The sequence below is a fragment of the Pantoea sp. LMR881 genome (assembly GCF_027157825.1).
Classification (GTDB): Bacteria; Pseudomonadota; Gammaproteobacteria; order Enterobacterales; family Enterobacteriaceae; genus Pantoea; species Pantoea haifensis.
This window is the reverse complement of the sequence record NZ_JAPVOK010000002.1, coordinates 1,556,720-1,614,390: the sequence shown is the minus strand read 5'-3', so window position 1 is coordinate 1,614,390 and position 57,671 is coordinate 1,556,720. Positions and strand designations below refer to the sequence as shown.

Annotated in this window: 38 protein-coding genes and 13 pseudogenes (2 of these 51 running past the window's edge); 32 read left to right on the top strand and 19 right to left on the bottom strand. The window is 52.5% G+C overall.

The features are described 5' to 3' along the window. Positions 1-1,090, bottom strand: partial view of a cystathionine gamma-synthase family protein gene (locus O3W44_RS09510; protein ID WP_269292870.1) — the 5' portion only. It extends 194 nt beyond the left edge of the window; the window shows 1,090 of its 1,284 coding nt (coding positions 1-1,090); it begins with the start codon at positions 1,088-1,090; its stop codon lies beyond the left edge, outside the window. Between the two features lie 381 nt (positions 1,091-1,471). Between O3W44_RS09510 and O3W44_RS09505 the strand changes: the two are divergent. Both O3W44_RS09505 and hpt read left to right on the top strand, forming a co-directional pair. Then, a pseudogene (locus O3W44_RS09505) lies at positions 1,472-1,890 on the top strand (hypothetical protein); the annotation flags it as partial. 161 nt (positions 1,891-2,051) lie between these two features. Beyond that, the gene (gene hpt / locus O3W44_RS09500; RefSeq protein ID WP_269292869.1) at positions 2,052-2,588 is read left to right on the top strand and encodes a hypoxanthine phosphoribosyltransferase; all 537 of its coding nucleotides are present in this window, start codon (positions 2,052-2,054) and stop codon (positions 2,586-2,588) included. A 73-nt stretch (positions 2,589-2,661) separates the two neighbouring features. Here the strand turns inward: hpt and can are convergent, their stop codons facing one another. Then, on the bottom strand, positions 2,662-3,324 hold the full coding sequence (gene can, locus O3W44_RS09495) for a carbonate dehydratase (protein WP_269294409.1): 663 nt from the start codon (positions 3,322-3,324) through the stop codon (positions 2,662-2,664). Between the two features lie 105 nt (positions 3,325-3,429). On the opposite strand from can, the gene O3W44_RS09490 reads away from it, so the two are divergent. From O3W44_RS09490 to O3W44_RS09480, 3 genes and pseudogenes are all read left to right on the top strand, one after another. After that, complete coding sequence (locus tag O3W44_RS09490; RefSeq protein ID WP_269292868.1) at positions 3,430-4,356, top strand: ABC transporter ATP-binding protein; 927 nt, start codon at positions 3,430-3,432, stop codon at positions 4,354-4,356. Next, positions 4,353-5,123: an ABC transporter permease gene (locus O3W44_RS09485; RefSeq protein ID WP_269292867.1), complete on the top strand. Its 771-nt coding sequence runs from the start codon at positions 4,353-4,355 to the stop codon at positions 5,121-5,123. Before O3W44_RS09490 ends, O3W44_RS09485 begins: the two co-directional genes overlap by 4 nt. Before the next feature lie 405 nt (positions 5,124-5,528). Further along, positions 5,529-6,541: pseudogene (locus tag O3W44_RS09480) on the top strand (acyltransferase family protein). 45 nt (positions 6,542-6,586) lie between these two features. On the opposite strand, the gene panD reads toward O3W44_RS09480, so the two are convergent. The 9 genes and pseudogenes from panD to thpR form a co-directional block, all read right to left on the bottom strand. Beyond that, the gene (panD, locus tag O3W44_RS09475) at positions 6,587-6,967 is read right to left on the bottom strand and encodes an aspartate 1-decarboxylase (protein WP_269292866.1); all 381 of its coding nucleotides are present in this window, start codon (positions 6,965-6,967) and stop codon (positions 6,587-6,589) included. Between the two features lie 51 nt (positions 6,968-7,018). Next, a complete protein-coding gene (panC, locus tag O3W44_RS09470; RefSeq protein ID WP_269292865.1) occupies positions 7,019-7,873 on the bottom strand; it encodes a pantoate--beta-alanine ligase in 855 nt (284 codons plus the stop codon). Positions 7,874-7,888: 15 nt separating this feature from the next. Further along, complete coding sequence (gene panB / locus O3W44_RS09465; protein ID WP_269292864.1) at positions 7,889-8,683, bottom strand: 3-methyl-2-oxobutanoate hydroxymethyltransferase; 795 nt, start codon at positions 8,681-8,683, stop codon at positions 7,889-7,891. 76 nt (positions 8,684-8,759) lie between these two features. Next, the gene (gene folK / locus O3W44_RS09460; RefSeq protein ID WP_269292863.1) at positions 8,760-9,254 is read right to left on the bottom strand and encodes a 2-amino-4-hydroxy-6-hydroxymethyldihydropteridine diphosphokinase; all 495 of its coding nucleotides are present in this window, start codon (positions 9,252-9,254) and stop codon (positions 8,760-8,762) included. Beyond that, positions 9,251-10,668 (bottom strand): annotated as a pseudogene (gene pcnB / locus O3W44_RS09455) (polynucleotide adenylyltransferase PcnB). Before pcnB ends, folK begins: the two are co-directional and overlap by 4 nt. Positions 10,669-10,719: 51 nt before the next feature. Continuing rightward, the gene (gluQRS, locus tag O3W44_RS09450) at positions 10,720-11,637 is read right to left on the bottom strand and encodes a tRNA glutamyl-Q(34) synthetase GluQRS (RefSeq protein WP_442954663.1); all 918 of its coding nucleotides are present in this window, start codon (positions 11,635-11,637) and stop codon (positions 10,720-10,722) included. Positions 11,638-11,710: 73 nt separating this feature from the next. Further along, complete coding sequence (gene dksA / locus O3W44_RS09445) at positions 11,711-12,166, bottom strand: RNA polymerase-binding protein DksA (protein WP_269292861.1); 456 nt, start codon at positions 12,164-12,166, stop codon at positions 11,711-11,713. Positions 12,167-12,413: 247 nt separating this feature from the next. Further along, the gene (gene sfsA / locus O3W44_RS09440; protein ID WP_269292860.1) at positions 12,414-13,118 is read right to left on the bottom strand and encodes a DNA/RNA nuclease SfsA; all 705 of its coding nucleotides are present in this window, start codon (positions 13,116-13,118) and stop codon (positions 12,414-12,416) included. Between the two features lie 11 nt (positions 13,119-13,129). Then, complete coding sequence (gene thpR, locus O3W44_RS09435) at positions 13,130-13,657, bottom strand: RNA 2',3'-cyclic phosphodiesterase (RefSeq protein ID WP_269292859.1); 528 nt, start codon at positions 13,655-13,657, stop codon at positions 13,130-13,132. 74 nt (positions 13,658-13,731) lie between these two features. Here thpR and hrpB point away from each other — a divergent pair, with 74 nt between their 5' ends. From hrpB to fhuB, 6 genes and pseudogenes are all read left to right on the top strand, one after another. Next, complete coding sequence (gene hrpB / locus O3W44_RS09430; RefSeq protein WP_269292858.1) at positions 13,732-16,176, top strand: ATP-dependent helicase HrpB; 2,445 nt, start codon at positions 13,732-13,734, stop codon at positions 16,174-16,176. Between the two features lie 98 nt (positions 16,177-16,274). Continuing rightward, positions 16,275-18,796 (top strand): annotated as a pseudogene (mrcB, locus tag O3W44_RS09425) (bifunctional glycosyl transferase/transpeptidase). 196 nt (positions 18,797-18,992) lie between these two features. After that, positions 18,993-21,190, top strand: a pseudogene (gene fhuA, locus O3W44_RS09420) (ferrichrome porin FhuA). 40 nt (positions 21,191-21,230) lie between these two features. Beyond that, positions 21,231-22,025 (top strand): Fe3+-hydroxamate ABC transporter ATP-binding protein FhuC, encoded by a 795-nt coding sequence (fhuC, locus tag O3W44_RS09415; RefSeq protein WP_269292857.1) that lies wholly within the window; start codon positions 21,231-21,233, stop codon positions 22,023-22,025. A gap of 10 nt (positions 22,026-22,035) precedes the next feature. Further along, positions 22,036-22,914 (top strand): Fe(3+)-hydroxamate ABC transporter substrate-binding protein FhuD, encoded by an 879-nt coding sequence (fhuD, locus tag O3W44_RS09410; RefSeq protein WP_269292856.1) that lies wholly within the window; start codon positions 22,036-22,038, stop codon positions 22,912-22,914. Next, positions 22,914-24,892: pseudogene (gene fhuB / locus O3W44_RS09405) on the top strand (Fe(3+)-hydroxamate ABC transporter permease FhuB). Before fhuD ends, fhuB begins: the two are co-directional and overlap by 1 nt. A 33-nt stretch (positions 24,893-24,925) precedes the next feature. Here the strand turns inward: fhuB and hemL are convergent. Further along, complete coding sequence (gene hemL, locus O3W44_RS09400; RefSeq protein WP_269292855.1) at positions 24,926-26,206, bottom strand: glutamate-1-semialdehyde 2,1-aminomutase; 1,281 nt, start codon at positions 26,204-26,206, stop codon at positions 24,926-24,928. 204 nt (positions 26,207-26,410) lie between these two features. On the opposite strand from hemL, the gene erpA reads away from it, so the two are divergent. Then, positions 26,411-26,758: an iron-sulfur cluster insertion protein ErpA gene (gene erpA / locus O3W44_RS09395; RefSeq protein ID WP_269292854.1), complete on the top strand. Its 348-nt coding sequence runs from the start codon at positions 26,411-26,413 to the stop codon at positions 26,756-26,758. 30 nt (positions 26,759-26,788) lie between these two features. Here the strand turns inward: erpA and O3W44_RS09390 are convergent, their stop codons facing one another. From O3W44_RS09390 to mtnN, 3 genes are all read right to left on the bottom strand, one after another. After that, positions 26,789-27,040: a hypothetical protein gene (locus O3W44_RS09390; RefSeq protein WP_269292853.1), complete on the bottom strand. Its 252-nt coding sequence runs from the start codon at positions 27,038-27,040 to the stop codon at positions 26,789-26,791. Between the two features lie 124 nt (positions 27,041-27,164). After that, positions 27,165-27,959, bottom strand: a complete 795-nt coding sequence (gene btuF, locus O3W44_RS09385; RefSeq protein WP_269292852.1) for a vitamin B12 ABC transporter substrate-binding protein BtuF — start codon at positions 27,957-27,959, stop codon at positions 27,165-27,167. After that, positions 27,952-28,650, bottom strand: coding sequence for a 5'-methylthioadenosine/S-adenosylhomocysteine nucleosidase (gene mtnN / locus O3W44_RS09380; protein ID WP_269292851.1), 699 nt, complete (start codon positions 28,648-28,650; stop codon positions 27,952-27,954). Before mtnN ends, btuF begins: the two co-directional genes overlap by 8 nt. Positions 28,651-28,751: 101 nt before the next feature. Between mtnN and dgt the strand changes: the two are divergent. From dgt to O3W44_RS09365, 3 genes and pseudogenes are all read left to right on the top strand, one after another. After that, positions 28,752-30,241 (top strand): annotated as a pseudogene (gene dgt, locus O3W44_RS09375) (dGTPase). 152 nt (positions 30,242-30,393) lie between these two features. Then, the gene (degP, locus tag O3W44_RS09370; RefSeq protein ID WP_269292850.1) at positions 30,394-31,803 is read left to right on the top strand and encodes a serine endoprotease DegP; all 1,410 of its coding nucleotides are present in this window, start codon (positions 30,394-30,396) and stop codon (positions 31,801-31,803) included. Positions 31,804-31,986: 183 nt separating this feature from the next. Beyond that, the gene (locus O3W44_RS09365) at positions 31,987-33,144 is read left to right on the top strand and encodes a CdaR family transcriptional regulator (protein WP_269292849.1); all 1,158 of its coding nucleotides are present in this window, start codon (positions 31,987-31,989) and stop codon (positions 33,142-33,144) included. Positions 33,145-33,205: 61 nt separating this feature from the next. Here O3W44_RS09365 and O3W44_RS09360 read toward each other — a convergent pair whose 3' ends face one another. The 4 genes and pseudogenes from O3W44_RS09360 to map form a co-directional block, all read right to left on the bottom strand. Then, positions 33,206-33,598, bottom strand: a complete 393-nt coding sequence (locus O3W44_RS09360) for a DUF3461 family protein (RefSeq protein WP_269292848.1) — start codon at positions 33,596-33,598, stop codon at positions 33,206-33,208. A 221-nt stretch (positions 33,599-33,819) separates the two neighbouring features. Beyond that, a pseudogene (dapD, locus tag O3W44_RS09355) lies at positions 33,820-34,643 on the bottom strand (2,3,4,5-tetrahydropyridine-2,6-dicarboxylate N-succinyltransferase). Positions 34,644-34,724: 81 nt separating this feature from the next. Next, positions 34,725-37,379, bottom strand: coding sequence for a bifunctional uridylyltransferase/uridylyl-removing protein GlnD (glnD, locus tag O3W44_RS09350; RefSeq protein WP_269294408.1), 2,655 nt, complete (start codon positions 37,377-37,379; stop codon positions 34,725-34,727). 65 nt (positions 37,380-37,444) lie between these two features. After that, complete coding sequence (gene map, locus O3W44_RS09345) at positions 37,445-38,239, bottom strand: type I methionyl aminopeptidase (RefSeq protein ID WP_269292847.1); 795 nt, start codon at positions 38,237-38,239, stop codon at positions 37,445-37,447. Between the two features lie 315 nt (positions 38,240-38,554). On the opposite strand from map, the pseudogene rpsB reads away from it, so the two are divergent. From rpsB to accA, 17 genes and pseudogenes are all read left to right on the top strand, one after another. Further along, positions 38,555-39,279 (top strand): annotated as a pseudogene (gene rpsB / locus O3W44_RS09340) (30S ribosomal protein S2). Positions 39,280-39,460: 181 nt separating this feature from the next. Further along, positions 39,461-40,311, top strand: a pseudogene (gene tsf, locus O3W44_RS09335) (translation elongation factor Ts). Between the two features lie 154 nt (positions 40,312-40,465). Further along, a complete protein-coding gene (pyrH, locus tag O3W44_RS09330) occupies positions 40,466-41,191 on the top strand; it encodes a UMP kinase (protein ID WP_269292846.1) in 726 nt (241 codons plus the stop codon). Positions 41,192-41,334: 143 nt separating this feature from the next. Continuing rightward, a pseudogene (frr, locus tag O3W44_RS09325) lies at positions 41,335-41,891 on the top strand (ribosome recycling factor). 118 nt (positions 41,892-42,009) lie between these two features. Next, positions 42,010-43,212, top strand: coding sequence for a 1-deoxy-D-xylulose-5-phosphate reductoisomerase (ispC, locus tag O3W44_RS09320; protein WP_269292845.1), 1,203 nt, complete (start codon positions 42,010-42,012; stop codon positions 43,210-43,212). 171 nt (positions 43,213-43,383) lie between these two features. Beyond that, positions 43,384-44,135, top strand: a pseudogene (gene ispU / locus O3W44_RS09315) ((2E,6E)-farnesyl-diphosphate-specific ditrans,polycis-undecaprenyl-diphosphate synthase). Positions 44,136-44,153: 18 nt separating this feature from the next. Continuing rightward, positions 44,154-45,011 carry a phosphatidate cytidylyltransferase gene (gene cdsA, locus O3W44_RS09310; RefSeq protein ID WP_269292844.1) on the top strand — a complete coding sequence of 286 codons (858 nt, stop codon included), beginning with the start codon at positions 44,154-44,156 and terminating at the stop codon, positions 45,009-45,011. Between the two features lie 12 nt (positions 45,012-45,023). Then, complete coding sequence (rseP, locus tag O3W44_RS09305; protein WP_269292843.1) at positions 45,024-46,373, top strand: sigma E protease regulator RseP; 1,350 nt, start codon at positions 45,024-45,026, stop codon at positions 46,371-46,373. Positions 46,374-46,424: 51 nt separating this feature from the next. Beyond that, positions 46,425-48,830, top strand: a complete 2,406-nt coding sequence (gene bamA, locus O3W44_RS09300; RefSeq protein ID WP_269292842.1) for an outer membrane protein assembly factor BamA — start codon at positions 46,425-46,427, stop codon at positions 48,828-48,830. A 112-nt stretch (positions 48,831-48,942) separates the two neighbouring features. Then, positions 48,943-49,440: a molecular chaperone Skp gene (skp, locus tag O3W44_RS09295; protein ID WP_269292841.1), complete on the top strand. Its 498-nt coding sequence runs from the start codon at positions 48,943-48,945 to the stop codon at positions 49,438-49,440. Between the two features lie 3 nt (positions 49,441-49,443). After that, entirely contained in the window at positions 49,444-50,469 is a 1,026-nt protein-coding gene (gene lpxD, locus O3W44_RS09290; protein ID WP_269292840.1) for a UDP-3-O-(3-hydroxymyristoyl)glucosamine N-acyltransferase, read from the top strand. 152 nt (positions 50,470-50,621) lie between these two features. Beyond that, a complete protein-coding gene (gene fabZ / locus O3W44_RS09285; RefSeq protein WP_031375286.1) occupies positions 50,622-51,077 on the top strand; it encodes a 3-hydroxyacyl-ACP dehydratase FabZ in 456 nt (151 codons plus the stop codon). 3 nt (positions 51,078-51,080) lie between these two features. Continuing rightward, a pseudogene (lpxA, locus tag O3W44_RS09280) lies at positions 51,081-51,868 on the top strand (acyl-ACP--UDP-N-acetylglucosamine O-acyltransferase). Positions 51,869-51,871: 3 nt separating this feature from the next. After that, the gene (gene lpxB, locus O3W44_RS09275; protein WP_269292838.1) at positions 51,872-53,020 is read left to right on the top strand and encodes a lipid-A-disaccharide synthase; all 1,149 of its coding nucleotides are present in this window, start codon (positions 51,872-51,874) and stop codon (positions 53,018-53,020) included. Beyond that, the gene (rnhB, locus tag O3W44_RS09270; RefSeq protein WP_269292837.1) at positions 53,013-53,639 is read left to right on the top strand and encodes a ribonuclease HII; all 627 of its coding nucleotides are present in this window, start codon (positions 53,013-53,015) and stop codon (positions 53,637-53,639) included. The genes lpxB and rnhB overlap by 8 nt, the downstream gene beginning before the upstream one ends. Before the next feature lie 31 nt (positions 53,640-53,670). Next, positions 53,671-57,153, top strand: a complete 3,483-nt coding sequence (gene dnaE / locus O3W44_RS09265; protein WP_269292836.1) for a DNA polymerase III subunit alpha — start codon at positions 53,671-53,673, stop codon at positions 57,151-57,153. A gap of 12 nt (positions 57,154-57,165) precedes the next feature. Beyond that, positions 57,166-57,671 carry the 5' portion of an acetyl-CoA carboxylase carboxyl transferase subunit alpha gene (gene accA / locus O3W44_RS09260; protein WP_269292835.1) on the top strand. Its footprint extends 451 nt past the window's final position, so the window shows 506 of its 957 coding nt (coding positions 1-506); the start codon lies at positions 57,166-57,168; its stop codon lies off the right edge, out of view.

Sequence of the window (57,671 nt, the reverse complement as noted above, 5' to 3'; positions counted from 1 at the left end):
ACGCCAGCCCGTTAAGAAAGCGGAAGGCAGCAGGCTGACCGCCAGCGATATCAAAAGAGAAGGTCGAACCTGCGCCAAGGCACTGCTGGTGATAGGTCTTACCTTCCGGGCTGGTTTCGTCCAGAAACGGCAGCCACTGTAGTTTCGCCACTTTAGGATGCCCGTGTAAAAAACCGGCCACGGCTTCGGCGTTATGCCCGGCCTTTTCCATGCGCAGCGATAGCGTTTCCAGCGAACGGCCAATCATCCAGCTGGAATGCGGATCTAACTGAGTACCGATAGCACTGCGTAACGCACGGATCGGCATCATCAACTTTTTACTGCCCATTGCCGCCCCGGCAATCAAATCAGAATGACCGCCAACATATTTGGTGAGTGAATAAAGCGATAAATCAGCGCCAAGCGCCAGCGGTCGTTGAAACAGCGGACCAAGCAAAGTGTTGTCACAAGCCACAATGGGACGTGAACCTTGCTGCTGGTCGATCTCATCGGCAATGCGGGCCATAAGCGCAATATTGACCAGGCTATTCGTAGGATTGGCCGGCGTTTCGATCAAAATCATCGCCACGCGGCCTTGTGCCATTGCCTGCTGTGCGGCATCACGCACTTTGGCTTCATCGTTGCCATCGCTAAAGCCCACCGCTTTAATATCCAGATTGTGAAAGGTTTTACTCAGCAGGGTTTCAGTGCCGCCGTACAGCGGTTGTGAATGTAAGATGAGTTCACCAGGGCGGGTAAATGTCAGTAGTGTGGTTGAAATTGCCGCCATGCCTGAGGCAAACAGCGCACAGCTTTCTGCCTGCTCATAAATTGCGAGTCGATCCTCAACAATTTCGCTGTTGGGATGATTAAAGCGTGAATAGACCAGCCCGCCCGTTTTACCTTCAGGCGGCTCACGACGGCCAGAGACATAATCGAAAAAATCCCGTCCCTCTTCAGCACTGTTAAACACAAAGGTTGAAGTCAGAAACACCGGCGGCTTGACGGCACCTTCTGACAGTCGCGGATCGAAGCCGTAATTAAGCATCTGCGTTTCAGGGTGTAACGGGCGATCACCAATGTGGGTTTTTTTACTGGATGAATCAGACATGAACTCTCCTCCTTAATGAAGAAGCAAGACAATGTTGTGTTGATCATAGGCTATGATTTGAAAAATCGTGTTAATAAATAAGAAAGTTAATAAGTTTTTTAAACCTGGCTAACGCTTATTGATTTATTTACCAATAAAAAATATTTTTTACGTGCCGGATATGAAATGCTTAAAGGAGCTTTTTCTTTTTGAATAAATAAGGATGTGAAAATTATTTTTTATGAGTTTTGCTGATATGAAATTGCTCGGTTTTCTATTCGGTGAAAGAGTGTTGTGTTGACGTTTCAATGTTGCATTTTCAACAGGCATGTAAGAACAAGGATGTTAATGTGGATGAATTTGAAGTGTCAATAATCGGCCTGGGTCCTGCTGGTTCTATGCTGGGGTGGGGCATTTCCGCAACGAGGCGCCACGCAATCTTTTAAAAGTTAAAAGATAAAATGACCGCGCACGGTTTTATTTTCGGCAAGGTGATTAAAGTTGAAAAATGTAATGTCTTATATCCTTCTCGTTGGAAAGATTTCGTGTGTGGTGAAAAACAGGCCTTTCTGCCCGGCGAGGCTGCGGGCTTTATTAGCGCAAGCTCACTTGAAGGAATAAGCTACGCCCTGGATAGTGCTGAAATATTAAGCCGCATATTAAATCTTAATGCAAAAGAACCCGAAAAAATGTATTGGCGACGAACATTCAAGTTAAGATTGAAACGCTATAAAAGAATTGGCAAATCCAGAGTGCTCAATACACCGCTACTGCGCAAGATCGCGCTTAAAAGCTGTTTCTCAGCCTTAAAGGTTTCTTAAGCCCAGGCGATGTCTGGCGCGGATCAGCTGCAATCTCTGACACTAAGCAAGTCGTCAGGATAAATCTCGGCACGGTAACGTTTGCGTCGCCTGCGCGGCGTTAGCGCCCGTTTCGACTATGATAGACTGCGTGGCTTTCTGACGTAACCGGGTTGAACGCAATGAAACACACCGTTGAAGTGATGATCCCAGCAGAGGCAATCGCCGCACGCATCGCCGAACTGGGCAAAGAAATTACCGACCATTACCGCGACAGCGGCAGCGACATGGTGCTGGTGGGGCTGCTGCGCGGCTCTTTTATGTTTATGGCCGACCTGTGCCGCGCGATTGAAGTCTCGCATGAAGTCGACTTTATGACCGCCTCAAGCTACGGCAGCGGCATGTCCAGCTCGCGTGATGTGAAAATCCTGAAAGATTTGGATGAAGATATTCGCGGTAAGGATGTGTTAATTGTTGAAGATATTATCGATTCTGGCAATACGCTAAGCAAAGTGCGAGAAATTCTGCAACTGCGCCAACCCAAGTCACTGGCGATCTGTACGCTGCTGGATAAGCCAGAACGCCGCGAAGTAGACGTCAATGTGGAATATGTGGGCTTTGCCATCCCGGACGAATTCGTGGTCGGCTTCGGCATTGACTATGCGCAACGCTATCGTCATCTGCCGTACATCGGCAAAGTGGTGTCGCTGGAATCATAAGTTCCGCGAACCGCACATTCTTCCAAGGCCAGCGCAGTCTGCGTAGTGTAGGCTGTGTCGCGCTTTACCGCTCTTAACGTAAAGTGCCGGCATTGACCAGTAAATTGGCAATGCCGTGGCGATAGCGTTGCTCCAGGCTTTCACGGCTGTTTGCGGTGACATCAAGGTTACGCAGGCAACCATCCTGAATGCCGTAAACCCAGCCGTGCAGTGAGACTTTGCATCCACGTTTCCACGCGGATTGCAAAATGGTAGAGTGCCCGAGGTTATAAACTTGCTCGACTACATTGATTTCGCAGAGTTTATCGAGGCGCTTCTCGGGCGGGAGTTCTCCCAACAACACGCTATGCTTGTACCAGAGATCGCGAATGTGCAGCAGCCAGTTGTTGATCAAACCTAATTCCGGGTTATCCATCGCCGCTTGTACACCGCCGCAGCCGTAATGGCCGCAAACAATAACGTGTTCAACTTCTAATACTTCAACGGCGTACTGCACCACAGAGAGGCAGTTGAGGTCGGTATGAACCACCAGATTTGCCACGTTGCGGTGAACAAACAGTTCGCCGGGTTCAAGGCCGGTCAGGCGTTCGGCGGGAACGCGGCTGTCGGAACAGCCAATCCACAGGAAACGGGGTTTTTGTGCCTGGGCGAGCCGCTCAAAAAAGCCGGGATCTTCTTCAATCAGTAATCTGGACCATTCGCGGTTGTTACTGATCAGGGTGTCGATATCTGTCATGGCGTTGAGCGACCTGCTGGCGATTGTGCGTGGGCGTACTATAGGTGAAGGCTTAGCAATTTCATACGGCATTAATCTGCCATCAAAACAGGGTATGGATTCTTAATGACTTATGCACTGGAACTTACCCGGCTGACCAAGACTTATCCCGGCGGCGTGCAGGCGCTTAAAGGGATCGATCTTAACGTTGAAGCCGGTGATTTTTATGCGCTGCTGGGACCAAATGGTGCCGGTAAATCAACCACCATCGGTATTATCAGCTCGCTGGTCAATAAATCAGAAGGCAGTGTGCGGGTGTTTGGTTACGACCTTGAAAAAGATGTCGTCAATGCTAAACGCCAGCTTGGTCTGGTGCCGCAGGAATTTAACTTTAACCCGTTTGAAACCGTTATGCAGATAGTGGTGAATCAGGCGGGCTACTACGGCGTGGAGCGGCGTGAAGCTAACATTCGGGCCGAAAAGTACCTTAAACAGCTCGATTTGTGGGAAAAGCGCAACGAGCGTGCGCGTATGCTATCGGGCGGCATGAAGCGTCGCCTGATGATTGCGCGTGCGCTGATGCATCAGCCGAAACTGCTTATTCTGGATGAGCCGACCGCAGGGGTTGATATCGAACTGCGCCGCTCAATGTGGGTGTTTTTGAAAGATCTGAATGCGAAAGGCACCACCATTATTCTTACCACGCACTATCTGGAAGAAGCTGAAATGTTATGCCGCAATATTGGCATCATTCAGAGCGGCGAGCTGGTGGAAAATACCTCAATGAAAGGGCTGCTGGCCAAACTGAAGTCTGAAACTTTTATTCTGGACCTGGCGCCCCGCAGTCCGTTACCGGCACTGGAAGGTTTCCAGTATCGCCTGGTGGATACCTCAACCCTGGAAGTGGAAGTGATGCGAGAGCAGGGGCTTAACAGCGTATTTAGCCAGTTGAGCGCACAAGGCGTACAGGTGCTGAGTATGCGTAATAAGGCCAACCGTCTGGAAGAGTTATTTGTTGACCTGGTGCAGGGAAAAACAGGAGCAAAAGCATGACACATTTGTACTGGGTGGCGTTGAAAAGTATCTGGAGCAAGGAGATAAACCGGTTCGCCCGCATCTGGATCCAGACGCTGGTCCCGCCAGTAATCACCATGACGCTCTATTTCATTATCTTCGGCAACCTGATCGGCTCGCGTATTGGGGATATGCATGGCTTCAGTTATATGCAGTTTATCGTGCCGGGTTTGATCATGATGTCAGTGATTACCAACGCTTACGCCAACGTGGCATCCTCTTTCTTCAGCGCCAAGTTTCAGCGCAATATTGAAGAGTTGCTGGTTGCACCTGTGCCAACCCACATCATCATTGCCGGGTATGTCGGCGGCGGTGTAGCGCGTGCCATCTGCGTAGGCGTTTTAGTTACGGCTGTTTCGCTGTTTTTCGTTCCCTTCCATGTTCACTCATGGACCATGGTGGCGATAACGCTGCTGCTAACCGCGATCCTGTTTTCGCTGGCAGGTTTGCTGAACGCCGTGTTTGCCCGTACCTTTGATGACATCAGTCTGATCCCGACGTTTGTGCTGACGCCGCTAACCTATCTGGGCGGGGTATTTTATTCGCTGACCCTGCTGCCTCCTTTCTGGCAGATGGTATCGAAACTCAATCCGGTGGTGTACATGATCAGCGGTTTCCGCTTTGGTTTTTTGGGTATCAGCGATGTTCCGCTTGTCTTTACCCTGTCGGTGCTGGTGGCGTTTATCGTGGTATTTTATGTTCTGGTCTATATCCTGATACAACGCGGCCGTGGATTACGCACTTAACTGAATCGATATATAAAAAAGCGCAGCTCAGGCTGCGCTTTTTTTTATATGAATCTCTTATAATTCAATGTGGTGTTTTACTAAGAATAAACAGATTTGATGTTGTTTTTGTTTATGATTTTTCAGGTTGATTTAATAGTGGTTTTTTATATCAGTATTTATAATGTATTGGGTATTATTCTGATATTCTCTGCTCTCCTTTATTTTATCCTGCTGTTTTTATTGGTGTTAAATTTCTCATAAAATTAACGATCCAATATCTTATTGTTTAAATTAAATGTTGTTACCAAAATAACCAGGTGTTTATTTTTCATTGCTCTTACGGATAAGTCTGAGTGTCTGTTAACTAATCAAAAGTAATGGCGCAATTAATAGTGCCAAAGATAAATAAAGGCAGAGGAAAGAATGAATCGTATTACGTGGGTCGATAATCTGCGGGGATTAAGCATTCTTGCAATCATTTTCTTACATAGCACCATAGCCGTACATAATAATGCGGGTCACTTTACGTTATTAAGTAACACAATGAACGAAATGCTCGCACCCGTGCGCCTGGGACTCATGTTTTTTGTCTCTGGATTGTTTGTGGATGCCGGGCTGAAAAAAGGGTTAGGCTTCTTCTTTACGAATAAAGTAAAAAGCATTCTGTATCCGTTTGTGGTCTGGGTTGCTATTTATGGCGGGCTAAAGATTATTTTCAGCTCCATGGCCAATTCACCGCAGTCACCGCTCAATATCATTGTTTCGCATCTCACCGGTGGCGGCGATATGACCTGGTTTTTGCACTCCCTTTTTATCTTTTTTATTTTGGTGGTAGTGGCGCGCAGGCTACCCTTTTATGTTGTCTTTTTTATCTGTATGTTAGCGAGCTGGGCGCTGCCAGCGATTCATCCAGACAGCCTCTTTTCCAGCTTTGATAATTCGCATATTAATAAATCCTTCTACCTGTTTGTCTTCTTTTATCTGGGCGACTATGTGGTAAGAAAGCAGATTGATTTAACGGAATATGTCAAAAAGGATCGGTGCTTGGTTTTTCTCTTGCGAGTTTTATTTTGCTTTCGTGCCTTAATCTCTTTGTCTTGCACGCCACGCCAGAGGCATTACTTTCACCGTTAGCATTATTATCGGTTCCTCTGTTTGTCTGGATTGCCCTTCATTTGAATTCCAGGGTGGTCTATTACATTGGGACACATTCAATCGTATTTTATTTGTCCCACTATCTGGCGATTCAGTTTTTCAGCAAACTGGTGAAGTTTGAAAGTCATTTATTGTGGGTAAACGATATAAAATTTATTCTGGCTTTTCTTGCCGCTCTGGCGCTGCCATGGACCCTTTGTCTGTTGCGTAAACGAGGCTGGCTGAATTTCTTATTCACGTTGAAAAAGCCATCAACGTCACTGCAAACCAAGCCAGTGTAAAGGAAAGTGCATCCTGGAAACAGGATGCACGTTAACGGCAAGGGATTATGCCATCTGCACCGGCAGGGCTTTCGCCAGGCGCTTCATCTGATTATCACCCTCAAAATAGGCGACTTTAGGCTGCCACTGTCGTGCCTCGGCATCCTCTACCTGTACGTAAGAGCAGATGATCAAAATATCACCCTCACAGGCACAACGCGCTGCCGCGCCATTAACTGAAATAATTTTCGAGCCGCGTTCTGCCGCAATGGCATAGGTCGAAAAACGCTGTCCGTTAGTGACGTTGTAAATATCAATGGCTTCATATTGCAGAATGCCAGACGCATCGAGAAAGTCCTGATCAATCGCGCAGGAACCTTCATAATTCAGATCTGCCTGTGTCACTTTGACGCGATGCAACTTACCTTGTAAAACGGTACGAATCATAGCCAAAAAACCTTCTTATGCAGCGAAAACATGATCTCAGCCAGGGCAGGATTACTGGGTGAGATCGACCTGTTGATTATCAATTAAACGAGCATTACCCAGCCAGGCCGCCATTAATATCACGGCGCGCTGGCTATCGACCGTCAAAGGTTGCAGCGTATCAGCATCACAAATGGCCAGACCATCCGGACGTAACCCCTGCTCCAGCAGCGATTGATTAGCATCTTCGATAATGTCATCAATGTGACGTTCACCGTATGCCAGGCGGGTTGCCATCTCATTCATCACCTGGCTTAACGCCGGTGCCAGTTTGCGCTCATCAGCCGTCAGATAGCCGTTGCGCGAGCTAAGTGCCAGACCATCTTTGGCGCGCACGGTGGGCACGCCGATAATCTCAATATCAAAGCCCATGTCCGCGACCATCTTGCGAATGATCGCCAACTGCTGAAAATCTTTTTCGCCAAAGCAGGCGATATCTGGCTGCACCAGATTAAACAGTTTGCTGACGATGGTGGCAACACCCCGAAAATGGCCAGGGCGGCTGGCACCTTCCAGCAGGGATGACAGCACCGGCACCTCAACGAAAGTCTGGTTTTTCAACCCGTGCGGGTAAACTTCCGCCGGAGAGGGGGCGAAAACCACATCGACACGGTGACGATTTAGCTTTTCGCAATCTTCCTGCAGCGTGCGTGGATAGCGTGCCAGATCGTCGGCACGATCAAACTGCATTGGATTAACAAAAATCGTCACGATAACAATGTCACCGCGTTCACGCGCTTCATCAACCAGAGTCAAATGCCCTTCGTGTAGATTGCCCATCGTCGGGACCAGCGCAATACGTTTACCTTCCTGACGCCAGCGTCGAACTTCACGGCGCAGCATGGGCAGTGTTTCAATGATCAGCACGGTCATTCTCCTGAATTACTGGAAACTGTGTTCGGCAGCCGGATAGTGACCGGCTTCCACTTCGGCGATATAGTGGCGAATCGCCGCGCGAATATCACCCGTTTCAGCAAGGAAGTTTTTAGCAAATTTAGGGATGTGACCGCCGGTAATGCCGAATGCGTCATGCATGACTAAAATCTGACCATCCGTTACGTTGCCCGCGCCAATACCAATGACAGGAATGGTTAACGCTTCAGTAATACGCTGTGCCAGCGACACGGGAACGCACTCCAGCACCATTAACTGCGCGCCAGCTTCTTCCAGGGCCAGGGCATCGGCCAGCAACTGTTCCGCGTCCGCTTCATCACGGCCCTGTACTTTGTAGCCGCCGAAAATATTAACTGACTGTGGTGTTAAACCGAGGTGGCCGCACACCGGAACGGCACGCTGCGCGAGCATGCGAACGGTATCCGCCAGCCAGGCACCCCCTTCAATTTTAACCATATTGGCACCGGCACGCATGAGCTGTGCGGCGTTATCAAAGGTTTGATCTGGCGTGGCGTAACTCATGAAGGGCAGGTCAGCAAGCAGCAGCGATTGCGGCGCACCGCGGCGCACGGCGGCAGTATGATAAGCGATATCACTGACTGTTACCGGCAGGGTGGAATCGTGGCCTTGTACTGTCATGCCAAGTGAGTCGCCAACCAGCAGCACCTGAATGCCTTCATCCGCAAACAGACGTGCAAAGCTGAAGTCGTAAGCGGTCAGGGTAGCGAATTTTTTGCCGTTCGCTTTCCACTGGCGTAAATGGGAAATCGTGGTGGGTTTCATAACGCTCTCAATTCAGGGATTTCTGATGGGCGCAGTTTACTGGATAGCGTTGAGGAGCGGAATGAAAGAAGTGCTATTATGCCGATCGGGTGTGCCAGCGGCGAATCGTGCTGCTGTCCAGCGTGTCCAGAATCGTTTTAAGCAGGCGACCATCCGGTAAACATGCGTCAGGCGCAATCTCACACAGCGGCAGCAGCATAAACGCGCGATTAAGCATATCGTAATGCGGCACAATAAGCCGTTCGGTATTGATGACTGCATTACCAAACAGCATGAGATCAATATCGAGCGTACGAGGCCCCCAGCGTTCCGCTTTGCGCACGCGCCCATGTTCCAGCTCAATACGCTGCGTGTGGTCAAGCAGGCTCTCCGGCGAAAGCGCCGTCTCCAGCGCCACGGCGGCATTGAGATAATCGGGCTGATCCGCCGGGCCGTAAGGGGGCGTGCGATAAAAAGTGGATGTTGCAATACGCTGAGTGTCAGGCAGGGCATCCAGCGCCGCCAATGCTGCATCAACCTGATGCAGCGGATCGGCGAGATTACTGCCTAAAGCCAGATAAACGCGCGTCATGATGCGTTTTGATTGTCGCGACGCGGGGCAGAAGAGCGGCGGCGTGGACGACGCGATCTGTGGCGCGGAGAGGGATCGTCGCCAAGGGTGTTGAGCATCGTTTTCTGCTGGGGCGGCGCAGCCACCGGAATTCACCCCACCATTTGCTCAGGCGCAGCAGTTCGGGATTATTTTCAACGTCGGCACGCAGCGCCAGCAAATCATACGCTGCACGGAATTTTGGATGTTCCATCAGCTTCCAGGCACGTTTACCGTGACGGCGCGACATACGAAGCTGCAACAGCCAGATGTCACGGATCAACGAGGTGATGCGTTTCGGAATCGCCAGGGCGCGACAGGCTTCATCCAGCGTATCGTTCATTGCCATCGCAAAAGCTTCAAAATAGGTCAGGCCACTTTCCTGAGCGATTCGCTCTGCTGCTTCCAGTTGTGGATACCAGAACATGGCGGCGAACAGAAAGGCCGGATTGACGCGCATGTCATTCTGAATGCGGTTATCGGTATTCTTCAGCACCTGCGCCAGCATGCGCTCCATCATACTGTCGGCATTTTCAGTGAAATTGCGGGCAAGCGTTGGAAACAGTGGCTGGAACAGTTGATATTCGCACAGTTTCAGGTAGGTGCTGTAACCGTAGCCGGCCTGTAGCAGCTTGAGTGATTCCTCAAACAGGCGCGCCGGTGGAATATCACGTAACAGTGACGCCAGACGCGGAATCGGCTCGGCGGTTTCCGGTGCAATACGCATATTCAGCTTGGCGGCAAAACGCGCTACGCGCAGCATGCGTACCGGATCTTCGCGGTAGCGTGTTTCCGGATCGCCAATCAGGCGAATGATGCCTTCTTGCAGATCGCGTAATCCCCCTACGTAATCGCGCACGCTGAAATCAGCCACGCTGTAGTAGAGGCTGTTAATGGTGAGATCGCGACGCTGCGCATCATCTTCAATGGTGCCGAAGATGTTATCACGCAGCAGCATACCGCTCTGGGCGCGCTGCGAATTGTTACGGTCGTCGTTGTTCTCTTCAACCTGGTGATGACCACGGAAGGTTGCCACTTCGATCACTTCCGGACCGAACATCACATGGGCCAGGCGGAAGCGACGGCCCACCAGACGGCAGTTGCGGAACAGCTTGCGCATTTGCTCTGGCGTCGCGTTGGTGGTCACGTCGAAGTCCTTCGGCTTTTGCCCCAGCAGCAAATCGCGCACGCCTCCGCCCACCAGATAGGCTTCATAACCGGCTTTGTTCAGGCGATAGAGCACTTTGAGGGCATTTTCGCTAATGTCTTTGCGTGAGATGATGTGGCTTTCACGAGGAATGATGGTCATAAGACTCTCTGGTTCAACCTCTGCTGGTGCCTCCTCGTCATCACGCTTAAGGACTTTCCTGCAAAAATTAGCTACTCGGGTAAAAATGGGACACCTCGACAGTGACATAAAAAGGGTGTTGGTAAAATCAGCGGCTAATCATAGCCTGTTGAGAACCATTTGAGAATGCCGATGTCCAGGCATCCTGTTGCAGGGCGTCGTCCTGGGGATCAAAGCGATATTCCACTGTGACACCGCGTGAGACAGCAGTTTCTCCTGCGTTTCGTCTTGCCAGTTTTCATCAACTGGCTGCCCCAGAAAGCGTAAGGCCTGCACCAGCAGTGGTCGCGCATCGCCTTCTGGCAATGCGGGGGCATGATTTTGCTTCGATAATTTGTTGCCGTCGCGATTGAGCGCCAGCGGCAAATGCAGATAATCGGGTATTGACCAACCGAACTGCTGATAAAGAGCAATTTGCCGCACTGTTGGTTCAATCAAATCTGCACCGCGCACAATTTCGGTTACGCCCTGGAAGTGGTCATCGACCACCACGGCAAGATTGTAAGCGAACAAACCATCGCGGCGATGAATAATGAAGTCTTCCTGCGCCAGGCGTGCATCTGCCTGTAACGTGCCGCGTAAGCGATCGGTAAATGCACAGACCGGATGGTGCTGGCGCAAGCGCAGTGCGGCATTTTCCGGCCCGCGTCCCAAATCACGACAGTGGCCATCATAAAACCCACCGATCTGCTGGATGCGACTGCGCGTGCAGGTACAAAAATAACTCTGGCGATGCTGCTGCAACCAGGCGAGCGAGGCGCGATAAGCCTCATGACGTTGCGACTGCCACACAACCTCACCATCCCAGTGCAATCCATAGTGCTCCAGCTGCTGTAAAATACGTGTGGCGGCACCGGGCACTTCACGCGGCGGGTCAATATCTTCGATGCGTACCAGCCAGCGGCCATTTTGCGCGCGTGCGCTCAGGTAACTGCCGAGAGCCGCAATCAGCGAGCCGAAATGGAGTTCACCAGAGGGAGAAGGGGCGAAGCGCCCAATGCAGGATGAGGTAGACATAAGCATTAAACGTTACCGCGCGACGGAAAAAACCGCTGTTTTCCCGTCGCGTGGCAACAGAGTGGCCGCGGCATTAGCCCGCCATTTGTTTCTCGCGGATTTCTGCTAACGTCTTACAATCGATGCACAGATCGGCTGTCGGACGCGCTTCGAGACGGCGAATGCCGATCTCAACGCCGCAGGAATCACAATAGCCAAAGTCGTCATCTTCAACTTTCTTCAGCGTCTTCTCGATCTTTTTAATCAGCTTACGTTCGCGATCGCGGTTACGCAGTTCCAGGCTGAACTCCTCTTCCTGCGCGGCACGGTCGACCGGGTCAGGGAAGTTAGCAGCTTCATCCTGCATGTGCGATACGGTACGATCGACTTCGTCCCGCAGTTGATTACGCCAGGCTTCCAGAATCTTACGAAAATGGTCTAACTGAGCGTCGTTCATATACTCTTCGCCCGGCTTCTCCTGATAAGGCTCCACCCCGGCGATGGCGAGAATACTCAGGGACGATGTTTTACGGTTTTGCCCTTCTTGCATGTTGTTTCTCCTGGATAACACGCACTATACCCTTCAACTTCCAGACGCAGGGACGTTGCCGTTTGCCTGCTTCCTGACATCTCTCGGGTACATCGATCCCCCAACGGGGAAAAAAACAGGCCGCTATAAATAACAGAAGCAGTCAAGGTTGGCAATTATTCGTGATCGCACCTTGACAAGCCTGTGAGGAACAGCGTATTTGGCATCTTCCTCAGAACAGTCTTAGCACAAAAAATTGCTAAAGATATTACAAGTTTACTGTAACGGGGTTTTTAAGAAACATTCCGGTTACAGATAAGCTCGCCTGATAAGCCAAAACCTCTACGCCATCCCGCTGCGCCTGGACCAGTTGTTCTGCGTAAGCCACGTCGATATGACGTGCCGGGGAGACGTCCTCAATCCCCGAGTGCAGAACTGCAAACAACAAGACGGCTCGATGACCTTCTGCCGCGACTGCACGCAGTTCACGGAGATGTTTCTGCCCTCGAATCGTCACCGCATCCGGAAAGTAGCCTTTTCCCTGATGTAAAAGGGTCACGGATTTCACCTCAATATAGCAGTTGCGTTTGTCCTTCGCTTTGATCAGGAAGTCGATTCGGCTATTTTCGCTGCCGTACTTCACTTCAGCCTGGCAATCATCATAGCCAGACAATTCCGTAATGCGCTGCTGGTCAAGTGCTTCACGCACCAGTTGGTTCGCGCGCAAGGTGTTAACGCAGATCCAGTGCCCTTGTTGAGTCTCGGTTATTTCCCAACTGTGCGGATATTTGCGCGTCAGGCTATCCGAGGTGGAATACCACACCGTATCACCCGGTGTTGCACAGCCGGTCATTGCGCCGGTATTGGCACAATGAAGCGTCAGGGTCTCGCCTTCCGGGGTGATCACATCGGCAAGAAAACGTTTGTAGCGGGTAATTAAACGCGCAGGTTTAAGCGGGGGAGAAAAGTGCATACCTATCCTGATCAGGGCTGCAAAGGCCAACTGGCCAGCGCACGATAGCGCGTGCGGCCTTTGGTGAATGCTGAAGCGTAAAGCGAAAACTGTGTAACACGAAAGCGCCAGTGAAAGGTGCGCGGTGGTAAAGCCACCGGATGAGATGCATGGCGCAGCAAAGTGATATGCGGATGAAAGGGCTGTGCGTTTTGGGCGCAACCGTGCCGTGCCGCCTGCGCACGCAGCAGGCTGGCAAGCTGCAACAGGCCACGGGGAGGACGCTGACAGCCGAGCCAAACCACCCCGGGGCGGGGCCAGTGTCCGGCATCGTCTAAATCCAAATCAAAGCCAGGCTGGACAATGCGTGAAGCCAGCGTCTGTAAACGCTGTGACGTTTCGGCAGACACCTCGCCCAGAAACGCCAGCGTTAAGTGCAGGTTCGCCGCAACCACCGGGCGTCCAGCCTCTTCAGCAAAATGTTCCGCTCGCCAGCGTACCAGTTGTTGTTGCAGCTCATCGGGCAAGCTAATGGCAAAGAATAAGCGTTGTGTTGCCATGGCGGTCTCCGGCAATCCTCACAGATGAATGCTACAATGCGCGCCATCTTAGCACAGGCAGAAGTGGAGTTTATGTGAGTGATTTACCCGTCAGCGCAGTGCTGCCTGATCTTCTGGCGGCGCTGGAAAGCGCGTCGCAAATCCTGCTGGCCGCACCCACCGGCGCAGGTAAATCGACCTGGCTGCCGCTACAGTTGTTGCATCATGCGGCGCTGCCGGGTCGCATTATCATGCTGGAACCGCGACGGCTGGCGGCGCGCAATGTCGCGCAGCGTTTAGCAGAACAGCTCGGTCAGCAGCCGGGCGAGACCGTTGGCTACCGCATGCGCGGCGAAACGTGCGTGGGAAAAGAGACCCGGCTTGTCGTCGTCACCGAAGGCATTCTCACTCGCATGTTGCAGCAGGACCCGATGCTGGATGGCATCTCTCTGGTGATTCTCGATGAGTTTCACGAGCGCAGTTTACAGGCGGATTTAGCACTGTCGCTGTTACTTGATGTGCAGCAAGGGCTGCGTGAAGATCTTAAAATCATGTTGATGTCGGCAACGCTTGATAATGACCGACTCATAGCGTTACTGCCGGATGCGCCGCTGATCGTTTCTGAAGGCCGCAGCTTTCCGGTTGAGCGCCGTTACGCTTCACTTAATGCTAACTGTCGATTCGATGAAGCGGTTGCGCGTGAAGTGGCACAACTGCTGCGCGAGGAAAGCGGTTCGTTGCTGCTGTTTTTACCGGGCGTAGCGGAGATTGAGCGGGTAAAACGTGAACTGGAATCCCGCGTGACTGATGATATCGATCTCTGCCCTTTATATGGTGCGTTACCGCTGGCGTCACAGCGTCGCGCGATTCTTCCTGCGCCTGACGGGCGTCGCAAGGTGGTGCTTGCCACTAACATCGCTGAAACCAGCCTGACCATCGAAGGCATCCGACTGGTGGTTGACAGTGCGCTGGAGCGCAGTGCGCAGTTCGATGCCCGTAGCGGCGTGACACGCCTGCAAACGCAACGCATCAGCCAGGCATCAATGACGCAGCGCGCCGGGCGTGCCGGGCGTTTAATGCCGGGTATTTGCTTGCATCTTATTGCACAGGAACAAGCGTTGCGCGCAACAGTGCAGGGCGAAGCGGAGATTCTGCATACAGATTTGTCATCGCTGTGGCTTGAACTGCTGCAATGGGGCTGCACCCAGCCGGAACAGTTAACCTGGCTCGATCTCCCGCCAGCAAAACACCTGCGCGCTGCACAGCAGCAGTTAACCCGTCTCGGCGCGCTTGATGAAAACGGTTTGCTTAATGCTCAGGGCCGCCGCATGGCGCAGCTGGGCAGCGATCCACGCTTAAGCGCCATGCTTTACGCCGCCGGAGAGGATGCGGATGCTGTAGCCAGCGCGGCGCTGCTGGTGGCGATCCTTGAAGAGCCACCGCGCAATGGCAGTGCCGATTTGCGTGATGCGCTGCACCGACCACAGCCTCACTGGCAGCGGCGGGCGCAGCAGTGGCAAAAACGACTGAATGTCAGCGGTGGGCGCGTCGATGACGATCGTTTCGCGGCCTTGCTGGCTACAGGCTTTGGCGATCGGTTAGCGCGCCGTCGCGATCACAGCGGGCGTTATCAATTAGCCAATGGCCTGGGCGCGAAGCTGGATGAGCAGGATGCACTGACGCGCCATGAATGGCTGATTGCCCCGACGCTGTTACAAGGTAGCGCCGCACCTGATGCCCGTATATTGCTGGCGCTACCGGTTGATATCGGCGCGTTATGCCAGCGGCAACCGTCGCTGATTGAGCAGCGCACCGATGTTGAATGGGATGACGAGAAGGGCACCTTACGTGCGTTTAAGCGCGAGCAGATTGGTGCGCTGGTGCTCAAAACCCAGCCGCTGGCACGTCCAGAGCCTGATGTACTCCACCCGGCAATGCTGCGCTGGATTGGCGAAAAGGGATTATCGGTCCTGGGCTGGACAGAAGAGGCTGAGCAACTGCGTGTGCGTCTACAATGCGCAGCACAATGGCTGCCGGAAGAAAACTGGCCAGCCGTGGATGACGTTGCGCTGCTGGAGACGCTGGATCGCTGGCTGCTGCCTCAAATGGGGGCGGTGCGCGATCTGAAAAGTTTGCAGTCAGTGAACCTCGTTAGCGCGCTATTACATTTGCTCACATGGTCACAACGCCAGCGGCTGGATAGTGTACTGCCAACTCATTACACTGTGCCAACCGGCAGTCGGCTTGCCATTCGTTATCATCTGGATAAACCCCCGACACTGGCGGTGCGGATTCAGGAAATGTTTGGTGAAGCGACCAATCCCGCGGTTGCAGAAGGGCGAATACCGCTGGTTTTAGAGCTGTTATCACCGGCGCAGCGCCCCCTTCAGATTACGCGCGATCTCGCGGCGTTCTGGCGCGGTGCGTATCCGGAGGTACAGAAAGAGATGAAAGGGCGCTATCCCAAACATCCCTGGCCTGATGATCCGACAACGGCTTTGCCGACAAGGCGCACAAAAAAATATTCCCCGCAGGGTTGAGGTCACTGGATCGAATTCAGAGGGTTCTGCCATGCGGGATGCGATAAAGCAGTTAGAGTAACGGCGCAGCCGTAAGCTATGCCTGGAGAATGAAACCAATGTCTGGGAACGATCGCGAACCTATTGGGCGCAAAGGAAAACAATTGCCGCCGCGCACCCGCGCGAGTCGGGGTCGCCGCAGGGATATCGATGATGATATCCCCAGTGAATTAAGTGATGATTACGAGGAGAAGGCGTCCGTGCCACGTAAAGGAAAAAGCGGAAAACCGCGCGGCAAACGCCGTTGGCTGGGATGGTTAATCAAACTGTTCCTGGTGTTTGTTGTGGTAATGGCCGCATGGGGAGTCTACCTCGATTCTGAAATCCGTAGCCGTATTGACGGTAAAGTGTGGCAACTGCCTGCTGCCGTATATGGCCGCATGGTTAGCCTTGAACCGGGGATGGCCTATAACAAGAGCGAAATGGTGGCGCTGCTGGAAGGCACCCAATATCGCGAAGTATCCCGCATTACCCGTCCGGGCGAGTTTTCTGTTAAAGGGAATACCATCGATCTGCTGCGCCGTCCGTTTGACTTTCCGGACAGCAAAGAGGGCCAGATCCATGCGCGTATGACCTTTAGCAAAGATGAGCTGAGCGAGATTAAGAACCTCGATACTGGTCGTGATTTTGGCTTCTTCCGTCTCGATCCGCGCCTCATTACCATGTTGCAGTCACCGAACGGTGAACAACGTCTGTTTGTGCCGCGCGCGGGTTTCCCGATCTGCTGGTTGATACGCTGATTGCTACCGAAGATCGTCATTTCTACGAGCATGACGGCATCAGCCCTTACTCGATTGGGCGTGCCTTCCTTGCCAACATCACTGCCGGGCGTGCGGTGCAGGGCGGCAGTACGCTGACCCAACAGTTGGTGAAAAACCTGTTCCTGACCAATGAACGCTCGCTGTGGCGTAAAGCGCGTGAAGCCTATATGGCAGTGATCATGGACGCACGCTACAGCAAAGATCGTATCCTTGAGCTTTATTTGAACGAAGTGTATCTCGGCCAGGCGGGCAACGATCAGATTCGCGGCTTCCCGCTGGCCAGTTTGTACTATTTTGGCCGGCCGGTGGATGAGCTGAGCCTTGACCAGCAGGCAATGCTGGTTGGCATGGTAAAAGGTGCATCGCTCTACAATCCGTGGCGCAATCCAACGCTGGCGCTGGAGCGTCGTAATCTGGTGCTGCGTCTGTTGCAGCAGCAGAAAGTGATCGACCAGGAGCTTTACGACATGCTGTCGGCGCGTCCGCTCGGCGTGCAGCCGAAAGGTGGCGTCATTACACCGCAGCCTGCCTTTATGCAACTGGTACGTAACGAGCTGCAAGCCAAACTGGGTGATAAAGTTAAAGATCTCTCCGGCGTGAAGATCTTTACGACCCTCGATCCGGTTTCGCAGGATGCAGCGGAAAAAGCGGTGATTGACGGTATTCCTGTGCTGAAAAAACAGCGCGGATTAAAAGATCTGGAAACCGCGATGGTAGTGGTTGACCGCTTCAGCGGCGAAGTACGCGCCATGGTGGGCGGTGCCGATCCGCAGTATGCCGGTTACAACCGTGCTCTGCAGGCGCGTCGCTCCATCGGTTCACTGGCTAAACCGGCCACCTATCTGACTGCGCTCAGCCAGCCAAATACTTATCGTCTGAACAGCTGGATTGCCGATGAGCCAATCGCGCTGAAACAGCCGAACGGATCGGTATGGAAACCGCTAAACGACGATCGCCGTTTCAGTGGCAAAGTGATGCTGGTGGATGCGCTGACCAACTCCATGAACGTACCGACGGTTAACCTGGGCATGACGCTGGGGCTGGATTCAGTTGTCGATACCTGGAATAAACTTGGTGTGCCGAAAGATCAGCTGCATCCGGTGCCGGCGATGCTGCTGGGGGCGCTTAACCTGACGCCGGTAGAAGTGGCGCAGGCTTTCCAGTCTATCGCCAGCGGCGGTAACCGTGCGCCGCTGTCAGCGGTACGTTCAGTGATTGCGGAAGATGGCACTGTGCTTTATCAGAGCTTCCCACAGGCGCAGCGCGTTGAACCGGCGCAGGCGGCTTATCTGACGCTCTATACCATGCAGCAAGTGGCCGATCACGGCACCGCACGAGCACTGGGGGCGCGTTTCCCAAATGCGCATCTGGCTGGTAAAACCGGGACGACCAACGATCTGATCGACAGCTGGTTCGCCGGTATTGATGGCAAAGAGGTGGCGATTACCTGGGTTGGCCGTGATAACAACCAGCCAACCAGGCTGTATGGTGCCAGTGGCGCAATGCAGCTCTATCGCCGCTATCTCGATAATCAGGCCCCGATGCCGCTGCAGCTGACGCCGCCAGAAGATGTGTCGATGATGAATATCGATTCAGCGGGTAACTTTGTCTGTGGCACCGGCAGCAGCACCTGGCGTTCACTGCCCGTGTGGGCGTTGGATCCTGATTCGCTTTGTCAGCAGCAAATGCAGCAACAGCAAATGCAGCAACAGCAGATGCAGCAGGAACAGCAGCAACAACAACAGCAGCAGCAACAGCCGCAGCAGCAAGAGAGCGACGGCGTGGCTGGCTGGATAAAAGATATGTTTGGCAGTAAATAACGCATTAATGCGTAAAAGGGGCGCTCAGGCGCCCTTTTTTGTGCCTGATCAATGCAGGTTAATCGCGCCGCAAACGGCGTCACATCAGGGATTTGTACTTGCAGTCATTACTGCGTTTCGCATATTATCCGACCGTTATAATAATCATTATCGTTTCGATTCGCCTGCCCAAAATTCATCTATTAGAGAGACTTTTATGAATGTGCGAACGACTTTTCCTTGTTATAAAAACGGCGTTGCTCCGCGCCGACCTTTGAGCATCTTAATTGCGCTCTCTCTCAGCACCCTGAGTGCGGGTGCCTTTGCCGAAGAGACGTTAGTCGTTTCGGCTGAGGGCGGCGGGGTTGAGCAGGAGAGTTCATGGGGACCGGCACCGACAGTGGCAGCCAAACGCAGCGCCACCGGCACCAAGACCGATACGCCGATCGAAAAAAATCCGCAGTCTGTTTCCGTGGTAACGCGGGAAGAGATGGATATGCGCAATGTCACCAGCGTCAAAGGGGCGTTCAACTATACGCCTGGCGTGTTAACCGGAAACCGTGGCAGCTCCAGTGTGATCGATGCGTTGTCGATTCGCGGTTTCAGCGAAACCAACACTAACCAGTATCTCGACGGTCTGAAACTGCAAGGCGACAACTATTCAGAATTCGCCATCGATCCCTATTTCCTTGAGCGCGCCGAACTGCTGCGTGGGCCGGTATCCGTGTTGTACGGCAAAAGTAACCCTGGGGTGTCGTTTCACTGGTGAGTAAACGCCCGACGCAGGAAACGCTGCGCGAAGTGCAATTCCAGATGGGTAACGATAACCTGTTTTCAACGGGCTTCGATTTTGGTGGGTCGCTGGATGATGATGGCGTGTACAGCTATCGCCTGACCGGACTGGCGCGCAGCCAGGATGCGCAGCAAGAGATGAACAAAGAGAAGCGTTACACCGTTGCGCCGTCGTTTAGCTGGCGTCCGAATGAAAACACCCGCTTCGATTTACTGACCTATTTCCAGAACGAACCTGAAACCGGTTATTACGGCTGGCTGCCGCGTCAGGGCACCGTTGTGCCGATCATTCGCGCTGACGGCAGCGAGTACAAACTGCCAACCAACTTTGATGAAGGCGAAGAGAGCAACAAGATTTCGCGACAGACCAAAATGGTTGGCTACAACTTCGAACACAGCTTTAACGACACCTGGACGGTACGGCAAAATCTGCGCTACGCCGATCTGCGTACCGACTATCGCAGTATTTACGGCAATGGTTATCTGCCAGCCACGCAAGAGATCACGCGCGGCTCGGCAACGTCTAAAGAAACGCTGAACCAGTTCGCTGTTGATACCCAGGCGCAGGCGAAATTTGCAACCGGTCAGCTCGATCACACGCTGCTGCTCGGCGTGGATTATCAGCGTACACGCAATGATATTGATGCCGCTTTTGGTTCTGCTGCACCGATCAGTGCGGTCAATCCACAATATGGCAACGATACGCTGAACGGCACGCCATTCCCCTATCAGTATCTGAATAAGCAGGAGCAAACTGGTCTGTATGCACAGGATCAGATGGAATGGGATCGCTGGGTAATGACGTTGGGCGGTCGCTACGACTATGCCATGACCTCGGCGCTTAATCGCAACGGCAATGCCGAAGTGAAAAACCACGATCAGGCGTTTACCTGGCGCGGCGGTTTGAACTATGTATTTGATAACGGGGTCGCGCCTTATTTCAGCTACAGCGAATCTTTTATTCCCAATAGCGGCACCACCTCTGGCGGGCAGCCTTTTGATCCGTCGCGCGCGAAGCAGTATGAAGCGGGGGTGAAATATGTGCCGAAAGATCGCCCGATAGTCGTAACCGCAGCGGTTTACCAGTTGACCAAAAACAAGAACCTGACGGCTGAACCTGGCAACGTCAACTTCAGCATCCAGAGCGGGGAAATCCGTTCGCGTGGCGTGGAGCTGGAAGCCAAAGCGGCGCTGAATGCCAATATCAATCTGACAGCTTCATACACATACACCGACGCGAAATATACCGAAGATACCTTGCTGAAAGACAAAACGCCGGTACAGGTACCGAAACATATGGCCTCGCTGTGGAGTGACTACACCTTCCATGAAACGGCGCTGAGCGGCGTGACCATTGGGGCGGGTGTGCGCTATGTCGGTGAGAGTAAGAGCCTTTATAGCACGGGCGATAACGTTAATCAGAACTTCGATGTTGCAGGCTACACCACGGTAGATGCTGCACTGAAGTATGATTTAGGCCGCTTCGGTTTACCGGGTTCGTCAGTCGGGGTTAACGTCAATAACCTGTTTGATCGTGAATATGTCGCGAGCTGTTATCGCGATTACGCGTGTTACTGGGGCGCGGAGCGCCAGATTGTCGGTACCGCGACCTTCAGGTTTTGATTCATCCGGGCGCTGCGGCGCCCGTTTTACAGGGACTCTCATGCAGCATCCGCACGCCGAAGAAGCCACTTTTACGCTGCAACATGTCAGCTTTCGTGTGCCTGGGCGCACGCTCCTTCATCCGCTCTCGCTGACTTTTCCGCCAGGCAAGGTCACCGCATTGATTGGCCATAACGGTTCGGGAAAATCCACGCTGCTGAAAATGCTGGGACGCCATCACGCAGCCAGCGAGGGCAAAGTTTTACTGAATAACCAGCCGGTGGAGCACTGGAACAGCAAAGCCTTTGCGCGCCAGGTGGCTTATCTGCCGCAACAGTTACCCGCCGCAGAAGGGATGACGGTACGCGAACTGGTGGCGATTGGCCGCTATCCGTGGCACGGGGCACTGGGCCGGTTCGGCCAGGACGATCGCAATCGCGTCGACGAAGCCATTACGCTGGTTGGCCTGAAACCCTTTGCGGGCCGCCTGGTGGACAGCCTGTCCGGCGGCGAGCGGCAGCGCGCCTGGTTAGCCATGCTGGTGGCGCAAAACAGTCGCTGTTTGTTGCTGGATGAACCGACCTCGGCGCTGGACATCGCCCATCAGGTGGAGGTCCTGGCGTTGATTCAACAACTGAGCCGTGAGCGCGGCCTGACCGTCATTGCGGTACTGCATGATATCAATATGGCTGCGCGCTATTGCGATCATCTGGTGGCACTGCGGGATGGCTCAATGATCGCCGAAGGCGGCCCGGCAGCCATTATGCAAGCCGATGTGCTGGCAGAGATTTATGGTATTCCAATGGGCATTTTGCCTCATCCGCAGGGCGGTGCGCCGGTGAGTTTTGTTTACTAAGGATGGGCTGATGCCAGATCTGATTCGCCGTCGCCTGATGATGGCACTGGCGCTGTCGCCACTGTTGCCCCATTTTCCGTTACGCGCCGCACCACTTGATGTGCAGCGTATTATCGCACTGGAATGGTTACCCACCGAGCTGTTACTGGCGCTGGGGATCACGCCGTTTGGCGTGGCGGATATGCACAATTACACCATCTGGGTCGGCGATCCGCCGCTGCCTGCGGGCGTGGTGGATGTGGGATTGCGCACCGAACCTAATCTGGAATTGATGACCCAGATGCAGCCGTCATTAATCCTCTGTTCTAACGGTTATGGGCCGTCGCAAGAGAAGCTGGCGCAGATTGCACCGATCATGGGCTTTGACCTCAATAGCGGCGACGGTAAACCTTTTACCACAGCGCGTAGATCGCTGCGGGCGTTGGGCAAACGGCTGGGTCTCGAAGCGCAGGCTGAACAGCATTTGCGCTTTGTTGACAGCCAGATCGACGCTGCCCGTCAACGGCTGGCACCGTTTGCAAACCGTCCGGTTCTGTTAATGTCGCTACTCGACAGCCGCCATGCGATTACTTTCGGCAAAAACAGCCTGTTTCTTGAAGTGATGACGCTGCTCGGCCTGAAAAATGCCTGGCAAGGTGAAACCAACTTCTGGGGCAGTGCGGTTGTGGGTATTGAACGGCTGGCTGCGCTGAATGATGTCGAGGTGATCTGCTTCGATCATGACAATGAGGCAGATATGCAGCAGGTGATGCGCAGTGCCCTGTGGCAGTCGCTGCCGTTTATCCGTGCGGGCCGTTTTCAGCGTGTTCCGGCAGTCTGGTATTACGGCGCGACGCTGTCGGCGCTGCATTTTGTTCGCGTGCTGGAACGCGCCCTGGAGTCGCACTGATGCGCCATCGTCTCTTTCCCGTTGCGCTGTTAAGCGTGCTGTTTCTGTCAGCCCTGGCACTGACGTTGATCAATTTGCGTCAGGCATTGCCAGTGGCGCAATGGCCACAGGCGCTGTGGTCGCCGGATGTGAACAATGTTCAACAGATGGTGTTTCACCACAGCCTGCTGTCGCGGTTGGTTCTGGCGCTGCTGGTGGGTGCCGGTTTGGGGTTAGCGGGTTTGCTGTTTCAGCAGGTGCTGCGTAATCCGCTGGCGGAGCCGACAACCCTGGGTGTCTCATCGGGCGCGCAGCTCGGTATCACGGTCGCCACGCTGTGGGATCTGCCGGGTGGGATCGTGACGCAGCAGTTTGCCGCATTAGGCGGCGCGCTGCTGGTGGGCGCGATTGTTTTTGGTGTCGCCTGGGGCAAACGGCTTTCCCCGGTTACGCTCATCCTCGCCGGGCTGGTGCTGAGTCTTTACAGCGGTGCGGTCAATCAAATCTTCGCCATTTTCAATCACGATCAGCTGCAGAATATGTTTTTGTGGAGTACCGGTGCGCTGAATCAAATGGGCTGGGAAAATGTCAGCCAGCTCTGGCCGCGCCTGTTGCTGGCCTTTGTGCTGGCGCTGGCGCTGTTGCGTCCATTGACGTTAATGGGGCTGGACGACGGCGTGGCAAAGAACCTTGGGCTGGCACTTTCAGTGGCTCGCCTGGGCGGCCTGGGATTAGCGATCCTGCTCAGCGCGCAGTTAGTCAACGTGGCCGGGATCATCGGTTTTATCGGGCTGTTTGCGCCGCTGCTGGCAAAATTGCTGGGTGGGCGTCTGCTACTCAGCCGCATGTTACTCGCGCCGCTGATTGGTGCGCTGTTGCTGTGGCTGGCAGATGCCTGCGTGCTGTGGCTGACCGCGCACTGGCGTGAAGTCTCCACCGGTACGGCAACGGCGCTGCTTGGCGTACCCATTCTGCTGTGGCTGCTGCCGCGTCTGCGTACCGGATCGGTGCCGCCTGCGCTTAATCAGGGCGATAACGTGCCTGCTGAACGCCAGGGCATTTTGCGCTGGAGTGTCATTGGGCTGGGCATACTGGCGCTGTTAGCGTGGCTGGGTTTGGCATGGGGTCGTGATGCTCATGGCTGGATCTGGGCCAGCGGTGAGATGTTGCAACAGCTGATGCCATGGCGTGCGCCACGTCTGCTGGCGGCGCTGGCGGTCGGCTTAATGCTTGGCGTCGCGGGCACGCTGATACAACGTTTAACCGGTAATCCCATGGCCAGCCCGGAAGTGCTGGGCATCAGTTCGGGCGCTGCCTTCGGCGTCGTTATTATGCTTTTTTCGTGCCGGGTGACGCCCTGGCATTTTTACTGCCTGCGGGGGCGCTGGGCGCGGCGCTGACTCTGTTGATTATCATGCTGGTAGCCAGCCGGGGCGGCTTTTCGCCGGAACGCATGCTGCTGGCGGGCATGGCACTGAACAGCGCCTTCGTTACCTTACTGATGCTACTGCTGGCAAGTGGCGATCCGCGCATGGGCGGTTTGCTGAGCTGGATTTCCGGTTCAACCTACAACATCAGTGGTACGCAGGCTCTTCAGAGTGCGGTTTGTGCTGTGGTTCTGGTCGCGCTGGCACCGCTCGCCAGCCGCTGGTTAACTTTATTACCACTGGGCAGCGCCACGGCACGTTCAGCGGGTATGGCGCTCACCGCGTCACGCCTTAGCCTGCTGCTGCTGGCGGCAGCATTGACCGCCACGGCAACCTTAACTATCGGCCCGCTGAGCTTTGTTGGTCTCATGGCACCGCATATTGCGCGTATGCTGGGCTTTCGTCGGGCGTTACCGCAGGTGTTGATGTCAGGCTTACTGGGGGCGGGTTTGATGGCGTTTGCGGACTGGTGTGGCCGTATGCTGGCATTCCCGGATCAAATACCGGCGGGATTAATGGCGACGTTTATTGGCGCACCGTATTTTATCTGGCTGCTGAGGCGATCGCGCTAATGAGCAGGACCGGCAGAGGCCGGTCCTTTTTGATTACAGCTTAACGAAGCAGCGACGTGCAGCGTCAATGGTGCGCTGAATATCCTCGGCGCTGTGCGCCAGTGACATAAAGCCTGCTTCAAACGCAGACGGGGCAAGGTAGACACCTTCTTCCAGCATCAAATGGAAGAATTTTTTGAAGCGTTCAACATCACAACGACAAACATCAGCATAACAGGTCACGCTTTCCGCATCAGTGAAGAACAGACCAAACATACCGCCAACGTGGTTAACCACCAGCGGGATATTTTCCTGCTGTGCCGCATGCAGCAAGCCTTCAGCCAGTTGCGTGGTGAGCTCAGTCAGCGTTTGATGCGTGCCCGGCTGAGCAATTTGACTCAAACAAGCGTAACCGGCTGCCATAGCAATGGGGTTGCCAGACAGGGTTCCCGCCTGGTAAACCGGGCCGGTTGGCGCTAACGCTGCCATCACATCGCGGCGACCACCGAACGCGCCGACAGGCATTCCGCCGCCAATAATTTTGCCAAGGCAGGTAAGATCGGGTTTCACGTTGTAATAAGCCTGAGCACCGCCCAGCGCAACGCGGAAGCCGGTCATCACCTCATCAATAATCAGCAAGGCACCGAATTCATCACACAACGCACGTAAGCCTGGCAGGAAGCCTGGCTGCGGCGGAATGCAGTTCATGTTGCCCGCAACCGGCTCAACAATGATACAGGCGATATCGTGCGGATAGAGCTCAAAGGCCGCACGCACGGAATCGAGATCGTTATAGGTACAGGTCAGTGTGTGTTTAGCAAAGTCAGCGGGTACGCCAGGTGAATTAGGTTGTCCCAGCGTCAATGCACCAGAACCGGCTTTAACCAGCAAGTGATCGGCATGGCCGTGATAGCAGCCTTCGAATTTGATCAGCTTATCGCGACCCGTGAAGCCACGCGCGAGACGAATCGCGCTCATGGTCGCTTCGGTGCCAGAGTTCACCATGCGCACCATTTCCATACTCGGCACCAGTTCACACACCAGCTGCGCCATGGTGACTTCCATTTCCGTGGGGGCACCAAAACTCAGGCCGCGCTGGGCAGCTTCAATGACGGCGTTACGGATTTCAGCGTTGTTGTGGCCTAAAACCATCGGCCCCCATGAACCCACATAGTCGATATAAGCTTTGCCATCGGCATCGTAAAGAGAGGCACCATCAGCGTGCTCAATGAATAGCGGTGCGCCGCCCACACCGGTAAAAGCACGTACCGGGGAGTTTACGCCGCCAGGGATCAGGCGTTGCGCCTCGGCGAACAGTTTTTCGGACTTACTCATTTTCGGCTCCAGCGGTTCAGTAAAATATCGCGCCATTCTACGGAAGAGGCGCGACAGGCGAAAGGGTGGAACAGCCTGCAGTACCACTAACCTTAGTTAAAGCGGCACAGAGTGCGAAGCTCAAAACTTGATTGCGTTGAAGGGCTGGCAGATAATAGCGAGATTGAGGTCGTTTTCTGACCTGGACGTTTACTGGAGTCAAACATGAGTGAAGAAGTAGCAGCACTGCCGTTGCAATTTACCGATGCCGCCGCCAACAAGGTAAAAAGCCTGATTGCTGACGAAGAGAACCCGGAGCTGAAACTGCGCGTTTATATCACTGGCGGCGGTTGCAGTGGTTTTCAGTACGGTTTTACTTTTGATGACCAGATGAATGATGGCGACATGACGATTGAGAAACAGGGCGTGTCGCTGGTTGTTGATCCAATGAGCCTGCAATATCTGGTGGGCGGTTCGGTCGACTACACCGAAGGGCTGGAGGGTTCACGCTTTATCGTTACCAACCCGAACGCAAAAACCACCTGCGGTTGTGGTTCCTCGTTCAGTATTTGATTGTGCAGGCCGCCATTCGGCGGCCTCGTTTTACCACTCAATCGTTACCAGTCGTCCCGTCTCTTTCTGTTTTGCATCTTGTTTAATCTCGCTTTGAGTAATGCGTGGCTGCGCACTGAGGTGGCGCCCGCAATCGACCTGCGGCGTGGTTTGAGCATTTGTCTGGTTAATTTCACAGCGTGAGTAAATAATCAGCCTGGCGCCAATAGAACCGGTGGTTGACCCTGCAATGGCAGAGCCAGCGATCGTCAGCCCTATGGCCAGAAGCAGTGTTCTGGTCATGTTAAGTTCCTGGTGTAGTCAAAAGGCGCTTAGCGCAAAAAGGACGGCGAGCATACGTGGCTTGCGCGTCTCATTTACTGATTAACGGCAAAAACTGGTTTTTCTTTAATCGATTAAGCCGACATTATTGTGCTGGGTGTAATACTGCACACAGCTGCTTTGCCGCTAACAGCATACGTGGACCGGGACGACTGAGCCAGTCATCGTTAATGGCAATCACCGGCACGTTAAGCTGGGGCTGCCAAAACTGCGCCACGCTCGCTGCCTGTTGTTGATTGCCACCGATCAAAATGGCCTGGGGATGGCGCATCAGCACCTGTTCACGGCTCACCTGCGGCCAGCTGACGCGACTGTCAGCAAAGATATTTTTGCCGCCACACAGCCCGATAATGTCGTTTTGTAAGGTGGCCTTCGCGGCGGTAAACAGCGGTTGCTGCCCGAATTGCAGAAACAGCGGAATCGGTTTTTGTGAGGCGTATTGCTGACGCAGGCTGGCTTCCTGCTGGCGTAGCTGTTGGGCAGCTTTGGCCGCCTCTTCAGGATGAGGGCTCCATTTTCCCAGCGCAGCGAGCGCATCGATCATGCCAGCCAGATTCGCGGGATCAATCCATTCAATATGCACACCAAACTGCTGTAGCTGATCGATCTGACGTTGAGGATTGCCGCCGCGCCAGGCTAATACCACATCGGGCTTTAATTGCAATATGCGTTCGACTTTGACCCCTTGCCAGTTAGCGACCTGTTCAATCTGTTTAGCGGCAGGGGGATAATCGGACCAGGCACTCACCGCGACGGGCGTAATGCCTGCGGCAAAAGCCAGCTCGGTTAAATGGGGCGCAAGGGCGATAACGCGCGGAGGGGCGGCAAACAGGCTACTGCTGATCAGCAGCAGCCAGCAGAAAAGAAGACGTTTAACCACGCGCCAGACGTGCCAGCAGATTCTCAACCATCAGGGAAGACTGTTTGGCGGCTACGCTGAGGAACTCATCAAAGCTCAGATGTGATTCCTGATCGGCAACGTCGGAAATCGCACGAACCACCACAAACGGTACCTGGAACTGGTGACAAACATGACCAATCGCTGTTGCTTCCATCTCAACGGCAATAGCCTGCGGAAAGGTAGTGCGAATGCGTGCCAGCGGTTCAGCGCCATTGATAAAAGCATCGCCGCTGACCACTAAGCCGCGCACGGCGTTGAGATCCAGTTGCTGAATACAGGCTTCGGCCTCGGCGATTAACGCGGGATCGGCAACAAAGGCCGCAGGACAACCTGCCATTTGACCTGGGGCATAACCAAAAGCGGTGACATCCGCATCGTGATAACGCACTTCTTCAGATACCACAATGTCGCCAACCTTCAGCGTCGGCGCTAATCCACCAGCGGAACCGGTATTAATCACCACGTCCGGTTTGCACAACTGCAACAGCAGCGTAGTGCCGAGTGCCGCTGCTGTTTTACCAATGCCTGACTTCAGCAGAGCAACCTCAACGCCGTTAAGCGTGCCAGTATAAATCTCACAACCGGCCAGCGATAAGGTTTGACGGTTTTCGATTTTGTCACGCAGCAGGGTGACTTCCTGCTCCATCGCGCCAATGATGCCTGCTTTCATAAAATGTCTCGCTAATAATGAGTAGATGTGATCGACGAAATTAAGGCGTAGTCTATCATGGCTGACAGGGGAATAATTCACGAAAAAATAAGGGGTAATCAATGGCAGCGATCAATTTCAGGAAGAAGATCAGCTTCACTCGCCCTTATACCAGTCGAAAAGATCCAGAAGGCGAATATTATATTACCCGCCATTTTGAGAGCGATCGTGGTCGGATAATTAACTCGGCGGCGATTCGTCGACTGCAACAGAAAACGCAGGTCTTTCCGTTAGAACGCAACGCCGCAGTGCGTTCGCGGCTGACGCATTCGCTTGAAGTGCAACAAACCGGGCGCTATATCAGCAAAGAGATCCTGCAAACCCTGAAAATGCAGGGAGGGTTAGCGCAGTATGGCCTGGATGAGCTGGAAGGCGCATTTGAAAGCCTGGTGGAGATGGCGTGCCTGCTGCACGATGTGGGTAATCCGCCGTTTGGCCATTTTGGTGAAGCCGCCATCAATGACTGGTTTGAAGATAACTTGCCCGCAAACCTGGTCGATCCGTTAGTGGCTGGGGTGGAAACTGACGAGCAACGCAGCTATTTTGACCAGTTAAATGCAACGATTCGTCAGGATTTGTGCCATTTTGAAGGCAATGCCCAGGCTATTCGTATGGTGCATACGTTACTGCAACTGAATCTGAGTTATTCACAGGTTGCCTGTATTTTGAAATATACCGCGCCCGCCTGGTGGCAAGGGGATAAGCCAGCGGAATTCAGTGCGCTAATGAAAAAACCGGGTTTCTATTTATCGGAACAGGAATATATTGCTGACCTGCGCGCGGCAACGAATATGGCAGAACATCACCGCTTTCCCCTGACCTATATTATGGAGGCCGCGGATGACATCTCTTATTGTATTGCTGATTTGGATGACGCCGTTGAAAAAGCGATTTTCAATGTAGACAGCCTGTATGAATTTCTCAGCCGGGCATGGGGACCGATTAAAAATAACGACGCGTTCAGCCGTACTATTGGCGAGGCCTGGCGTGAAGCCAGCAGTAAAAAACGTCGTAGCCGCAGCGATCAATTCTTTATGTCGCTACGGGTCAATGTACAGAGTGTTTTAGTCACGTATGCAGTAAAACGCTTTGTTGATAATCTTCCCGCTATTTTTGCTGGAAATTTTAATCACGCATTATTAGAAGATGATGGTGAAGAGGGGCGTTTATTACAGCTGTTTAAAACGGTTGCCCGTCAGCACGTATTCAATCATTCCGAAGTTGAGCAGTTAGAATTACAAGGTTATCGGGTAATTAAGGGGTTGTTAGAGATATATGAACCTCTGATGCGGCTAAACTATGAATCTTTCACCAGTTTGATAAATGATGACTTTTTGCGTCATCATCCGATAGAAACCCGCTTATTTCATAAACTTTCGGGTAAGCATCGCAAAGCTTATCAGCAAAAGATGCGTACACTGGCGGTTGAACATAAATATGAGCGCCTGTTATGGGAACGTTATTATCGCTTTCGCCTCATTCAGGATTACATCAGCGGCATGACCGATCTTTATGCCTGGATGAGTATCGTCGTTTGATGGCCGTGGAATAACCGGGCAATTGTAAAGAGGCCGCATAAATTTTTACTTTTACCTAAAACTTTATCAGGAACTTCGCGCTAAAACATTTATCTCAGCATACGACCACAGCAATGGTCGGGACGTTAATCTTTGAGAGATATCGAAAAATGAAAAAAACTCATTAATGCTAAGTGCTCTGGCACTTAGTCTTGGTATGGCTCTGACGCCTGCCAGTGTGTTCGCTGCAGAAACCGCTTCTTCTACCACCCAGCAATTGCCGAGCCTGGCACCCATGCTGGAAAAAGTGATGCCTTCTGTTGTCAGTATTAGCGTTGAAGGCAGCACCACGGTAAAAACGCCGCGTATGCCGCAACAATTCCAGCAGTTTTTTGGCGACAATTCGCCTTTCTGCCAGGAGGGTTCACCTTTCCAGAATTCGCCGATGTGTCAGGATGGTGGCCCTGATGGCGCACCCAATACCCAGCAGGAGAAATTCCGCGCCCTGGGCTCAGGCGTTGTGATTAATGCCGATAAAGGCTATGTCGTGACCAACAATCACGTCGTCGATCACGCCACTAAAATTCAGGTGCAGTTGAGCGATGGTCGCCGTTATGACGCCAAAGTCATCGGTAAAGATCCAAGTTCAGATATCGCGCTGATTCAACTGCAGGATGCTAAAAATTTGACGGCGGTTAAGCTTGCTGACTCCGACAATTTGCGCGTGGGTGATTACACCGTAGCGATTGGTAATCCTTATGGTTTAGGCGAAACCGTTACGTCAGGCATTGTCTCAGCACTGGGCCGTAGTGGCCTGAATGTTGAAAATTATGAGAACTTTATTCAGACCGATGCCGCAATTAACCGGGGCAACTCAGGTGGCGCGTTGGTGAATCTCAATGGTGAACTGATCGGTATCAACACTGCCATTCTGGCACCGGACGGCGGTAATATCGGTATCGGCTTTGCCATTCCAGCCAACATGGTGAAAAACCTGACTGCGCAAATGGTTGAATATGGTCAGGTGAAACGTGGTGAGCTGGGCATCATGGGCACCGAGCTTAATTCAGAGCTGGCGAAAGCGATGAAGGTTGATGCGCAGCGCGGCGCCTTTGTTAGTCAGGTTCTGCCGAACTCTGCTGCCGCGAAAGCGGGTATCAAAGCGGGAGATGTTGTGGTGTCGATGAATGGCAAACCGCTGACCAGTTTTGCCTCGCTGCGTGCTGAAGTCGGCACGTTACCGATCGGCACGACGTTGAAACTGGGCTTGCTGCGTGACGGCAAACCAGTGGATGTCTCTGTGCAGTTGCAGCAAAGCACACAGAATAAAGTGCAATCCGCCACTATTTACACCGGTATCGAAGGCGCAGATCTCAGCAACAGCGATGGCAACGTTAAAGGCGTACGTGTTGATAACGTCAAAGCGGGCAGCGCAGCCGCACGGATTGGCCTGAAAAAAGGTGATGTTATCCTGGGTGTAAACCAGCAAGCCGTCGCTAATCTGGGTGAGCTACGTAAGATTCTCGACACCAAACCCTCGGTGTTGGCACTCAACGTAAAACGGGGCGACAGCAGCCTTTATCTGCTTATGCAGTAACTGTTGCGCGACTCCTCTTTTAAGCGGACCCCGGTCCGCTTTTTTTATGGCTGCAATGTCGGCGGAAAGAATGTGATGCTTGCCGCAAAATAAGTAAATGCTGCTCTGGCTCTGTGCATTTGCACAATGTTCCGTGGCTGGCCCGCGTATTCTGTATTCCCTTCTCTTTATCAGGAGTATTGGATGGCTACCTATTACCTCGACGCCCGGCTGGCACAGGATATTGTGGCGCGCACCATGAAAATTATTGACAGCAATGTCAACGTGATGGATGCACGTGGACGCATTATTGGCAGCGGCGATCGGGAGCGTATTGGGGAATTGCACGAAGGCGCGTTGCTGGTGCTCTCCCAGGGACGCGTGGTAGACATTGATGAAGCGGTGGCGAAGCATCTGCACGGTGTGCGGCCTGGCATTAATTTGCCGCTGCGTATTGATGGCAATATCGTGGGCGTGATTGGCTTAACCGGCGAGCCACTGGCGCTGCGCCATTATGGTGAGCTGGTCTGTATGACCGCAGAAATGATGCTTGAACAGGCGCGCTTGCTGAACATGCTGGCGCAGGACAGCCGTTTGCGTGAAGAGCTGGTGTTGAACCTGATCCGCAGCGAAAGCTTAACACCTCAGCTGACCGAATGGGCACAGCGTTTAGGGATCGATCTCAATCAACCCCGGCTGGTGGCGGTGGTAGAGGTCGACAGCGGTCAGTTAGGCGTAGACAGCGCCATGTCCGAGTTGCAACAGTTACAAACATTACTGACGACGCCAGAGCGGGATAATTTGATTGCTATCGTTTCACTGACGGAAATGGTGGTATTGAAACCCGCGCTGAATGCACATGGGCGTTATGATCAGGACGATCATCGCAAGCGAGTCGAGCAGTTACTTCAGCGCATGAAAGAGAGTGGAAACTTACGCATGCGTATCGCACTAGGTAATTACTTTACCGGTCCCGGCAGTATTGCCCGATCCTACCGCACCGCCCGTACCACGATGATGGTCGGCAAGCAGCGTATGCCCGATGTCAGAAGCTATTTTTATCAGGATTTAGTTTTACCGGTATTGCTGGACAGCCTGCGCGGCGGCTGGCAGGCAAACGAACTGGCGCGGCCGCTGGCTAAGCTAAAAAGTATGGATAATAACGGCCTGCTGCGTCGCACCTTGCTGGCCTGGTTTACCCATAATGTGCAACCCAGCGCAACCGCGCGCGCGTTATTTATTCATCGCAATACGCTGGAATATCGCCTGAACCGCATCTCTGAGCTGACCGGTCTTAACCTGAGCAATTTCGACGATCGCCTGTTGCTGTATGTCGCATTACAGCTGGATGAGCAGGGTTAACGTCGTCATACAGACATGAAAAAGGCCAGCGAATGCTGGCCTTAAAATGGGCTGGCAGAACTTAACGGCTGTTGCGGGTTAGCTTCTCAAGATCGGATTCAATTTCCGTGATCTTGTTAGTTACTACGCTTTCCAGGTGACGTAAATCATCCAGAATTTTACGTTTCAAATCGACTTCGATTTGATCGCGCTGGCAGATTTGATCCAGCTCATCAATCACATAACGCAGATTTGGGCTGATCTCCTGTACTTCTTTATAACCGTGTGAAGCATGGTCTGCGATCACTGTTTTACGCTGGCGCGGATATTTAAACTTCACGCTTTTAGCGAAAAATTCACCTTTATCTTTACGGAAGTAAATTTTAAGAATGTCGTTATTGGCTTCCTGACGCAGGCTATAACGGTCAATGTCGTCCGGGTTACTGATACCTAAGCTTTTAATGTTGTCGTACATAACGTTGTTCCACCAGATAAGAGAAGTGCGCAGAGGAGTTCATGGCTAAAACAACTGTAGACATAAATAGCAGAATGAACATTGCGCGACGGGATTTAACTGGCGCGGATTATGACCTGGATGAAAATTAAACGCACCTGTTAATTCGCAGCGCGAAACAGGATGTCTGGCAGGAAGTGTAAAGAAAAAATTACGGGCCGGTTGCCGGCCCGTTCAGCGGCTTAGTCGATGGTACGCAGCAGCTCGTTGATACCGACTTTACCCAGCGTTTTGGCATCAACTTTCTTCACGATCACAGCACAGTAGAGACTGTAGCTGCCATCTTTGGAAGGCAGGTTGCCAGAAACGACAACAGAGCCGGCTGGAACGCGACCGTAGTGTACTTCACCCGTTTCGCGGTCATAGATTTTGGTGCTTTGGCCAATATAAACGCCCATTGAAATCACGGAACCTTCTTCAACGATAACGCCTTCAACAATTTCTGAACGTGCGCCAATGAAGCAGTTGTCTTCAATGATGGTAGGGTTAGCCTGAAGCGGCTCCAGCACACCGCCGATACCCACGCCGCCGGACAGGTGCACGTTTTTACCGATCTGCGCGCAAGAACCCACAGTGGCCCAGGTATCAACCATGGTGCCTTCGTCAACAAATGCGCCGATATTAACGTAAGAAGGCATCAGTACGGTGTTACGTGCGATATAAGCGCCCTGACGAACAGCGGCTGGTGGTACAACGCGGAAGCCTTCTTTTTGAAGCGCGCTTCATCCCAGCCGGCAAATTTCATTGGCACTTTGTCGTAGAAACGGGTTTCTGCGCCTTCCATGACCTGGTTGTCATTGATACGGAAAGAGAGCAGTACTGCTTTTTTCAGCCACTGATGCGTTACCCACTCACCGTCGATCTTTTCAGAAACGCGCAGCGAACCGCTGTCCAGCAGAGAGATAACCTGATTGATGGCATCACGGGTTTCGCTGTCAACGCTGGTGGGGGTAATATCAGCGCGACGTTCGAAGGCGGATTCAATAACGCTCTGTAACTGTTGCATATTTTTTTCCTGAGTCTGTTGTGTGCAGTGCCGTGCAATCATGCATCTGGCACAAGTAAACTATTCATTAATCGATTGCGGTCACACTTTATCGTTTGGATTAAGGGCTTCTGTCAACCGTTGTTGCAATGCTTTGCGCATTTCGTCATCAAGCGCCTGACGATCGCTGTTGGCTAAAATAAATAAGTCCTCGACGCGCTCGCCAATGGTGCTAATGCGTGCGCCGTGCAGCGACACGCCAAGATCGGCAAACACTTCTCCGACACGTGCCAGCAGGCCTGGCTGATCGAGCGCCACCAGCTCCAGATAACTGCGGCGATCGGTATGTGTAGGCAGGAAATTGACTTCGGTATCGACACTAAAGTGCTTCAGCCTGGCGGACTGGCGACGCGTACGCGGCGGCACCCAGTCGGATTGAGTAATAGCTTGCTCCAGCGCCTGGATAATCACTGGATGGCGATCGGCAGCCAGCGGGCTGCCGTCTGGCTCCAGAACAATAAAAGTATCCATTGCCATGCCGTCACGGCTGGTAAAGATCTGCGCATCGTGCACGCTGAGATTACGGCGATCCAGCTCACCGGCGACGGCGGCGAAAAGGTGAGGACGATCCGGACTCCAGATAAAGATTTCGGTGCCACCGCGCGTCGCTTGTGGGCTGACCAGTACCAGCGGCTTAGTCAGATCGTGTCCCATCAGGTGTCGGGCGTGCCAGGCAAGCTGGTTCGGCGTATGACGCAGGAAATAATCCGCGCGGCAGCGGTTCCAGATGTGATGTAAACGCTCTTCGTCAATATTATCCATACGCAACAGCGCCAGCGCCTGCAAACGATGATGACGCACACGTTCGCGCAGGTCCGGGCTGTTTTCCATGCCGCGACGCAGCTGTTTTTCAGTGGCGAAAAACAGTTCACGCAATAAACTCTGCTTCCAGCTGTTCCACAGGCTCTCATTGGTGGCGCAGATATCTGCAACGGTTAAACACACCAGATAGCGCAGGCGATTCTCATTATGCATCACTTCAGCAAACTGCTGAATCACCGTGGGATCCTGAATATCCCGGCGCTGGGCAGTAACCGACATCAATAAATGATGGCGCACCAGCCAGGCAACCAGCTGAGTTTCTCGCGAATTCAGGCCGTGCATTTCGGCAAAGTCCAGCGCATCCTGGGCACCAAGAATTGAGTGGTCACCGTTACGCCCTTTGGCGATATCATGCAGCAGGGCGGCCATTAACAGCAGCTCCTGCTGCGGCAAGCGTGGCCATAATTCAACGCAAAGCGGATGTTTTGGACGTGTGGCTTCGTTGGCGAAGCTTTCCAGCTTTTGCAACACGCGGATGGTGTGTTCATCCACAGTATAAGCGTGGAACAGATCAAACTGCATTTGGCCTACGATATGGCCCCATAACGGCGTGTAGGCCCATAACACGCTGTGGCGATGCATAGGCACCAGTGCACGCTTGACCGCACCAGGATGGCGAAGAATAGCCATGAAAATCTGGCGCGCTTCCGGGATCTGACACAGCGGCTGCTTTAGATGGCGGCGCGCATAACGCAGATGGCGCAGCGTGGTGGAGTAGATGCCTTTAATCTGTTCATTGCGCACCATAAGATAGAACATGCGCAAAATGGACTGCGGCTCACGGTCAAACAGCGTTTCATCGCGTAGATCAATAAGGTCACCGCGTAACTGAAACTCGTCGTCTATCGGGCATGGTTTCTCATGGGTTGAGAGCGCCAGAATCGCCTCGTCAAACAGCTGCAGCAGCATCTGATTCAGCTCGCCGATGCGGCGGGTAACGCGATAGAAATCTTTCATCATGCGCTCAACCGGCTCATTGCCTTCGCCCTGGTAATTCAGGCGTTGCGCAACGCTGAGCTGACGATCAAACAGCAGGCGGTTGTCATAACGGGGCAGCGAAAGATGCAGAGCAAAGCGGATACGCCAGAGAAAATCCTGACATTCGTTAAGTTCGTTGCGCTCAACTTCAGTAAGGAAACCAAATCCAACCATTTCATCCAGCGTGGTGGCCCCAAAATGGCGGCGCGCCACCCACTGCAAGGTGTGAATATCACGCAAGCCGCCGGGGCTGCTTTTAATATCTGGCTCAAGGTTGTAACTGGTGCCGTGATAGCGTTGATGACGCTCTGCCTGCTCCTCAATTTTTGCTGCAAAGAAGCGTGAAGAGGGCCAGAAACCGTCACTAAAAACATTCTTTTGCAACTCAAGAAACAGGGCAACATCGCCAGTCAGCATGCGTGACTCAATCAGGTTGGTGGCCACGGTCAGATCCGACAGACCTTCCAGCAGGCACTCTTCCAGCGTACGCACGCTATGACCCACTTCCAGTTTTAAATCCCACAGCAGCGTCAGAAATTGACTGGTGCGCTGTGCAGCCTCTTCATCAAGCGACTGACGGCTAAGAATCAACACATCAATATCAGAGAGTGGATGCAGCTCACCGCGTCCATAACCGCCGACCGCCACGAGCGCAATGGCAGCCATGTCATCGAAACCGAAGAAGCGCCATAAGCGACGCAGCAGGCGATCAATAAAGCGCGTGCGGGTGTCAATCAAGGTTTCAACTGCTTCACCGGCATCAAAAGCGGTAGCTAAGTGTTGCTGAAAATTTTCCAGTTTCTGTTTTAACGCGTCGCGTGTTATCTGGTTATCTTCCCAGTGGGCCGGGGAATCTTTCAGACCTTTTCGTACCTCATTCGACAGGCTCACGCTCATGCAGCTTATCTCTTCTTTAGCCATAAAAAAGCCGGCTTAGCGCCGGCTTTTTCGTTAGTGGGGAATCACCCTTCGTTCACCAACACCGCAGGAAGGGTGTCATCTTTACGCAGGGTTAAAATCTCACAGCCGTTATCCGTGACCACAATAGTATGCTCGTACTGTGCGGACAAGCTGCGATCTTTGGTTTTTACCGTCCAGCCATCTTTCATGGTACGAATACGATAATCTCCCGCATTAACCATGGGTTCAACCGTAAAAGTCATGCCCGCTTGTAATACCACGCCGCCATCGTCTGCATCGTAATGCAGCACCTGTGGTTCCTCATGGAAACCTTTGCCGATGCCATGACCGCAATATTCACGCACCACCGAAAAGTCATTCGCTTCGACATATTGTTGAATAGCACGGCCCAGCTCGCGCAGGCGAATGCCTGGTTTAATCAGGCGCAGCGACAGATAAAGGCTTTCCTGAGTGACGCGACACAGGCGCTCACCCTGAATAGTCGGTTTGCCAACGATAAACATTTTTGAGGTGTCGCCGTGGTATTCATCTTTAATGACGGTAACGTCAATATTAATGATATCGCCATCTTTAAGCTGGCGCTCATCGCTGGGAATACCGTGACAGACCACTTCGTTGATCGAGATACAGACTGATTTCGGGAAGCCGTGATAGCCAAGACAGGCAGAAACAGCGTGCTGCTCGTGGGTAATATAGTCGTGGCAGATGCGATCCAGTTCACCGGTTGTCACACCGGGTTTAACATGCTGCTCGATCATCTCCAGCACCTCGGCAGCCAGGCGGCCAGCGACGCGCATTTTTTCGATTTCTTCAGGGGTTTTGATTGAAATTGCCATTAAATTAATCCGCATTTGCCGAAATTATCGACAATAATGAACTCTGTGCTGTCATGTTAGCAGCCAGCAAATGGGCTGCCAAATAGAGAACGCGCTGGCCTGAATCAGCGAACTATTATTGGCGTCACAGGTGCAATTATGGTATAAAGCGCGCCGACGATTCTCTGTACGACTGTTTTGGTCGGCAGGAAACGCATAACTCTCATTATGTGTAATAAAACACACATGTATCGACACATGCGCCGGGGTGCCTCGTAAGAGGTCGGTTGTATGGGATACATGGAGGCCCAACCCCAATCTATCATAGAGGTAATCATGGCAACTGTTTCCATGCGCGACATGCTCAAGGCTGGTGTTCACTTCGGTCACCAGACCCGTTACTGGAACCCGAAAATGAAGCCATTCATCTTCGGTGCACGTAACAAAGTTCACATCATCAACCTTGAAAAAACTGTACCTATGTTCAACGAAGCCCTGGCTGAGCTGAACAAGATTTCTTCCCGTAAAGGTAAGATCCTGTTTGTTGGTACTAAGCGCGCTGCTGCTGAAGCAGTAAAAGAGTCTGCACTGAGCTGCGACCAGTTCTTCGTAAACCACCGCTGGTTGGGTGGCATGCTGACCAACTGGAAAACCGTTCGTCAGTCTATCAAACGTCTGAAAGATCTTGAGACTCAGTCTCAGGACGGCACTTTCGACAAACTGACCAAAAAAGAAGCACTGATGCGTGCTCGTGAACTGGCCAAGCTGGAAAACAGCCTGGGCGGTATCAAAGACATGGGCGGTTTGCCGGACGCACTGTTCGTTGTTGACGCTGACCACGAACACATCGCAATCAAAGAAGCAAACAACCTGGGTATCCCAGTTTTTGCTATCGTTGATACCAACTCTGATCCAGATGGCGTTGATTTCGTTATCCCGGTAACGACGATGCGATCCGTGCTGTAAGCCTGTACCTGACTGCCGTTGCGACTACCGTTCGTGAAGGCCGTTCTCAGGACCTGGCTGAGCAAGCCGAAGAAGCGTCTTTAGAAAACGCTTAATAAGGTCTGCTCTGCATAAGAGCCCTTAGTATTCAGATGTGATCTGTAAGGGGCCAAACTTGGCCCCTTTATTTTATCCAAGTCTGTTACGCCCCTGTTCAGGAAGGCGGGACAGAATAAATTTTCCGCAATAAGTGCCTGCTGGTGCAAATGTACACAGGTACGAACCGAGGATTCTGGAATGGCTGAAATTACCGCTGCATTGGTAAAAGAACTGCGTGAGCGTACTGGCGCGGGCATGATGGACTGCAAAAGGCGCTGACTGAAGCAAGCGGCGACATCGAGCTGGCTATCGAAAATATGCGTAAGTCTGGCGCAATTAAAGCGGCGAAAAAAGCAGGCAACGTAGCTGCTGACGGCGTGATCAAAACCAAAATCGTTGGTGACTACGGTGTTATTCTGGAAGTTAACTGCCAGACTGACTTCGTGGCAAAAGACGGCGGTTTCCAGGCATTCGCTGATAAAGTGCTGGACGCGGCTGTAAGCGATCGCGTCACTGACGTTGAAGTTCTGAAAGCGCAGTTCGAAGAAGAGCGCGTTGCCCTGGTTGCTAAAATCGGTGAGAACATCAACATCCGTCGCGTTGCAGTACTTGAAGGCGAAGAGCTGGGCAGCTACCTGCACGGCGCACGTATCGGCGTACTGGTTTCAACCAAAGGCGCTAACGAAGATCTGATCAAGCAGATCGCTATGCACGTTGCAGCGAGCAAGCCTGAGTTTGTTAAGCCAGAAGACGTTTCTGCTGATGTCGTTGAGAAAGAGTACCAGGTTCAGCTGGACATCGCGATGCAGTCTGGCAAGCCAAAAGAGATCGCTGAGAAAATGGTTGAAGGCCGCATGAAGAAATTCACCGGCGAAGTTTCTCTGACAGGTCAGGCTTTCGTTATCGACCCAAGCAAAACCGTTGGCCAGGCTCTGAAAGAGCAGGGCGCTGACGTGATCAACTTCATCCGCTTCGAAGTGGGCGAAGGCATCGAGAAAGTTGAATCTGACTTCGCTGCAGAAGTAGCAGCAATGTCTAAACAGTCTTAATGCTCTGAAAGAACCGCCAGAAGGCGGTTCTTTTTGTCTGTGATACGCAACAGACACGTTTTCAGTCTCATCCCAATAGCAATTTTAATGCGTTAAGCGGATGATCGATCAGATTTAACTTATCTCTCATCATATCTTCCAGGAAGAATTAGCCATGGCGACCAACGCAAAACCTGTTTATCAACGTATCCTGCTAAAACTGAGTGGTGAAGCACTGCAAGGTGCCGAAGGTTTTGGTATTGACGCGAGTGTGCTTGACCGCATGGCACAAGAGGTAAAAGAGCTGGTCGAACTGGGCATCCAGGTTGGCGTTGTTATTGGCGGCGGTAACCTGTTCCGTGGGGCGGGTCTGGCACAGGCGGGTATGAACCGCGTGGTGGGCGACCACATGGGTATGCTGGCAACGGTGATGAATGGTTTGGCAATGCGTGATGCGCTGCACCGTGCTTATGTTAATGCGCGCCTGATGTCAGCGATTCCACTGAATGGCGTGTGTGATAACTACAGTTGGGCAGAGGCAATTAGCCTGTTGCGTAATAACCGTGTTGTTATCTTCTCTGCGGGTACGGGTAATCCTTTCTTTACCACGGACTCAGCTGCTTGCCTGCGCGGTATTGAAATCGAAGCCGACGTCGTATTGAAAGCCACCAAAGTTGACGGTGTCTATTCTGCCGATCCGGTAAAAAGCCCGGATGCCACTTTATACGAGCAGTTAACCTACGCTGAAGTGCTGGATAAAGAGCTTAAAGTGATGGATCTGGCCGCCTTTACGCTGGCTCGTGACCATAAATTGCCGATCCGCGTCTTCAACATGAATAAGCCTGGTGCGTTGCGTCGCGTCGTCATGGGTGAAAAAGAAGGCACCCTGATTACGCATTAATACCCGAGGCGAGATAAAATAAGGTATATTCTGTCAGCGCGATGATAACGCATCGCGCACCAGTCAGGATTATCGATGATTATCGATCCCGCTTCCGGTTATGCCGGAACTGGCCAGGTCAAACCGAATCCAAGGGTTTCAACGTGATTAACGACATCAAAAAAGATGCTGAAACGCGCATGGACAAATGCGTGGAAGCATTCAAAAACACCATCAGCAAAGTGCGCACCGGTCGTGCTTCACCTTCGCTGCTCGACGGCATTATTGTCGAATATTACGGCACGCCGACGCCGCTGCGTCAGCTGGCTTCCGTTACCGTAGAAGACTCACGCACGCTGAAAATCAACGTGTTTGATCGTTCACTCGGCCCAGCCGTTGAAAAAGCGATCATGGCGTCTGACCTCGGTTTAAATCCAAGCTCAGCTGGCAGTGACATTCGTGTTCCGCTGCCTGCGCTGACCGAAGAACGCCGTAAAGACTTGATCAAAATCGTGCGCGGTGAAGCCGAGCAGGGTCGCGTATCAGTCCGTAACGTACGTCGCGATGCCAACGACAAAATCAAAGTGCTGCTGAAAGATAAAGAGATCAGCGAAGACGACGAACGTCGTGCGCAAGATGAGATCCAAAAATGACTGATGCACATATCAAGAAAGTTGATGCTGCGCTGTCAGAAAAAGAGACGGAGTTGATGGATTTCTAATTCCATTAATGCCGGACAAAACGCCGTACAGAGAGGTATTCAAATGAATGCGACATCTGGCGGCGTTTTACATTGTGCTTTCGGGCACGGCCTGTTTTGACTTCACATGGATAGCATCATGAAGCGATTAACCTTGCTGGGTTCAACCGGATCGATTGGCACCAGCACGCTGGCGGTCATTAGCGCCAATCCCGATCTTTATCAGGTGACCGCATTAGTCGCCGGACACAATGTCACGCTCATGGCTGAGCAATGCGCGCAGTTTAAGCCTCGTTATGCCGCCATGGCAGATGAAGCCTCGGCCAGCGCGCTGCGTGAGCGACTGAGAGCACTCAATATCAACACCGAAGTGCTCTCCGGCGTTCAGGCGGCGTGTGAACTGGCTGCGCTGGATGAAGTTGATCAAGTGATGGCGGCGATTGTTGGCGCATCAGGATTACTGCCAACCTTAGCCGCCATTCGCGCCAGTAAAACAGTCCTGCTGGCAAACAAAGAATCCCTTGTCACCTGCGGCCGTTTTTTTATGGAGGCGGTGCGTCAACATAATGCGCAATTGCTGCCGGTCGACAGCGAGCACAATGCTATTTTTCAGAGTTTACCGGCTACCATCCAGCATCAGTTAGGTTACGCTGACCTGCGGGATAATGGTATTGAGTCCATTATCCTTACGGGATCGGGTGGCCCTTTTCGTGACACACCATTAACCGATTTGGCAGCAATGACGCCAGATCAGGCATGTGCACATCCGAACTGGTCGATGGGACGAAAAATTTCTGTCGATTCAGCCACCATGATGAATAAAGGTCTTGAATACATTGAAGCCCGTTGGTTGTTTAATGCCAGCGCAGCGCAGATGGAAGTGATTTTGCATCCACAATCGGTCATTCACTCTATGGTGCGATACTGCGATGGTAGCGTGTTGGCTCAACTGGGTTCGCCGGATATGCGTACGCCGATTGCTCACAGCATGGCGTGGCCTGCACGCATCAATGCAGCAGTAACGCCACTGGATTTTACCCGCATGTCGGCGCTGACATTTGCCGAACCCGATTTTGGGCGCTATCCCTGCCTGAAACTGGCTATTGAAGCCTGTGATGCCGGGCAGGCAGCGACCACTACGCTTAACGCCGCCAATGAGGTTGCCGTCGCGGCTTTCCTGAATCACCAGATTCGTTTTACTGACATCGCGGCACTTAACAACGCAGTGCTGGCGGCACAGACGTGTCAGGAACCGGATTCGGTGGACGCCGTCCTTGAAATCGATCGCATGGCGCGTGCCGCTGCAACAGAAATGTTGCCGCGCTTCACGTCATTACACTGATCGCGCCGAGGTCGTTTGTTCACTTCCGGTGGAAATGGTATAGTCGCAGGCTCGCGTTTAACGGTCTGTCACCGAATTCGGTGTGGCCCGGCATACAGTGTCGGGATTTGTACCGGGCGCAATGTATTCAGAAACCACAGCATTTCTGATGAAAGGAATTGATTACGCGTTATGTCGTCTAACAATCACAACAAAACCGATGACCAACAGGGAACCGGTCCGCGTCACGTTGCTATCATTATGGATGGCAATGGTCGCTGGGCTAAAAATCAAGGAAAGTTGCGTATTTCCGGTCATAAAGCGGGTGTTAAGTCGGTGCGTCGCGCCGTCAGCTTTGCTGTCAGTAACAATCTGGAATCATTAACGCTTTACGCTTTCAGTAGTGAAAACTGGAGTCGTCCAGCGCAAGAAGTAACAGCCTTGATGGAACTCTTTGTTTGGGCGCTTGATAGCGAAGTCAAAAGCCTGCACAAACATAATGTCCGTCTGCGGATTATTGGCGACATTAGTCGTTTCAGTGCCCGTATTCAGGAACGGATTCGCCGTTCTGAGTCGCTGACAGAGAACAACGATGGCCTGACGCTGAACATTGCCGCTAACTACGGCGGGCGTTGGGATATTATCGAAGGCGTAAAAAAGCTGGCTGAACAGGTTCAGGAAGGGCTACTGCGACCTGACCAAATAACCGAAGAGAGTCTGGCGCCCCATCTGTGTATGCAGGATCAAGCGCCAGTGGATTTAGTGATAAGGACCGGGGAGAGCATCGGATTAGCAACTTCCTGCTGTGGCAAATTGCCTATGCTGAATTCTATTTTACCGATGTTCTTTGGCCGGATTTCGATGAACACGTTTTTGAAGGTGCACTGAATGCATTCTCTCTGCGGGAGCGTCGCTATGGCGGCGCTGCACCAGGCGGCGCCTGAGCAATCTGGGGGTAACCTTTGCTGAAGTCTCGTCTGATTACCGCGTTTATTTTAATTCCGCTGGTGATTGCTGCGCTGTTCTGGTTACCGCCTGTTGGCTTTGCGATTACAACCATCATTATTTGCATGCTTGCCGCCTGGGAATGGGGGCAGTTGGCGGGTATGGCATCCCGTCAACAGCGTATCTGGCTGGCTGTGCTTTGCGGCTTGCTGCTGGCGCTCATGCTCTTCACTCTTCCTCCTTATCAGCATGATGTTCATCTGCCTCAGGTCGCGACTTCGCTTTGGGCGTCGCTCGTGTGGTGGATTGCGGCATTGCTGTTAGTGCTTTTCTATCCCGCTTCAGCAGCATTATGGCGTCATTCGCGCCCGCTACGGCTGCTGTTTGGCGTATTAACCATTGTTCCTTTCTTTTGGGGCATGCTGGCGCTGCGTCAGTATCATTACGATAGCGACCACTTTGCAGGTGCCTGGTGGCTACTGTTTGTCATGTTTTTGGTATGGGGCGCTGATTCTGGGGCCTATATGTTTGGCAAACTGTTTGGTAAACACAAGCTGGCACCGAAAGTCTCACCCGGTAAAACCTGGGAAGGCTTTATCGGCGGGCTGATCTCTTCGGCAGTTATCGCCTTGTTATTTGCCAGCCTGGCGCCACTTACTGTTTCTGTTGGAACGCTGGTCGTTTGTGCGGTGATTGCTACCTTAGCGTCCGTTTTGGGCGATCTCACGGAGAGTATGTTTAAGCGTGAAGCAGGCATTAAAGACAGTGGCAATTTAATTCCTGGCCACGGTGGTATCCTTGATCGCATCGATAGCCTGACTGCAGCCGTGCCGGTGTTCGCCTGTTTATTGCTACTGGTGTTCCGCACCCTCTGAGGACAGGCCAAGATGTTGAGCATAATCTGGAGTTTTGTCGCCTTTATCGTTGCACTTGGCGTATTAATTACCGTACATGAGTTCGGCCATTTCTGGGTGGCACGACGTTGCGGTGTCAAAGTTGAACGTTTCTCCGTTGGTTTTGGTAAAACGCTGTGGCGACGTTTTGATCGTCACGGTACCGAATTTGTCATTGCACTGATTCCGCTGGGTGGCTACGTCAAAATGCTCGATGAGCGCGTAGAGAGCGTACCCGCCGAATTACGTCATCAGGCTTTTAACAATAAAGCTATCTGGCAACGTGCGTCTGTTATCGCTGCCGGCCCTGTCGCCAATTTCATCTTCGCTATCCTTGCTTACTGGGTTGTGTTTATTCACGGCGTGCCTGGCGTACGCCCGGTAATCGGTGAAATTTTAAACGGTTCGGTCGCTGCAGAAGCGCAAATTGCACCTGGAATGGAACTTAAGGCAGTTGACGGTATCGAAACGCCTGACTGGGATGCTGTGCGTATGGCGCTGGTGGCTAAAATCGGCGACAGCAGCACCACCGTAACGGTTGCGCGTTTTGGTGAACAGGCAACGCAGCAGAAGCAGCTTGATTTGCGTAACTGGCACTTTGAGCCAGATAAGCAAGATCCGGTAGTGTCATTGGGTATCCGCCCGCGTGGTCCGCAGATTGAAACCACGCTGGCTGAAGTGCAGGCTGATTCTCCTGCCAGCGAAGCCGGTTTGCAAGCTGGCGACAGGATCGTTAAAGTCGATGGTCAGCCATTATCGCAGTGGCAGGCTTTTGTCGCGCAGGTACGGGATAATCCCGGAAGAAGTATGGCACTTGAGGTGGAACGCAGCGGCGAATCGGTGCAGTTAACGATGACGCCAGAAGCGAAACCTGGAGACAAATCGGAAGGATTTGCGGGAGTCATTCCACGAATCGTTCCGCTACCGGAAGAGTATAAAACGGTACGCCAGTATGGTGCGTTTGCGGCTATTGGTGAGGCCAGTGTAAAAACCTGGCAACTGATGAAGCTGACTGTTTCCATGTTGGGCAAGTTGATAACCGGTGATGTGAAGTTGAACAACCTGAGCGGGCCAATTTCGATTGCGCAAGGTGCAGGATTGTCAGCAGAGTACGGGATGATTTATTACCTGATGTTCCTGGCGCTGATAAGCGTTAACCTGGGCATCATCAATCTGTTCCCTCTGCCGGTTTTAGATGGTGGGCACTTACTCTTTCTGGCGATCGAAAAGATCAAAGGTGGACCGGTGTCCGAGCGAGTTCAGGACTTTAGTTATCGCATTGGCTCAATTCTGCTGGTGTTGTTAATGGGGCTTGCACTTTTCAATGATTTCTCACGTCTGTAATTGCTGGATAGCGGACTGACGTGGGATGTGTTAGGAAAACGCATAATAACGATGGCGATGAAAAAGTTGCTCATAGCGTCGCTGCTGTTTAGCAGCGCCACCGTTTACGGTGCAGACGATTTCGTGGTGAAGGATATTCATTTCGAAGGGCTGCAGCGAGTCGCCGTCGGCGCGGCTCTGCTGAGCATGCCGGTACGAGTTGGTGATACGGTCTCTGACGATGACGTCAGAAATACCATTCGCTCGCTGTTTGCGACCGGCAACTTTGAGGATGTTCAGGTCCTGCGAGACGGTAATACGCTGATTGTCCAGGTTAAAGAACGCCCTACCATTGCCAGCATTACCTTCACCGGTAACAAAGCGGTGAAAGAGGATCAGCTCAAACAAAACCTTGAAGCCTCAGGCGTGCGCGTTGGCGAAGCGTTAGACCGCACCACCATCTCTTCCATTGAGAAGGGCCTTGAAGACTTCTACTACAGCGTCGGTAAGTATACGGCCAGCGTTAAAGCTGTCGTGACGCCACTGCCACGTAACCGTGTCGATCTCAAACTGGTCTTTACTGAAGGTGTCTCTGCAAAGATTCAGCAGATTAACATTGTCGGTAACAAGGCTTTCAGTTCTGATGAGCTGATTTCCCGTTTCCAGCTGCGTGATGAAGTGCCGTGGTGGAACGTGGTTGGCGATCGTAAATACCAGAAACAGAAACTGGCAGGCGATCTCGAAACACTGCGCAGCTTCTACCTCGACCGGGGTTATGCGCGCTTTAATATCGATTCCACGCAGGTGAGCCTGACGCCGGATAAAAAAGGCATCTATATCACCGTAAACATCACCGAAGGCGATCAGTACAAGATTGCAGGTGTGATTGTGAACGGCAGCATGGCGGGTCACTCAGCGGAAATTGAGCACCTGACAAAAATCCCTGCGGGCGAGCTGTACAACGGCACCAAAGTCACGCAGATGGAAGATGACATCAAGAAGCTGCTTGGCCGCTATGGTTATGCCTATCCGCGCGTGGTGACACAGCCGGAAATCAACGATGCGGATAAAACCGTTAAGCTGCACATCAACGTTGATGCAGGCAACCGCTATTACGTGCGCAATGTCCGTTTTGAGGGCAACGACACCTCAAAAGATTCCGTACTGCGCCGCGAAATGCGCCAGATGGAAGGCGCATGGTTAGGCAGCGATCTGGTTGAGCAGGGCAAAGAGCGTTTAAACCGCACCGGCTACTTCGAAACCGTTGACGTCGATACGCAGCGCGTTTCCGGCTCGCCTGACCAGGTTGATGTGGTCTACAAGGTAAAAGAGCGTAACACTGGTACCTTTAACTTTGGTGTGGGTTACGGCACCGAAAGTGGCGTCAGCTTCCAGGTGGGGGTCACGCAGGATAACTGGCTGGGCACCGGTAACACCGTAGGCATTAGCGGCACCAAAAATGACTATCAGACCTATGCTGAAGTGTCATTAACCGATCCCTATTTCACGGTTGATGGTGTTAGCCTGGGCGGGCGTCTGTTCTATAACGACTTTAAAGCGGATGACGCCGATCTCTCTGACTATACCAACAGAAGCTATGGTTTAGACGGCACCTTAGGTTTCCCGGTCAATGAGAACAACACGCTGCGAGTCGGTTTAGGCTATGTGCATAACGACTTGTCTGACATGCAGCCACAGGTTGCGATGTGGCGTTATCTTGACTCGGTTGGCAAGCCGCAACAGCTCAACGACGATGGCGATTTCTCTGCGGATGACTTCACCTTCAACTATGGCTGGACTTATAACACGCTGGATCGTGGTTTCTTCCCAACGTCCGGTAACCGCACAAATCTGAACGGTAAGATCACGATCCCAGGTTCAGATAACAATTTCTATAAAGTCACGCTCGACAGCCAGCAGTACGTGCCGATTAACGAGGATCGTACCTGGGTGCTGTTAGGACGTGGTCGCGTAGGTTACGGTGATGGCTTAGGCGGCAAAGAGTTGCCGTTCTATGAGAACTTCTATGCAGGTGGCTCTAGTACCGTGCGTGGTTTCCGCTCTAATACCATTGGTCCTAAAGCGGCATACCTGAACGACAACTCCTCAACCTGTTCCGGTGCTAACCGGGTCTGTTCGTCGGATGATGCTGTAGGCGGTAATGCGATGGCAATCGCCAGCCTTGAGCTGATTACGCCAACGCCATTCCTGAGCGAGAAATATGCGAACTCGGTCCGTACCTCGCTGTTTGTCGATGCGGGTACAGCCTGGGATACCAAGTGGGAAAATGACGCCGATACGCGTGCCGCAGGTGTACCAGACTACAGCGATCCGAGTAATATTCGTGTATCAAGCGGTATCGCACTACAGTGGATGTCGCCGCTCGGTCCGCTGGTGTTCTCTTATGCTCAGCCGATCAAGAAATACGAGGGAGACAAGTCAGAGCAATTCCAGTTTAACATTGGTAAAACCTGGTAATGTTCTGAGCATGGATGCATAAGCAGAAGTATTGCCGTCGGCCAGGGCTAAAAGACTGTGCCGCGGCAAACACTGTGTCGCTGACACAAACGTTGATGGTAAGGAGTTTATAGTGAAAAAGTTGTTGTGTGCCGCAGGTCTGGGTCTCGCTTTAGCGGTTTCCGCGGGTGTTCAGGCTGCTGACAAAATCGCAGTGGTAAACGTGTCCAGCATTTTCCAACAGTTACCGCAACGTGCGACTGTTGCTAAACAGCTGGAAAACGAGTTCAAAGGCCGGGCAACTGAGTTGCAGAGCCAGGAACGCGATCTGCAAACCAAGATGCAGCGTCTGCAGCGTGACGGATCAACCATGAAGGCCAGCGAACGCAGCCGCATGGAAAAAGACGTTATGTCACAGCGTGAAGCCTTCTCATCTAAAGCGCAGGCTTTTGAGCAGGACAACCGCCGTCGTCAGATGGAAGAGCGTAACAAGCTGCTGAGCCGTATCCAGGATGCGGTGAAAAAAGTGGCTGACGACGATGGCTACGATGTGGTAATTGATGCCAACGCCGTGGCTTACGCGTCAAACGCGAAAGACATTACTGCTGACGTGCTGAAACAGGTTAAATAATCAATGTCATCTATTCGACTGGCTGATTTAGCCCAGCAGTTGGATGCAGAATTGCACGGAGATGGCGATATCGTCATCTCCGGCATTGCTTCTATGCAATCCGCCACAACTGGCCAAATCACTTTTCTTGCAAACAGCCGTTACCGCGAGCAACTCGCCCTGATTAAGGCTTCAGCCGTGGTGCTGACGGAAGCGGATCTGGAGTGGTGCAACACGGCCGCGTTAGTGGTGAAAAATCCTTATCTGACCTATGCCCGTATGGCACAACTGCTTGATACCACGCCACAACCTGCTCAGAATATTGCGCCGAGCGCGGTAATCGACCCGAGCGCCAGATTAGGCAACAACGTGTCTGTTGGTGCCAATGCGGTGATCGAAGCAGACGTTGAGCTGGGCGACAACGTGGTGATTGGTGCAGGCTGTTTTGTTGGTAAAAAAACGCGCATCGGCAGCGGCACGCGTTTATGGGCTAACGTTTCCGTCTATCATGAGATTCAAATCGGTCAGGATTGTCTGATTCAATCGGGTACGGTTATCGGCTCTGATGGCTTCGGATATGCCAACGATCGTGGCAATTGGGTGAAAATTCCTCAGCTGGGTGCGGTAATTATCGGCGATCGCGTCGAAATTGGTGCCTGTACGACCATCGATCGCGGTGCCTTGGATAACACTCACATCGGCAATGGTGTTATCATAGACAACCAGTGTCAGATCGCCCACAACGTGGTTATTGGTGACAATACTGCGGTGGCAGGCGGTGTGATCATGGCGGGTAGTTTGAAAATTGGACGTTACTGTATGATTGGCGGCGCCAGCGTCATTAACGGCCATATGGAAATCTGTGACAAAGTGACCGTAACCGGTATGGGTATGGTAATGCGTCCCATCACAGAGCCTGGTGTATACTCTTCAGGCATTCCGTTACAACCTAACAAAACCTGGCGTAAAACTGCAGCTCTGGTGATGAACATCGATGATATAAGCAAACGCTTAAAAGCCATCGAGCGTAAAGTCGGTAAAGACGACTAAGCGGCATCCCAAAACTGACCGGCTTTCATAATAAAAGTGATAAGCAGGGAAGCCAGGCGCCACAGAAACTATTTGCGGCCTGCGAAAGATCATATTGATCGGTGCAGGCCGTGTTATTGATGTCATCAGATTTTTAGGACAGGAAGAGTATTTTGACTACTGAAACTCATACTCTGAAAATTGAAGAGATTTTAGAGCTGCTGCCGCACCGCTATCCGTTTCTGCTGGTTGACCGCGTGCTGGAATTTGAAGAGCACAAATATCTGCGTGCAGTGAAGAACGTTTCTGTTAATGAACCGTTTTTCCAGGGACATTTCCCTGGTAAACCGATTTTTCCTGGCGTTCTGATCCTCGAAGCGATGGCACAGGCAACCGGTATTCTGGCGTTTAAAAGCGTGGGTAAACTGGAGCCGGGCGAGCTGTACTACTTCGCTGGCATCGACGATGCGCGTTTCAAACGTCCAGTAGTTCCGGGCGACCAGATGATCATGGAAGTGACTTTCGAAAAAACCCGCCGTGGTCTGACCCGCTTTAAAGGCGTGGCGACAGTAGACGGAAAAATCGTTTGTGAAGCCACTATGATGTGTGCCCGCAGCCGGGAGGCATAATTCGTGATTGATCCAACCGCCAACATCCATCCCAGTTCTGTCATTGAAGACGGGGCCATTATTGGTCCCAACGTTCACATCGGCCCGTTCTGCTTTGTTGGGGCGAATGTGGAAATTGGTGAAGGAACAGTCCTGAAGTCGCATGTGGTCATCAATGGCCATACGCGTATCGGTAAAGATAACCAGATCTACCAGTTCGCCTCCATTGGTGAAGCGAATCAGGATCTGAAATATGCCGGTGAACCGACACGCGTTGAAATCGGCGATCGCAACCGTATCCGCGAAAGCGTGACTATCCACCGTGGCACCCTACAGGGCGGCAGCGTGACGACAGTTGGCAGCGATAACCTGCTGATGGTCAATGCACACATCGCACATGACTGTGTGGTGGGTAATCGTTGCATTTTTGCCAATAACGCCACCTTGGGTGGGCACGTTACGGTTGATGATTTCGCGATTATCGGTGGTATGACAGCGGTGCACCAATGGTGCATTATCGGTGCCCATGTCATGGTTGGCGGTTGTTCAGGCGTGGCGCAGGATGTCCCCCTTATGTGATTGCACAAGGTAACCATGCAACGCCGTTTGGTATCAATATCGAAGGCCTGAAACGCCGTGGCTTCAGCAAAGAGTCGCTTCACGCTATTCGTAACGCCTACAAATTGCTTTATCGCAGCGGTAAAACGCTTGATGAAGTGAAGCCGGAAATTGAAGAGCTCGCAAAGCAGCACAGCGAAGTGCAACCTTTTTACGACTTCTTTGCCCGCTCCACCCGTGGATTAATTCGCTAATTCATGTCATCGCGTCCCTTAACGATTGCCATTGTCGCCGGAGAAACCTCCGGCGATATTCTTGGCGCAGGCTTGATTCGTGCGCTTAAAGCGCGCCATCCCGATGCACATTTCGTTGGCGTTGCCGGTCCGCTTATGCAAGCGGAAGGCTGTGAGGCCTGGTATGAAATGGAGGAGCTGGCGGTTATGGGCATCGTGGAGGTTTTAGGGCGTTTGTCGCGCCTGCTTAAAATCCGGCGCGATCTCACGCAACGCTTTATCGATCTCAAACCGGATGTGTTTGTTGGCATTGATGCGCCGGACTTCAACATCACGCTGGAAGGGAAGCTTAAACGAGCCGGTATACGCACCATTCATTATGTGAGTCCGTCTGTGTGGGCGTGGCGACAAAAACGAGTATTCAAAATTGGTCGTAATACCGATTTAGTGTTAGCGTTTTTGCCGTTTGAGAAAGCATTTTACGATCGCTTTAATGTACCTTGCCGTTTTATTGGCCATACGATGGCAGATGCCATGCCAATACAACCGGACAAACTGGCAGCACGCCGCCATCTTGGTATCGCCGATGACGCGCTCTGTTTGGCACTGTTGCCCGGGAGCCGTGGCGCGGAAGTTGAGATGCTGAGCGGGGATTTTCTCAAAACGGCGCAGTTGTTGAGGGTCAAATATCCGGCGCTGGAAATTGTCGTGCCGTTGGTTAATGCCAAACGTCGCGAGCAGTTTGAACAGATAAAAGCTGAGATTGCACCAGAATTACCCATGCACCTTCTGGATGGGAAAGGGCGCGAAGCTATGATTGCGAGCGATGCCGCATTACTGGCGTCAGGCACTGCGGCTCTGGAATGTATGCTGGCAAAATGTCCCATGGTTGTGGGATATCGCATGAAGCCATTTACCTTCTGGCTGGCAAAACGCCTGGTTAAAACGCCGTATGTATCATTGCCAAACTTGCTTGCCGGACGCGAGTTAGTAAAAGAGCTGCTACAGGATGAATGCCAGCCCCACGCATTGGCGGCGGCGCTTGAGCCGCTGTTGCATGCAGGCGTTGAGCGTGACGAACTGCTGAAAAATTTCTATGAATTACACCAACAAATTCGCTGGAATGCCGATGAGCAAGCGGCAGATGCGGTGCTGGAGATAGCGAATGCCTGATTTTATCTATCCGGTTGCTAATTTAATTGCAGGCGTAGACGAAGTTGGGCGCGGCCCATTAGTGGGCGCAGTGGTTACCGCAGCGGTTATTCTCGATCCGGCAACGCCGATTGCAGGCCTGGCAGACTCTAAAAAACTGTCAGAGAAACGTCGCCTGGCGCTGTATGACGAAATAAAAGAGAAGGCGCTGGCGTGGAGTGTAGGTCGCGCTGAGCCTGAAGAGATCGATCAGCTTAATATTCTGCATGCCACAATGCTGGCGATGCAGCGCGCGGTTGCAGGTTTATCTGTTACGCCAGACTTTGTGCTGATTGATGGCAATCGCTGCCCGGCATTGCCCATGCCTTCACAGGCGGTGGTAAAAGGCGACAGCCTGGTGGCTGAAATCAGCGCCGCATCGATTATTGCTAAAGTCACGCGCGATCGTGAAATGGCCGAGTTAGATCTGCTGTTCCCGCAATATGGATTTGCTCAGCACAAAGGTTATCCAACTGCGCTGCACATGGAAAAATTGACGCAACACGGCGCAACGCCGCATCATCGTCGCAGCTTTGCACCGGTGCGTAATGCACTCATCGACACCGACGTGCTGGCAACCTGCCAGACATCTACGCTTTAATAGCCTGACGCTGTTTTAACCGGAAACTGATATGGCTGAACCTCGTTTTATACATCTGCGTGTACACAGCGACTATTCTATGGTCGATGGTCTGGCGAAAATCGGGCCGTTAGTCAAAAAAGCGGCTGCGCTTGGTATGCCAGCAATGGCTATCACTGACTTTACCAATCTGTGTGGACTGGTGAAGTTCTATGGCAGTGCGCATGGGGCGGGTATCAAACCGATCATTGGCGCAGATTTCAATGTCGCCAGTGAACTGATGGGTGACGAACTGACGCAGTTGACGGTGTTAGCCAGCAACGATATTGGTTATCAAAACCTTACCTTACTGATTTCGCGTGCCTATCAGCGCGGTTACGGTGTTGCCGGTCCGATCATCGATCGCGACTGGCTCATTGAGCGACAGGAAGGGTTGATCCTGCTGTCAGGCGGACGACGCGGTGATGTTGGTCGCAGCTTGCTACGCGGAAATAGCGCGCTGGTTGCACAGTGTCTGGATTTTTATCAGCGCCATTTTGCCGATCGCTACTATCTGGAGCTGACGCGTACGGGTCGCCAGGATGAAGAGAGCTATCTGCATGCGGCCGTTGAGCTGGCTATCGCCGAAGGCGTGCCGGTAGTGGCGACTAACGAAGTCTGCTTTATCAATGCCGAAGACTTTGACGCGCATGAAATCCGCGTCGCGATTCATGATGGCTATACGCTGGACGATCCAAAACGTCCCCGCAACTACAGTCCTCAGCAATATATGCGCAGCGAAGAGGAGATGTGCGAGTTGTTCTCGGACATCCCGGAAGCGTTGGAAAATAGCGTAGAGATTGCTAAGCGTTGTAACGTCGCCGTGCGATTGGGCGAATATTTTTTGCCTCAGTTCCCGACGGGTGACATGACGACCGAAGATTTTCTGGTAATGAAATCACGCGAGGGGCTGGAAGAGCGTCTGGAATTTCTGTTCCCGGATGCGGCTGTACGCGCCGAAAAACGGCCAGAATATGATGAACGTCTGGAAATCGAACTCAACGTTATCAATCAGATGGGCTTTCCAGGCTACTTCCTGATTGTGATGGAGTTTATTCAGTGGTCGAAGGACAACGGCGTGCCGGTTGGGCCTGGTCGAGGCTCAGGTGCAGGATCGCTGGTGGCCTATGCGCTGAAAATTACCGACCTCGATCCGCTGGAGTTTGACCTGCTTTTCGAACGCTTTCTGAATCCGGAACGTGTTTCAATGCCAGACTTTGACGTTGATTTCTGCATGGAAAAACGCGATCAGGTTATTGAACACGTTGCGGATATGTATGGTCGTGAAGCGGTATCGCAGATCATCACTTTCGGCACCATGGCGGCGAAAGCCGTTATCCGTGACGTAGGGCGCGTGTTGGGGCACCCCTACGGCTTCGTTGATCGTATTTCTAAACTGATCCCGCCCGATCCTGGCATGACGCTGGAAAAAGCCTTTGTCGCTGAACCACAGCTGCCAGAAATGTACGATGCGGATGAAGAGGTTAAGGCGCTGATTGATATGGCGCGTAAGCTGGAAGGCGTCACGCGTAATGCCGGTAAACATGCCGGTGGTGTGGTAATTGCACCCACTAAAATTACCGACTTTGCCCCGCTTTACTGCGATGAAAACGGTCAGTATCCGGTTACCCAGTTCGATAAAAATGATGTGGAATATGCGGGCCTGGTGAAGTTTGACTTCCTGGGATTGCGTACACTGACCATCATCAACTGGGCACTGGAAATGATTAACGCCCGGCGTGAAAAGCAGGGCGAACCGCCAATTGATATCGCCGCGATCCCGCTCGACGATAAGAAAAGTTTCGATATGCTGCAGCGTGCGGAAACCACAGCGGTTTTCCAGCTGGAATCACGCGGCATGAAAGATTTGATTAAGCGCCTGAAGCCTGACTGTTTTGAAGACATGATTGCGTTAGTGGCGCTGTTCCGTCCTGGTCCTTTGCAGTCAGGTATGGTGGATAACTTCATTGACCGTAAACATGGTCGTGAAGCCATTTCCTATCCCGATATTCAGTGGCAGCACGAAACCCTGAAGCCGGTGCTGGAGCCGACTTACGGCATCATCCTTTATCAGGAACAGGTGATGCAGATTGCGCAGGTGCTTTCCGGCTATACCCTTGGCGGTGCAGACATGCTGCGTCGTGCAATGGGTAAAAAGAAACCGGAAGAGATGGCGAAGCAGCGTTCTGTGTTTAAAGAGGGCGCAGAGAAGATGGGCGTCGACGGTGAGCTGTCGATGAAAATCTTCGATCTGGTAGAGAAATTTGCGGGCTACGGCTTTAACAAATCACACTCTGCCGCTTATGCACTGGTCTCCTATCAAACCCTGTGGCTGAAAGCGCACTATCCTGCGGAGTTCATGGCAGCAGTTATGACCGCAGATATGGATAACACCGAGAAAGTGGTGGGGCTGGTTGACGAATGCTGGCGTATGGGCCTGAAAGTGCTACCGCCAGACATCAATTCCGGCCTGTATCAGTTTCACGTCAACCCGGAAGGGGAGATCGTCTACGGCATCGGCGCGATCAAAGGCGTTGGTGAAGGGCCGATCGAGGCGATCATTGATGCACGTAACGAAGGCGGCTACTTCCGCGAGCTGTTTGATCTTTGCGCCCGCACCGACACCAAAAAGATCAACCGTCGCGTGATGGAAAAATTGATTATGTCGGGCGCTTTTGATCGTCTGGGCCCGCACCGTGCCGCGCTCATGAGTTCACTCAGCGATGCGTTGAAAGCGGCCGATCAACATGCAAAAGCCGAGGCAACTGGCCAGGCGGACATGTTTGGCGTACTGGCTGAAGAGCCTGAGCAGGTAGAGAAATCCTACGCCAGCGTGACGCCGTGGCCTGAACAGGTACAGCTGGACGGTGAACGTGAGACGCTGGGTTTATACCTCACTGGTCATCCGATCAATCAATATTTAAAAGAAATTGAGCGTTATGTTGGCGGTGTGCGCCTGAAAGATATGCACCCGACCGATCGTGGTAAAATCACCGTTGCGGCCGGTCTGGTGATCGCGGCGCGCGTGATGGTAACCAAGCGCGGCAACCGAATTGGTATCTGTACTCTGGATGACCGCTCTGGTCGTCTGGAGGTGATGTTATTTACCGATGCGTTAGATAAATACCAGCAGTTGCTGGAGAAAGACCGTATCCTGATCGTCAGCGGACAGGTCAGCTTTGATGACTTTAGTGGAGGCCTTAAAATGACCGCCCGTGAAGTCATGGACATTGATGAAGCGCGCGAAAAATACGCGCGCGGACTTGCTATATCGCTGACGGACAGGCAAATTGATGACCAGCTATTAAACCGACTCCGTCAGTCCCCGGAACCCCATCGCTCAGGGACTATTCCGGTGCATCTCTATTATCAGAGAGCCGACGCGCGTGCGAAGCTGCGCTTTGGTGCAGCGTGGCGTATCTCGCCCTGCGATCGTTTACTTAACGATCTGCGGTCGTTGATTGGATCGGAGCAGGTGGAACTGGAGTTTGACTAAAACAGGAACATTATGAGTCTTAATTACCTGGATTTTGAACAGCCAATCGCAGAACTGGAAGCGAAAATTGATTCGCTTACGTCGATTGGTCGTCAGGATGATAAACACGTAAATCTGGATGAAGAAGTGCAGCGTCTGCGCGAAAAAAGCGTTGAGCTGACCCGTAAAATCTTCGCCGACTTAGGCGCATGGCAGATCGCTCAACTGGCGCGCCATCCTTTGCGTCCTTACACGTTTGACTACGTTCGCAACGCCTTCGACGATTTCGATGAGTTGGCGGGCGACCGCGCTTATGCCGATGATAAAGCCATTGTCGGTGGTATTGCGCGTCTCGACGGACGTCCGGTGATGATCATTGGTCATCAAAAGGGCCGTGAAACCAAAGAGAAGATTCGTCGTAACTTTGGTATGCCAGCGCCTGAAGGCTATCGTAAAGCCTTGCGCCTGATGGAGATGGCAGAACGTTTCAAAATGCCTGTTATTACTTTCATTGACACGCCGGGAGCTTATCCGGGCGT

Excerpts from the sequence above, each read along its gene's own strand:
- hpt (WP_269292869.1), top strand. The coding sequence starts at position 2,052 with ATGAAACACACCGTTGAAGTGATGATCCCAGCAGAGGCAATCGCCGCA.
- can (WP_269294409.1), bottom strand. The coding sequence starts at position 3,324 with ATGACAGATATCGACACCCTGATCAGTAACAACCGCGAATGGTCCAGA.
- O3W44_RS09490 (WP_269292868.1), top strand. The coding sequence starts at position 3,430 with ATGACTTATGCACTGGAACTTACCCGGCTGACCAAGACTTATCCCGGC.
- O3W44_RS09485 (WP_269292867.1), top strand. The coding sequence starts at position 4,353 with ATGACACATTTGTACTGGGTGGCGTTGAAAAGTATCTGGAGCAAGGAG.
- panD (WP_269292866.1), bottom strand. The coding sequence starts at position 6,967 with ATGATTCGTACCGTTTTACAAGGTAAGTTGCATCGCGTCAAAGTGACA.
- panB (WP_269292864.1), bottom strand. The coding sequence starts at position 8,683 with ATGAAACCCACCACGATTTCCCATTTACGCCAGTGGAAAGCGAACGGC.
- folK (WP_269292863.1), bottom strand. The coding sequence starts at position 9,254 with ATGACGCGCGTTTATCTGGCTTTAGGCAGTAATCTCGCCGATCCGCTG.
- gluQRS (WP_442954663.1), bottom strand. The coding sequence starts at position 11,637 with ATGTCTACCTCATCCTGCATTGGGCGCTTCGCCCCTTCTCCCTCTGGT.
- dksA (WP_269292861.1), bottom strand. The coding sequence starts at position 12,166 with ATGCAAGAAGGGCAAAACCGTAAAACATCGTCCCTGAGTATTCTCGCC.
- sfsA (WP_269292860.1), bottom strand. The coding sequence starts at position 13,118 with ATGCACTTTTCTCCCCCGCTTAAACCTGCGCGTTTAATTACCCGCTAC.
- thpR (WP_269292859.1), bottom strand. The coding sequence starts at position 13,657 with ATGGCAACACAACGCTTATTCTTTGCCATTAGCTTGCCCGATGAGCTG.
- fhuC (WP_269292857.1), top strand. The coding sequence starts at position 21,231 with ATGCAGCATCCGCACGCCGAAGAAGCCACTTTTACGCTGCAACATGTC.
- fhuD (WP_269292856.1), top strand. The coding sequence starts at position 22,036 with ATGCCAGATCTGATTCGCCGTCGCCTGATGATGGCACTGGCGCTGTCG.
- hemL (WP_269292855.1), bottom strand. The coding sequence starts at position 26,206 with ATGAGTAAGTCCGAAAAACTGTTCGCCGAGGCGCAACGCCTGATCCCT.
- erpA (WP_269292854.1), top strand. The coding sequence starts at position 26,411 with ATGAGTGAAGAAGTAGCAGCACTGCCGTTGCAATTTACCGATGCCGCC.
- O3W44_RS09390 (WP_269292853.1), bottom strand. The coding sequence starts at position 27,040 with ATGACCAGAACACTGCTTCTGGCCATAGGGCTGACGATCGCTGGCTCT.
- mtnN (WP_269292851.1), bottom strand. The coding sequence starts at position 28,650 with ATGAAAGCAGGCATCATTGGCGCGATGGAGCAGGAAGTCACCCTGCTG.
- degP (WP_269292850.1), top strand. The coding sequence starts at position 30,394 with ATGCTAAGTGCTCTGGCACTTAGTCTTGGTATGGCTCTGACGCCTGCC.
- O3W44_RS09365 (WP_269292849.1), top strand. The coding sequence starts at position 31,987 with ATGGCTACCTATTACCTCGACGCCCGGCTGGCACAGGATATTGTGGCG.
- O3W44_RS09360 (WP_269292848.1), bottom strand. The coding sequence starts at position 33,598 with ATGTACGACAACATTAAAAGCTTAGGTATCAGTAACCCGGACGACATT.
- glnD (WP_269294408.1), bottom strand. The coding sequence starts at position 37,379 with ATGAGCGTGAGCCTGTCGAATGAGGTACGAAAAGGTCTGAAAGATTCC.
- map (WP_269292847.1), bottom strand. The coding sequence starts at position 38,239 with ATGGCAATTTCAATCAAAACCCCTGAAGAAATCGAAAAAATGCGCGTC.
- pyrH (WP_269292846.1), top strand. The coding sequence starts at position 40,466 with ATGGCGACCAACGCAAAACCTGTTTATCAACGTATCCTGCTAAAACTG.
- ispC (WP_269292845.1), top strand. The coding sequence starts at position 42,010 with ATGAAGCGATTAACCTTGCTGGGTTCAACCGGATCGATTGGCACCAGC.
- rseP (WP_269292843.1), top strand. The coding sequence starts at position 45,024 with ATGTTGAGCATAATCTGGAGTTTTGTCGCCTTTATCGTTGCACTTGGC.
- bamA (WP_269292842.1), top strand. The coding sequence starts at position 46,425 with ATGGCGATGAAAAAGTTGCTCATAGCGTCGCTGCTGTTTAGCAGCGCC.
- lpxD (WP_269292840.1), top strand. The coding sequence starts at position 49,444 with ATGTCATCTATTCGACTGGCTGATTTAGCCCAGCAGTTGGATGCAGAA.
- lpxB (WP_269292838.1), top strand. The coding sequence starts at position 51,872 with ATGTCATCGCGTCCCTTAACGATTGCCATTGTCGCCGGAGAAACCTCC.
- rnhB (WP_269292837.1), top strand. The coding sequence starts at position 53,013 with ATGCCTGATTTTATCTATCCGGTTGCTAATTTAATTGCAGGCGTAGAC.
- dnaE (WP_269292836.1), top strand. The coding sequence starts at position 53,671 with ATGGCTGAACCTCGTTTTATACATCTGCGTGTACACAGCGACTATTCT.